The organism is Runella sp. MFBS21, from assembly GCF_029433105.1.
Taxonomy (GTDB): domain Bacteria; phylum Bacteroidota; class Bacteroidia; order Cytophagales; family Spirosomataceae; genus Runella.
Genome location: NZ_JARNTW010000027.1, coordinates 1 through 57,671, shown reverse-complemented (window position 1 = coordinate 57,671; position 57,671 = coordinate 1). Strand labels below are relative to the sequence as shown.

At 43.1% G+C, this 57,671-nt stretch carries 49 protein-coding genes and 1 pseudogene (1 of these 50 running past the window's edge); 28 read left to right on the top strand and 22 right to left on the bottom strand.

Annotated features, from left to right (window positions below; all coding sequences use genetic code 11):
- The 17 genes from P1X15_RS29460 to P1X15_RS29375 all read left to right on the top strand — a co-directional run.
- Positions 1 to 1,389 carry the 3' portion of a glycoside hydrolase family 43 protein gene (locus P1X15_RS29460; protein ID WP_409049715.1) on the top strand. Its footprint begins 285 nt before the window's first position, so 1,389 of the gene's 1,674 nt are visible here — the last part of the coding sequence; its start codon lies beyond the left edge, outside the window; it ends in the stop codon at positions 1,387 to 1,389.
- Positions 1,390 to 1,487: 98 nt separating this feature from the next.
- Entirely contained in the window at positions 1,488 to 3,797 is a 2,310-nt protein-coding gene (locus P1X15_RS29455; RefSeq protein WP_277341710.1) for a glycoside hydrolase family 127 protein, read from the top strand.
- Between the two features lie 139 nt (positions 3,798 to 3,936).
- On the top strand, positions 3,937 to 5,961 hold the full coding sequence (locus P1X15_RS29450; protein ID WP_277341709.1) for an alpha-L-arabinofuranosidase C-terminal domain-containing protein: 2,025 nt from the start codon (positions 3,937 to 3,939) through the stop codon (positions 5,959 to 5,961).
- A gap of 4 nt (positions 5,962 to 5,965) precedes the next feature.
- The gene (locus P1X15_RS29445) at positions 5,966 to 7,531 is read left to right on the top strand and encodes a glycoside hydrolase 43 family protein (RefSeq protein ID WP_277341708.1); all 1,566 of its coding nucleotides are present in this window, start codon (positions 5,966 to 5,968) and stop codon (positions 7,529 to 7,531) included.
- A gap of 167 nt (positions 7,532 to 7,698) precedes the next feature.
- A complete protein-coding gene (locus P1X15_RS29440) occupies positions 7,699 to 9,651 on the top strand; it encodes a glycoside hydrolase family 97 protein (RefSeq protein ID WP_277341707.1) in 1,953 nt (650 codons plus the stop codon).
- A gap of 25 nt (positions 9,652 to 9,676) precedes the next feature.
- On the top strand, positions 9,677 to 12,046 hold the full coding sequence (locus P1X15_RS29430; protein WP_310586051.1) for a carboxylesterase family protein: 2,370 nt from the start codon (positions 9,677 to 9,679) through the stop codon (positions 12,044 to 12,046).
- Between the two features lie 23 nt (positions 12,047 to 12,069).
- Positions 12,070 to 14,154, top strand: a complete 2,085-nt coding sequence (locus P1X15_RS29425; protein ID WP_409049714.1) for a discoidin domain-containing protein — start codon at positions 12,070 to 12,072, stop codon at positions 14,152 to 14,154.
- A gap of 40 nt (positions 14,155 to 14,194) precedes the next feature.
- Positions 14,195 to 15,358 (top strand): esterase, encoded by a 1,164-nt coding sequence (locus P1X15_RS29420; protein WP_277341706.1) that lies wholly within the window; start codon positions 14,195 to 14,197, stop codon positions 15,356 to 15,358.
- Positions 15,359 to 15,373: 15 nt separating this feature from the next.
- Positions 15,374 to 16,303 (top strand): ThuA domain-containing protein, encoded by a 930-nt coding sequence (locus tag P1X15_RS29415; RefSeq protein WP_277341705.1) that lies wholly within the window; start codon positions 15,374 to 15,376, stop codon positions 16,301 to 16,303.
- Between the two features lie 20 nt (positions 16,304 to 16,323).
- A complete protein-coding gene (locus P1X15_RS29410; RefSeq protein ID WP_277341730.1) occupies positions 16,324 to 17,403 on the top strand; it encodes an esterase in 1,080 nt (359 codons plus the stop codon).
- Between the two features lie 18 nt (positions 17,404 to 17,421).
- On the top strand, positions 17,422 to 18,525 hold the full coding sequence (locus tag P1X15_RS29405) for an alpha/beta hydrolase-fold protein (protein ID WP_277341704.1): 1,104 nt from the start codon (positions 17,422 to 17,424) through the stop codon (positions 18,523 to 18,525).
- A 9-nt stretch (positions 18,526 to 18,534) separates the two neighbouring features.
- The gene (locus P1X15_RS29400; RefSeq protein WP_277341703.1) at positions 18,535 to 20,457 is read left to right on the top strand and encodes an alpha/beta hydrolase-fold protein; all 1,923 of its coding nucleotides are present in this window, start codon (positions 18,535 to 18,537) and stop codon (positions 20,455 to 20,457) included.
- A 206-nt stretch (positions 20,458 to 20,663) separates the two neighbouring features.
- Positions 20,664 to 21,419: an acetylxylan esterase gene (locus tag P1X15_RS29395; protein WP_277341702.1), complete on the top strand. Its 756-nt coding sequence runs from the start codon at positions 20,664 to 20,666 to the stop codon at positions 21,417 to 21,419.
- 26 nt (positions 21,420 to 21,445) lie between these two features.
- On the top strand, positions 21,446 to 22,876 hold the full coding sequence (locus tag P1X15_RS29390) for a family 43 glycosylhydrolase (RefSeq protein ID WP_277341701.1): 1,431 nt from the start codon (positions 21,446 to 21,448) through the stop codon (positions 22,874 to 22,876).
- An 81-nt stretch (positions 22,877 to 22,957) separates the two neighbouring features.
- Positions 22,958 to 23,293 carry a hypothetical protein gene (locus tag P1X15_RS29385; RefSeq protein WP_277341700.1) on the top strand — a complete coding sequence of 112 codons (336 nt, stop codon included), beginning with the start codon at positions 22,958 to 22,960 and terminating at the stop codon, positions 23,291 to 23,293.
- Between the two features lie 77 nt (positions 23,294 to 23,370).
- The gene (locus P1X15_RS29380) at positions 23,371 to 24,471 is read left to right on the top strand and encodes an endo-1,4-beta-xylanase (protein ID WP_277341699.1); all 1,101 of its coding nucleotides are present in this window, start codon (positions 23,371 to 23,373) and stop codon (positions 24,469 to 24,471) included.
- 180 nt (positions 24,472 to 24,651) lie between these two features.
- Positions 24,652 to 26,166 (top strand): alpha-N-arabinofuranosidase, encoded by a 1,515-nt coding sequence (locus tag P1X15_RS29375; RefSeq protein WP_277341729.1) that lies wholly within the window; start codon positions 24,652 to 24,654, stop codon positions 26,164 to 26,166.
- A 119-nt stretch (positions 26,167 to 26,285) separates the two neighbouring features.
- On the opposite strand, the gene P1X15_RS29370 is transcribed toward P1X15_RS29375, so the two are convergent.
- The 3 genes from P1X15_RS29370 to P1X15_RS29360 are packed head-to-tail and all read right to left on the bottom strand — an operon-like array spanning position 26,286 to position 28,465.
- Positions 26,286 to 27,881: a PepSY-associated TM helix domain-containing protein gene (locus P1X15_RS29370; protein ID WP_277341698.1), complete on the bottom strand. Its 1,596-nt coding sequence runs from the start codon at positions 27,879 to 27,881 to the stop codon at positions 26,286 to 26,288.
- Position 27,882: 1 nt separating this feature from the next.
- Positions 27,883 to 28,164, bottom strand: a complete 282-nt coding sequence (locus P1X15_RS29365) for a hypothetical protein (RefSeq protein WP_277341697.1) — start codon at positions 28,162 to 28,164, stop codon at positions 27,883 to 27,885.
- A 1-nt stretch (position 28,165) separates the two neighbouring features.
- A complete protein-coding gene (locus P1X15_RS29360; protein WP_277341696.1) occupies positions 28,166 to 28,465 on the bottom strand; it encodes a hypothetical protein in 300 nt (99 codons plus the stop codon).
- A 108-nt stretch (positions 28,466 to 28,573) separates the two neighbouring features.
- Between P1X15_RS29360 and P1X15_RS29355 the strand changes: the two genes are divergently transcribed.
- Genes P1X15_RS29355 through P1X15_RS29345 form a run of 3 tightly spaced genes read left to right on the top strand, consistent with a single transcriptional unit; the run spans position 28,574 to position 32,944 of the window.
- Positions 28,574 to 30,892: a TonB-dependent receptor gene (locus tag P1X15_RS29355; protein WP_277341695.1), complete on the top strand. Its 2,319-nt coding sequence runs from the start codon at positions 28,574 to 28,576 to the stop codon at positions 30,890 to 30,892.
- Between the two features lie 2 nt (positions 30,893 to 30,894).
- A complete protein-coding gene (locus tag P1X15_RS29350; protein ID WP_277341694.1) occupies positions 30,895 to 32,205 on the top strand; it encodes a hypothetical protein in 1,311 nt (436 codons plus the stop codon).
- Between the two features lie 10 nt (positions 32,206 to 32,215).
- On the top strand, positions 32,216 to 32,944 hold the full coding sequence (locus tag P1X15_RS29345; RefSeq protein ID WP_277341693.1) for a nickel transport complex, NikM subunit,transmembrane: 729 nt from the start codon (positions 32,216 to 32,218) through the stop codon (positions 32,942 to 32,944).
- 66 nt (positions 32,945 to 33,010) lie between these two features.
- Here the strand turns inward: P1X15_RS29345 and P1X15_RS29340 are convergent, their stop codons facing one another.
- A complete protein-coding gene (locus P1X15_RS29340) occupies positions 33,011 to 34,588 on the bottom strand; it encodes an OmpP1/FadL family transporter (RefSeq protein WP_277341692.1) in 1,578 nt (525 codons plus the stop codon).
- Positions 34,589 to 34,744: 156 nt separating this feature from the next.
- Positions 34,745 to 36,082, bottom strand: coding sequence for a hypothetical protein (locus tag P1X15_RS29335; RefSeq protein WP_277341691.1), 1,338 nt, complete (start codon positions 36,080 to 36,082; stop codon positions 34,745 to 34,747).
- Between the two features lie 414 nt (positions 36,083 to 36,496).
- On the opposite strand from P1X15_RS29335, the gene proS reads away from it, so the two are divergent.
- Both proS and P1X15_RS29325 read left to right on the top strand, forming a co-directional pair.
- Entirely contained in the window at positions 36,497 to 37,975 is a 1,479-nt protein-coding gene (gene proS / locus P1X15_RS29330; RefSeq protein ID WP_277341690.1) for a proline--tRNA ligase, read from the top strand.
- Between the two features lie 161 nt (positions 37,976 to 38,136).
- Positions 38,137 to 38,568, top strand: a complete 432-nt coding sequence (locus tag P1X15_RS29325; RefSeq protein WP_277341689.1) for a peptidylprolyl isomerase — start codon at positions 38,137 to 38,139, stop codon at positions 38,566 to 38,568.
- 91 nt (positions 38,569 to 38,659) lie between these two features.
- Here P1X15_RS29325 and P1X15_RS29320 read toward each other — a convergent pair whose 3' ends face one another.
- Both P1X15_RS29320 and P1X15_RS29315 read right to left on the bottom strand, forming a co-directional pair.
- The gene (locus P1X15_RS29320) at positions 38,660 to 39,133 is read right to left on the bottom strand and encodes an NADH-quinone oxidoreductase subunit A (protein WP_277341688.1); all 474 of its coding nucleotides are present in this window, start codon (positions 39,131 to 39,133) and stop codon (positions 38,660 to 38,662) included.
- Between the two features lie 127 nt (positions 39,134 to 39,260).
- Positions 39,261 to 41,450 carry a glutamine synthetase III gene (locus P1X15_RS29315; protein WP_277341687.1) on the bottom strand — a complete coding sequence of 730 codons (2,190 nt, stop codon included), beginning with the start codon at positions 41,448 to 41,450 and terminating at the stop codon, positions 39,261 to 39,263.
- 253 nt (positions 41,451 to 41,703) lie between these two features.
- Between P1X15_RS29315 and mtaB the strand changes: the two genes are divergently transcribed.
- On the top strand, positions 41,704 to 43,032 hold the full coding sequence (gene mtaB, locus P1X15_RS29310) for a tRNA (N(6)-L-threonylcarbamoyladenosine(37)-C(2))-methylthiotransferase MtaB (protein ID WP_277341686.1): 1,329 nt from the start codon (positions 41,704 to 41,706) through the stop codon (positions 43,030 to 43,032).
- Positions 43,033 to 43,035: 3 nt separating this feature from the next.
- Here mtaB and P1X15_RS29305 read toward each other — a convergent pair whose 3' ends face one another.
- On the bottom strand, positions 43,036 to 43,395 hold the full coding sequence (locus P1X15_RS29305) for a CoA-binding protein (protein ID WP_277341685.1): 360 nt from the start codon (positions 43,393 to 43,395) through the stop codon (positions 43,036 to 43,038).
- Positions 43,396 to 43,511: 116 nt separating this feature from the next.
- Between P1X15_RS29305 and P1X15_RS29300 the strand changes: the two genes are divergently transcribed.
- Positions 43,512 to 44,081 carry an HNH endonuclease gene (locus tag P1X15_RS29300; protein ID WP_028668806.1) on the top strand — a complete coding sequence of 190 codons (570 nt, stop codon included), beginning with the start codon at positions 43,512 to 43,514 and terminating at the stop codon, positions 44,079 to 44,081.
- A gap of 39 nt (positions 44,082 to 44,120) precedes the next feature.
- Here the strand turns inward: P1X15_RS29300 and moaA are convergent, their stop codons facing one another.
- Entirely contained in the window at positions 44,121 to 45,113 is a 993-nt protein-coding gene (moaA, locus tag P1X15_RS29295) for a GTP 3',8-cyclase MoaA (protein ID WP_277341684.1), read from the bottom strand.
- A gap of 300 nt (positions 45,114 to 45,413) precedes the next feature.
- On the opposite strand from moaA, the gene trxA reads away from it, so the two are divergent.
- Positions 45,414 to 45,749 (top strand): thioredoxin, encoded by a 336-nt coding sequence (gene trxA / locus P1X15_RS29290; RefSeq protein WP_277341683.1) that lies wholly within the window; start codon positions 45,414 to 45,416, stop codon positions 45,747 to 45,749.
- Positions 45,750 to 45,840: 91 nt separating this feature from the next.
- Here the strand turns inward: trxA and P1X15_RS29285 are convergent, their stop codons facing one another.
- The 4 genes from P1X15_RS29285 to trpS form a co-directional block, all read right to left on the bottom strand.
- A complete protein-coding gene (locus P1X15_RS29285) occupies positions 45,841 to 46,407 on the bottom strand; it encodes a 50S ribosomal protein L25/general stress protein Ctc (protein WP_277341682.1) in 567 nt (188 codons plus the stop codon).
- Between the two features lie 94 nt (positions 46,408 to 46,501).
- Positions 46,502 to 47,446: a ribose-phosphate pyrophosphokinase gene (locus P1X15_RS29280; protein WP_277341681.1), complete on the bottom strand. Its 945-nt coding sequence runs from the start codon at positions 47,444 to 47,446 to the stop codon at positions 46,502 to 46,504.
- Between the two features lie 64 nt (positions 47,447 to 47,510).
- Positions 47,511 to 48,095, bottom strand: a complete 585-nt coding sequence (locus P1X15_RS29275; protein ID WP_277341680.1) for a phosphatase PAP2 family protein — start codon at positions 48,093 to 48,095, stop codon at positions 47,511 to 47,513.
- A 14-nt stretch (positions 48,096 to 48,109) separates the two neighbouring features.
- A complete protein-coding gene (gene trpS / locus P1X15_RS29270) occupies positions 48,110 to 49,087 on the bottom strand; it encodes a tryptophan--tRNA ligase (RefSeq protein ID WP_277341679.1) in 978 nt (325 codons plus the stop codon).
- Positions 49,088 to 49,182: 95 nt separating this feature from the next.
- Between trpS and P1X15_RS29265 the strand changes: the two genes are divergently transcribed.
- The 3 genes from P1X15_RS29265 (at position 49,183) to P1X15_RS29255 (ending at position 50,848) form a co-directional block, all read left to right on the top strand.
- Entirely contained in the window at positions 49,183 to 49,863 is a 681-nt protein-coding gene (locus tag P1X15_RS29265) for a DUF2461 domain-containing protein (RefSeq protein ID WP_277341678.1), read from the top strand.
- 57 nt (positions 49,864 to 49,920) lie between these two features.
- Positions 49,921 to 50,349 carry an aspartyl protease family protein gene (locus P1X15_RS29260; protein ID WP_277341677.1) on the top strand — a complete coding sequence of 143 codons (429 nt, stop codon included), beginning with the start codon at positions 49,921 to 49,923 and terminating at the stop codon, positions 50,347 to 50,349.
- A gap of 226 nt (positions 50,350 to 50,575) precedes the next feature.
- The gene (locus P1X15_RS29255; protein ID WP_277341676.1) at positions 50,576 to 50,848 is read left to right on the top strand and encodes a hypothetical protein; all 273 of its coding nucleotides are present in this window, start codon (positions 50,576 to 50,578) and stop codon (positions 50,846 to 50,848) included.
- A 13-nt stretch (positions 50,849 to 50,861) separates the two neighbouring features.
- On the opposite strand, the gene P1X15_RS29250 is transcribed toward P1X15_RS29255, so the two are convergent.
- The 9 genes and pseudogenes from P1X15_RS29250 to P1X15_RS29210 all read right to left on the bottom strand — a co-directional run.
- On the bottom strand, positions 50,862 to 51,506 hold the full coding sequence (locus P1X15_RS29250; protein WP_277341675.1) for a hypothetical protein: 645 nt from the start codon (positions 51,504 to 51,506) through the stop codon (positions 50,862 to 50,864).
- A 4-nt stretch (positions 51,507 to 51,510) separates the two neighbouring features.
- On the bottom strand, positions 51,511 to 52,017 hold the full coding sequence (locus tag P1X15_RS29245) for an RNA polymerase sigma factor (RefSeq protein ID WP_277341674.1): 507 nt from the start codon (positions 52,015 to 52,017) through the stop codon (positions 51,511 to 51,513).
- A 195-nt stretch (positions 52,018 to 52,212) separates the two neighbouring features.
- Entirely contained in the window at positions 52,213 to 52,776 is a 564-nt protein-coding gene (locus P1X15_RS29240) for a hypothetical protein (RefSeq protein WP_277341673.1), read from the bottom strand.
- Positions 52,777 to 52,808: 32 nt separating this feature from the next.
- Entirely contained in the window at positions 52,809 to 53,186 is a 378-nt protein-coding gene (locus P1X15_RS29235; RefSeq protein ID WP_277341672.1) for a nuclear transport factor 2 family protein, read from the bottom strand.
- 36 nt (positions 53,187 to 53,222) lie between these two features.
- On the bottom strand, positions 53,223 to 53,513 hold the full coding sequence (locus P1X15_RS29230; RefSeq protein ID WP_277341671.1) for a toxin-antitoxin system YwqK family antitoxin: 291 nt from the start codon (positions 53,511 to 53,513) through the stop codon (positions 53,223 to 53,225).
- A gap of 26 nt (positions 53,514 to 53,539) precedes the next feature.
- Positions 53,540 to 56,092 (bottom strand): T9SS type A sorting domain-containing protein, encoded by a 2,553-nt coding sequence (locus tag P1X15_RS29225; protein ID WP_277341670.1) that lies wholly within the window; start codon positions 56,090 to 56,092, stop codon positions 53,540 to 53,542.
- A gap of 162 nt (positions 56,093 to 56,254) precedes the next feature.
- Positions 56,255 to 56,692 carry a carboxymuconolactone decarboxylase family protein gene (locus P1X15_RS29220; protein WP_277341669.1) on the bottom strand — a complete coding sequence of 146 codons (438 nt, stop codon included), beginning with the start codon at positions 56,690 to 56,692 and terminating at the stop codon, positions 56,255 to 56,257.
- A gap of 71 nt (positions 56,693 to 56,763) precedes the next feature.
- Positions 56,764 to 57,339 carry a Crp/Fnr family transcriptional regulator gene (locus P1X15_RS29215; RefSeq protein ID WP_277341668.1) on the bottom strand — a complete coding sequence of 192 codons (576 nt, stop codon included), beginning with the start codon at positions 57,337 to 57,339 and terminating at the stop codon, positions 56,764 to 56,766.
- A 104-nt stretch (positions 57,340 to 57,443) separates the two neighbouring features.
- Positions 57,444 to 57,671 (bottom strand): annotated as a pseudogene (locus P1X15_RS29210) (IS110 family transposase); the annotation flags it as partial.

Genomic DNA, 57,671 nt, shown 5'->3' with positions numbered 1-57,671 from the left:
GGGCTTTTTGCTCCTGCCATTACTTATTACAAAGGCATATACTACGTAACCTGCACTGATATTGACCATGATGGGAACTTTGTGGTTACTGCCACCAACCCTGCTGGCCCTTACAGCAACCCTGTAAAACTTCCACAAGTCAGGGGCATCGACCCATCCATTTATTTTGACGAAGCTACCGATAAAGCATACATCGTTTATAATAGCGATGCTCCTGATAATAAACCACTTTACCCGGGTCATCGCACCGTTCAGATGTATGAGTTTGATTACAAAAACTTAAAAACTATCGGAGAAAAAAAGCAATTGATAAACGGTGGGGTGGATATTACTAAAAAACCAGTTTGGATTGAAGGTCCACACATTTTGAAACGCAACGATTGGTATATTCTTTATTGTGCCGAAGGCGGAACGTCCGTGAATCACTCGCAGGTGGCCTTGCGCAGCAAAGATATTTGGGGGCCGTATGTGCCGTTTGAAGGTAATCCAGTCTTGACCCAAAGAGGCTTACCCGCCGACCGCCCCAACCCGATTACGTCGGCAGGACACGCCCAGTTTATTGAAGGCCCTGACGGCAATTGGTATTCAATTTTCTTGGCTGTTCGCCCTTACGAAGGTGATTATTATAATACTGGTCGTGAAATGTTCATTGCTCCGCTCACATGGGTAAACGATTGGCCAATGATTGAGCACGGCGAAAAAGCCATCGAGTACAAATACCAAACCAACATCAAGGAGGTAAAACAGAAAGGGGCTTTGCCGCAAAACGGCAATTTTGCTTATACCATGACCTTCGACAAAGGACTCGACCTTTCGCTAATGCACTTGCGAACGGTTGATAGCAGTTCATTTAAAACTTCTAAAAATGGTCTAACGCTTAAACTCAAGCCTGAAACTATCTCAGAGTTGGGCAATCCATCTTTTGTGGCCAAACGCCAGCAACACATGTATTCAGTAGCTGAAACAGAGTTGAATTTTACGCCAAAAACTGAAAAAGAAAAGGCGGGTTTAGTGATTTATCAAGACGAAAGCCATTTTTACTTTTTGGCAAAATCTATCAAAGATGGTAAAACACAAGTGGAATTATACAAAAGTGTGCATCGCAAAAAAGACGTAGAATTGATAAATACGCTACCCGTAGGAAATGGCAAATTGAATTTAAAAATAACTTCAAAAGCCGATAAAGTTGATTTTGAGATTTCTGAAAACGGTAAAACTTACAAAATCGTTGCCGAAAACTTAGATGGGAAGCACTTATCTACCAAAGTATCAGGTGGATTTATTGGCAATGTGTATGCTATGTATGCTACTTCAAATGGTGAAAAATCAGACAACTCCGCTACGTTTAAATTCCTGAAATACAGCGGTAATGATGCTGTCTTGAAATAAAAAAAATTTAACCTCACCCCACCCTCTCCTTTCTGGAGAGGGCTTTAAATCCCCTTCTCCAGAAAGGAGAAGGGTTAGGGATGAGGTTGAATTACTTCATGAAGCACCTAAAAAAATATATTTTGAAACTCCTTTTTTTACATACCATAACCGCCTTCTTGCTCAGCTCTTCGGCATTCGGGCAGATGCAACCGTTTACCCTTCAGGAGGTGAAGGTGACGAATGGTGCTTTCAAGAACGCGCAGGACGTTGACATGCGGTACATCCTGTCGCTGAACCCTGATAAGCTGCTGGCGCCGTACCTCATCGACGCGGGGTTACCCCTGAAAGCCGAACGCTATGGCAACTGGGAAAGCTCGGGGCTGGACGGCCACATCGGCGGGCATTACCTGTCGGCACTGGCCATGATGTACGCCTCGACGGTCAATACCGAACTGAAAAAGCGGCTCGACTACATGGTGGATCAACTGGCTCAGTGTCAGGCTAAAAACGGTAACGGCTACGTGGGCGGTATTCCGCAGGGAAAGGTCTTTTGGGAACGGATTCACAAAGGCGACATCGACGGCAGCAGCTTTGGGTTGAACAACACGTGGGTGCCGCTCTATAACATTCATAAGTTGTTTGCAGGCTTGCGGGATGCCTACGAATTTGCGGGTAATCAGCAAGCCAAACAGGTCTTGATTGGACTGGGCGATTGGTTTATCGAACTCATCCAACCGCTCTCCGATGCCCAGACGCAACAGATTCTACGTACTGAACACGGCGGCATCAACGAAACGTTTGCCGATTTATACATCCTAACCAAGAATAAAAAGTACCTGGATGCTGCCCTGAAACTGTCGCATCAGGCTCTATTGACGCCTTTGCTCGCCAAACAGGATAAACTGACGGGGCTTCACGCTAATACGCAGATTCCGAAAGTGATTGGGTATGAGAAAATTGCCATGCTTACGGGCAAAACCGATTGGTCGGAAGCGGCTCGCTTTTTCTGGCAGAACGTTTCCCAGGCTCGCACGGTGGCGTTTGGAGGAAATAGCGTGCGGGAGCATTTCAACCCAACGACCGATTTCAGTGGCATGTTGAAGTCAAATCAAGGCCCTGAAACCTGCAATTCGTTCAATATGCTTCGGTTGAGTAAAGCATTGTTTCTGGATAAGAACGATCCGAGCTATCTGGATTTTTACGAACGGACGCTATATAATCACATTTTGTCGAGTCAACATCCGCAAAAAGGGGGCTTTGTGTACTTTACACCCATTCGCCCCAACCATTATCGGGTCTATTCGCAACCCGAAACCAGCATGTGGTGTTGTGTGGGTTCGGGCATTGAAAACCATACGAAGTACGGCGAACTGATTTATAGCCATTCCGCCAACGATCTGTTTGTCAATTTGTTTATTCCGTCTTTGTTGAACTGGAAAGAAAACAATATTCAGCTAACCCAAAGCACAACGTTTCCGTACAAAAACCAGACGGAACTGGTACTAAAACTGGCCAAATCGCAGGCGTTTACGCTGAATATTCGTTACCCGAAATGGGCAGAAAACGTCGAGGTGTTGGTCAATGGGAAAACGTACCCCACCAACGCCCAACCCTCGCATTACATCGGTATTCAGAAAAAATGGAAATCGGGCGATAAAGTAACGGTGCAGTTTACGACTTCTACCAAACTGGAATACCTGCCCGACAACTCCAATTGGACAGCGTTTGTGTACGGGCCTATTGTGTTGGCAGCCAAGACTTCTACCTCTGATTTAGTCGGCCTTTTCGCCGATGATAGCCGCATGGGGCACGAAACGAAAGGGAAACTGTACCCTATTGACAAAGCCTATGCGCTGATTGGCAACACGGACTCGTACCTTTCTAAACTAAAATTAGGTGGTAATCTGACCTTTAGCCTCGATTCGCTGACGCTGCAACCTTTCTATGAAATCCACGACGCCCGTTATCAGATGTATTTCCAGACGTTTACGCAGGCGGACTTTGAAGCCCAAAAAGCAACCCAACGGCAGCAGGAGGTCGAGGCATTGGCACTGGAAGCCCGAACAGTTGATAAGGTGAATTGTGGTGAACAGCAACCCGAAGTAAATCATTCGTACAAAGGCGAAAAAAGCGATTCGGGCTACGATGATGACGGTCGGTTCTGGCGAAATACACGCTCTTATATTTCGTATCAGTTGCAAAATAAAGACTCGGCGGGGAAGACGTTGGAAATCCATTTTTCAGGAAATCTGAAAACAGAAGAGGTCGGTATTTTTATCAATGACCGAGCAGCAGAAGTTATCGCGGTAAAAGATAAAGTGATTGTCCTCAAAGCCGATGATAAAGAGGTCGTTCACCTCAAAATCGTATCCGAAAACGGAAGACCGACGCCACGATTTCATCAAATCAGAATAGTAACCTTGTAAAGGTTTTAAACCTTTACAAGGATTCAAACGGTCTGACGACAGTCTGACCTGCATCTACAATAAAAAGTTAGAAGAAATTAAAGAGATGTTCAAACGGTCTGACGACAGTCTGACCTGCATCTACAATAAAAAGAAAAAGATGAATACTAAAAATAATTGGGTCAGATTAATACTGATAGGCTTACTGATTGGGTTAGGACTGCATGACAATGGTTTTGCCCAGACCTCGAAAAATAATTACCCCAAAAGCAAAAAAATCAGCCCGTACCTGTTCGGGTTATTTTTTGAAGACATCAACTATGCTGCCGACGGTGGGCTGTATGCCGAACAAATTCAAAATCGCTCGTTTGAGTACAATCCTGCTGAGCAACGCAACTGGCATCACCTTTCGTTTTGGGAATACATTACGCCCGTTTTTTCCTACGGCAATCTAAGTATCGAAACCAAAGAACCCGTTCACCCCAACAACCCCCACTATGCCGTATTGACGATAAACCGTGTGGGCGTTCACGCCTTTGGCCCCCGCACTGATATACCGGAAAACAAGGGTACGCCAGGGGTAGGAATTAAAAACACAGGCTTTGATTACATCGTGGTAAAGCAAGGCGAAAAATATAATTTTTCGATGTTTTCGCGACTACTTTCAACCACACCAATTTCCGTAAAAGTGAGCCTTCAGGCGCCCAAAGGAAGAGTACTGGCCGAAACCGAACTGACCGTCGATGCCAAAAATTGGCGTAACTATACCGCAACCTTAGCCCCGTCAGAAAGCAACGATTCGACCTCGCTGGTCGTTCTGGCCACCACCGAAGGCCAACTGGCGTTGGATGTAGTATCGCTTTTTCCCGAAAAAACCTTCAAAACCCGTCCAAATGGCTTACGGGCTGATCTGGCACAATTGCTCGCCGACATGAAGCCCGCCTTCATTCGCTTTCCTGGCGGCTGTTTGGCTCACGGCGACGGTGTGGGCAATATGTATCGCTGGCAAAATACCATTGGGCCTGTGGAGCAGCGTGTAGAGCAACGAAACTTGTGGGGCTATCACCAAACCGCAGGTTTAGGCTATTTTGAATATTTCCAATTTTGCGAAGACATCGGAGCTAAGCCATTGCCCGTATTGCCTGCTGCCGTCAGTTGCCAAAATTCGGGCGGAACGTGGCGAGTGGGCGGAACAGGTCAGCAAGCTCTGCCCATGGAAGAAATGGACGAATATGTTCAGGAAGTTCTGGATTTAATTGAGTGGGCCAATGGCCCTGCCACGTCTGTCTGGGGAGCCAAACGGGCGGCTGCGGGGCATCCTGAGCCGTTCAATCTGGAATATATCGGCATCGGAAACGAGGATAAAATCTCGCCCGAATTTGAAGCACGATTTAAGATGATCACACAGGCGGTTAAAGCAAAATACCCTCAAATCACGCTGATTGGTACTTCGGGGCCATTTTCTGAGGGCGAAGACTTTGAAAAAGGCTGGAAAATTTCAAATGATCTCGCGGTTTCGATTGTTGACGAACACTACTATAAAGAGCCAAAATGGTTTCTCTCCAACCTGAATCGCTACGATAGATACGACCGCACCAAAGCAGGGGTGTATTTAGGCGAATATGCTTCATGGGGCAATAAATTGGGTAATGCCATTGCCGAAGCCGCCTACATGATAGGCCTGGAACGCAATGGCGATGTGGTTAAAATGGCGTCCTACGCTCCCCTTTTGGCAAAAAAAGACCATACGCAATGGAAAACTGACATGATTTTTTTCGACAACAAGCGGGTCAGTCTGACACCCAATTATCATGTTCAAAAAATGTTTACCACCAATCAGGGCGACGAATATTTTGAGCAGATTATTTCTAAAGACTCGAAAGATACAACCCTTGCCGCTTCGTGCGTGAAAGACACCCAAACGGGCGATGTTATCTTGAAAATGGTCAATACAGGCAAAATTGCCAAGACCATGAAAGTCAATCTGGCAGCTTTTAAAAACTTCTTGCCTGACGCAGCACAAACGATTCTTTTGGGTGAAGAAAACACTGAAAACACTTTAGAAAAGCCAACCAACATTACACCCGCCAGCTCAGCCATTAAGGTGACCAAGGGATTTGAGTATGTTGCCCCGCCTATGTCGCTGACCGTAATCCGTATTAAAACCCAAGCCAAGAAAATCTAAAACGATGCTAAAGCATTTCTTTTTCAGTCTGTTGCTGGCCATTCCTATTGGCTTATTTGCGCAGGGAAACAAAGCGCACAACCCCATTATCTTTGCCGACGTGCCCGATTTGGCCATGATTCGGGTGGGAAATACGTACTACATGAGCAGCACCACCATGCACATGAGTCCGGGCTTGCCCATCATGAAATCAAGCGATTTGGTCAATTGGCAAATGGTGGGTTATGTCTATGACACGCTGGCCAATGTGCCTTCGCTGAACCTTACCGACGGAAAAGGGACGTACGGTCGAGGTTCGTGGGCGAGCAGTTTGCGCTTTCATAAGGGCACGTACTACGTAACGACTTTTGCCCAAACTACGGGGAAAACGTACATCTGGTCTACCAAAAACATCGAAAAAGGGCCGTGGAAAGTAGCCACGTTCAAACCTGCCTACCACGACCACACGCTGTTTTTTGATGAAAACGACAAGGCTTATCTAATCTACGGTGCAGGAAAACTCAAATTGGTTGAACTAAACGATGACCTCACGGGTGTCCGCAAAGGGACAACCGAAACGGTAGTCATCGAAAACGCAAGTTTGCCAGCTGGAAGCAACATCATGCTGGGTGCCGAAGGCTCTCAACTTTTCAAACACAATGGTAAGTATTACCTCTTCAATATCTGTTGGCCGCGTGGCGGCATGCGGACGGTGGTTATCCACCGCGCCGACAAAATCACGGGGCCGTGGGAAGGTCGCGTAGGGTTGCAGGACTTAGGTGTGGCGCAGGGCGGCTTGATTGACACGCCAGACGGACGCTGGTTTGCCTATCTGTTCCGCGATTTTGGCGGGGTTGGACGCATTCCGTATTTGGTGCCTGTGACGTGGGAAAACGGCTGGCCTGTGTTGGGCGTTAACGGCAAAGTCCCCGAAACGTTGGATTTGCCAGCCAATAAATCGCTCATTCCCAACATTGTAGCCTCGGACGAATTTGCCCGCAAAAAGAGTGACGCGGCCTTGCCGTTGGTGTGGCAATGGAACCACAACCCCGATAATTCGCTCTGGTCAGTATCCGAACGAAAAGGATTTTTACGCTTAAAAACGGGACGAATCGATAGCTCGTTTGTACTCGCCCGCAACACCCTCACCCAGCGCACCATCGGCCCCGAATCGACGGGTTCGACCTTGTTGGATGCCTCAAACATGAAAGAAGGCGACTTCGCGGGGCTGGGTTTGTTACAAAAGAATTTTGGTTTGGTAGGGGTAAAGGTCGGTAAAGGGCAGAAATCAATCGTCATGGTTAGTGCCAATACGGGCAAACCCGTTGAGATTGAGAACATCCCGCTTACCCAAAATACGCTGTACGTCAAGGCAGAATGTAATTTCAACAAACGCGCCGACATCGCCCAATTCTTTTACAGCCTCGACGGCAAGGTCTGGGCAAAAATCGGTGAGCCGCTGAAAATGCCTTACACCATTCCGCATTTTATGGGCTACCGTTTTGGGTTGTTCAACTACGCCACCCAAACCACGGGCGGCTTTGCCGACTTTGATTATTTCCGAATTGATGACAAGATTTCAGAGAAGTAATAGTTGTTCTTTTTTACGATAAAACCTGTTTAAACAACCCTTTGTCATCCCGACCGGTACGCTGAGGCGGAAGGAGGGATCTTTGCCAGATCGCCAATGCGATAAAATGGCCAACCACTGAAGATTCCTCGTGCCTCGGAATGACAAACATTCAACATAAACCGTCTATGAAATACATCTTTTGTCTTTTTCTGCTAAGTACTTTTTGGGCAACAGCCCAAAACAACCCAACTACCATCAGCAGTCCTAATGGCAAACTGGTGGTTAATCTTACCCTAGACAACGGAAAGCCCTCGTATAGTATTTCTTTAAATGGCAAGACGTTCCTGACTAAATCTCCGCTCGGACTGAAAACCAACGTGGGTGATTTTTCGGAGAATTTAGTACTGGTAGATGCTAAAACCAGTGTTCAGAAAATTGACAATACCTATGAATTGCCCAACATAAAGCAACGAAAGGTACATTATGTGGCCAATGAAGGGGGATTTGTGTTCTCAAAAAACAACGTAGATGCTTTTCAGGTGACATTCAGGGTGAGTAACAACGATGTGGCGTTTCGCTACAAGGTGTATCCCCAAAAACAATCCCGTAGCTGTGTTGTCAACGAAGAAGCATCGGGTTTTGCCTTTCCGAAAGGAACCACCACGTTTTTGTCGGCCCAAAGTAAAGCCATGGTCGGTTTTGCCCGAACCATGCCAAGCTACGAAATTACCTATACAGTCGATGATACGTTGGGGAAAAACGGCAGAGGCAACGGATACACCTTCCCGTGTTTATTCAAGGTCAATACCAACGGCTGGGTGTTAATTTCTGAAACGGGCGTGGACAGCCGATACTGTGGCAGCCGACTGATTGGTCATTCAGAAGGGTTATATACCATCGGGTTTCCAATGCCCGACGAAAACAACGGCAACGGCACTTCCGCGCCGGGGCTCCCGCTACCCGGCGAAACGCCGTGGCGCACCATTACCGTAGGCGAAACATTGGCACCGATTATCGAAACAACCGTACCATTCGACGTAGTAGAACCCCGTTATGCGGCTTCGCAGTCCTATAAATATACCAAAGGCTCATGGAGCTGGATTATCGGCATGGACGGAAAAACAGTCTATGACGAACAGAAACGATACATTGATTTCAGCGCGGCGATGGGCTACGAAACCGTTTTGGTGGATGCTCTCTGGGACACGCAGATTGGACGGGAGAAAATAGCTGAATTAGCAAAATACGGCGCGGGTAAAGGGGTTAGTTTGTATTTATGGTACAACTCCAACGGCTACTGGAATGACGCCCCGCAAGGCCCGAGAGGGATTATGGACAACACCATTGCCCGTCGGAAAGAGATGGCGTGGATGAAAAGTATTGGCGTGAAAGGCATTAAAGTGGACTTCTTCGGCGGCGATAAACAGGAAACGATGAAGGTCTATGAAGACATCCTCTACGACGCCAACGACTACGGCATCCTGTGCATTTTTCACGGCTGTACCCTGCCGCGTGGCTGGGAAAGGATGTATCCAAACTATGCGGCAAGTGAGGCCGTTCTGGCCAGCGAAAACCTCGCCTTTTCGCAGCGGAGCTGTGATTATGAGGCTTTTAACGCCACGTTGCATCCCTTCATCCGCAACACCGTCGGCAGCATGGATTTTGGCGGGAGTGCCCTGAACAAATTTTACAATGCCAATAATACACCTAACCGTGGCTCAAAGCGGGTAACGTCGGATGTATATGCGCTGGCAACGGCGGTATTGTTTCAGAGTGCCGTGCAGCATTTTGCACTGGCTCCCAACAATTTAACAGACGCACCAGATTGGGCCATCAGTTTTATGAAAACGGTCCCAACCACTTGGGAGGAGGTTCGCTATATTGACGGTTACCCTGGGAAGTATGTGGTACTGGCCCGTTGTCATGGCAACAACTGGTATGTAACAGGTATAAACGCGCAAAAAGAAACCCTGAAACTAACCGTCAAACTGCCCATGATTGCGGCGGGGGCAGACTTGCGGCAATATACTGACGACGAACAACTGAACGGCAGAGTCAGTACCTCAAAACTGCCGAAGAATCAGGAAGTTGACCTGACGATTCCGACGAATGGCGGCGTACTGATTGTGCAGCAATAACAAGGAAAAACCCTTAACCAAAATCATGAAAAAATTTCAATCAACCCTGTTTTTAGCGCTGACGCTTTTGCTTTTAGGATATAGCGCCCACGCTCAGGACCCCAACTTCCACATTTACCTCTGCATCGGGCAGTCGAACATGGAAGGGCCTGCTCGCATTGAGCCGCAGGATACGACCGTTGACAACCGACTTCGGTTGCTGGCATCCGTGGACTGTCCTGAATTGGGGCGGACAAAAGGCAACTGGTACACGGCCAAACCACCGCTTTGTCGTTGCAATACCCGCCTTTCGCCCGCTGATTATTTTGGCAGAACGTTGGTGGAGAACTTGCCTCAAAACGTCAAAGTAGGCTTTGTTCATGTGGCTGTGGCGGGGAGTAAAATTGAGATTTTTGACAAAAAAGACTATAAAATGTACCTCGACACCTCGGCCAAAGAAAGGCCGTGGATGATTAATATGGCCAATCAATACGGCGGAAATCCGTACGAACGATTGATCGAAATGGCGCGTTTGGCGCAAAAATCGGGGGTTATCAAAGGCATTTTGCTGCATCAGGGTGAATCCAACACGGGCGATAAAGGTTGGCCGATGAAGGTCAAAAAAATCTACGATGATTTGTTGACCGACCTGAACTTACCCGCCAACTCATTGCCGTTGCTGGCGGGAGAGTTGGTCAATGCCGATCAGGGTGGCAAATGTGCGAGCATGAACCCCATCATCGCGACCTTGCCACAAGTGATTCCCCAAGCCATCGTCGTTTCATCTAAAGGCTTGCCCGCTGTTCCCGATAAACTCCATTTCAGCAGCGAAGGCATCCGCATTTTTGGCAAGCGCTACGCGGCGGCTTTGTTAACCTCACAAGGCAAAAAAATTGACATCGACGAAAGCAGCATTGCACCGCCCGCTCCCGTAAAAGTACAAGAGGGTTTGCTCCAAGGAAGTAATGAAAATGGTTTGTCGGTTTATAAAGGTGTTCCGTTTGCCGCCCCGCCTGTGGGAGCTCTTCGCTGGAAAGCACCGCAACCCGCCGCCAAGTGGGAAGGCGTTAAACAAGCGACCCAATTTGCTCCCGCTCCCTATCAGGGAGGAAATCCGCCATCAGGCAAGAGTGAAGATTGTTTGTACCTGAACATCTGGTCGCCTGCCAAAACGGCCAATGAAAACCTGCCCGTGATGGTCTGGATTTACGGCGGCGGATTTAGCTTTGGGGCTACTTCTGAACCCGTAACGAACGGCGAAAAACTGGCAAAAAAAGGCGTAATCCTCGTCAGTATCGCCTATCGGGTCAATCAAATGGGCTTTTTGGCGCATCCTGAACTGAGTGCCGAAACACCCCAAAAAACGTCGGGGAACTATGGCTTGCTCGACATGATTGCGGGCTTGCAATGGGTGCAGAAAAACATCAAAGCCTTTGGTGGCAACCCCGATAAAGTAACCATTTTCGGGGAATCGGCGGGAGGAATTGCCGTCAGTATGTTGTGCGCATCGCCATTGGCTAAAGGGCTTTTTCACGGCGCGATTTCGCAAAGCGGTGGCTCGTTTGGCCCTCACCGACTCACCACCTTTCCGGGCGAAAACATGAAGCTGTTGGCGTTGGCCGAAAAACAGGGCCTTGAATTTATGCAGAAAGCAGGGGCTACGTCATTGGCCGAACTTCGCGCCTTGCCCGCCGACAAGCTCCCATCAGGTTTTGGCAACCCCGGAGGCTGGCCTATCGTGGATGGCTACGTCATTCCCGACGACCAACATGTTTTATACCAAAAGGGCAAGTTTAACCATACGCCTGTGCTGATTGGCTACAACTCCGACGAAGGCGCGAGTTTTATGCCGCCAAAAACGCCGAAAGATTACATCGAAAGCACCACCAAACGCTACGGGCCTTTTGCCGAAAAACTAATCAAAGCCTATCCCGTGGACGAAAACAGCGTTCCCAAAACGGCCCGGGATTTGGCGCGTGATGCGGCCTTTGGCTGGCAGACGTGGGCGTGGGCCAACCTCCAGTCCCAAAAATCCAAGGACAAGGTTTATTACTACTATTTTGACCAGCATCCTGAACACCCTGCGGGTTCGGCCAAGTTTGGCTACGGCTCACCCCACGGGCAGGACGTTGCTTTTGTGTTTGGAAATCTCAATCCCGCCGACCAAAACCGTACGCCAACGGACGAAGCATTGTCTGAAACCCTTATGACCTACTGGACAAATTTCGCCAAAAACGGCAATCCAAATGGTGGAAATGTGCCCCAATGGGAGGCATTTTCTGCCAAAAAACCTGCGGTCATGTATTTTCAGCAAAAGGCGTTTATGGGGTCTGTTCCGAGTGAAGAAGCCATGAAAGTACTCGATAAATATTTTGAATGGAGAAGAACGCCCGAAGGAAAAGAATGGGCTAAATAGCGAATCAGATTACGGAGTAAACGATGAAAAAAAGACTTTTTATACTATTCTTTTTGGGGCTTTCATTCTACACGGGTTATACGCAGAATGAACCCAAACCAGTTGGTCCGCTTCCTTCGCAGAATCAGTTGCGGTGGCAAAAAATGGAATACTATGCCTTTGTGCATTTTTCCGTGAATACCTACACGGATATGGCGTGGGGATTTGGGAACGAAGACCCGAAGATTTTTAACCCCGAAAAACTGGATTGCCGACAATGGGCCAGAATCTGCAAGGAAGCAGGCATGAAGGGAATTATTATTACGGCCAAACACCATAGCGGTTTTTGCCTGTGGCCGTCGAAATACACTGAATACTCCGTCAAAAATTCGCCATGGAAAAACGGTAAAGGGGATATGGTTCGTGAAATGGCCGATGCCTGTAAAGAATTCGGGTTAAAATTCGGGGTGTATTTGTCGCCCTGGGACCGAAATCACCCCGATTATGGCAAACCCGAATACATCACTTATTTCAGAAATCAGCTTACGGAATTACTCACCAACTACGGCGAAGTTTTCGAGGTATGGTTCGACGGCGCCAACGGGGGTTCGGGCTACTATGGTGGGGCGAATGAAACCCGTAAAATTGACGCAAAAACCTACTACGACTGGTCAACTACCTACCAGCTTGTCCGCAAGTTGCAGCCTAAGATGGTGATTTGGAACGACGGCGGCGACCGCGCCGACTTGCGCTGGGTGGGTACCGAATCGGGCTACGTGGGCGAAACCAACTGGAGTTTATTGAATGCCACGGGCGATGTACCCGAGCAAATGCTGCGTCACGGCGTTGAAAATGGCAATGCGTGGGTACCCGGAGAAGTGAATACCTCCATTCGGCCAGAGTGGTTTTACCATGAACGCGAAGACAGAAAAGTAAAAACGTTGCCTCAGTTGCTGGATATTTATTATCACTCGATTGGGCGGAACAGTACGCTTTTGCTCAATTTTCCGATTATGCCCAACGGCCTGATTCACGAAAAAGACGAAAAAGCAATTCAGGAATTGACCAAAACAATCAAAGAAACCTTTGCCCAAAATCTGGCCAAAAACGCGGTCGCTTCTTCGGAGCAGGTACGCGGCAAAAACGCTCGCTATGGAGCCAATAAGGCGATTGACGGCGATGTTGATTCTTATTGGGCTACCGACGATAACTCAACCTCAGGCTCGATTACGCTGGATTTTAGAAAACCCACCACTTTCAACCGCTTTCTGGTGCAGGAACCCATCCGATTGGGGCAACGGGTGAAATCGTTTAGTGTGGAAGCATTTGTGGACGGAAAATGGGTGCCAATCGCCAAAGAAACCACCATTGGCTATAAGCGTATTCTGAGATTCCCGACCGTCGAGGCTACCAAATTGCGGCTCAATGTGTTAGACGCCAAAGGCTGTCCGCTCATTTCAAACATTGAAGTGTATAAAGCCCCCATCGTTCTGACTCCCCCTACCATTCTTAGGGATAAAGAAGGGCTGGTTCAGTTTGTGTCGGGAGATAAAGAGTCGGTGATTTATTATACAACCGATGGCAGCACGCCTACCTCTTCGTCGGCCAAATACACGTCCCTTGTCAAAACGGATGAGGGCAAAGCAGACATCAAGGCCATTACGTTTAATCCGTTTACCAATCAGGCCAGCATTGCGAGTGAAGAGAAGTTTGATATTTCCCGCAAAAACTGGAAAATCCTGAGTACCGAAGATGCAAATGCCAACAAGCTGCTTGATGGCAATCCGGGTACGTCGTGGCATCAAAAAAGAAACCAACCGATGCCGGCAGAATTGGTCATCGACTTGGGAAAGGTAGAACGTCTTGAAGGTTTCCGCTACTTACCTGCCCAAAACTGGTGGGAAGAAGGAAGCATCATTACCCATTATCAATTTGAAGTGTCGCAGGATAATACGGACTGGAAAACCGTCAGTGAGGGCGAATTTTCCAACATTAAAAACAGCCCATTTTGGCAAATCAAAACCTTTTCTCCCGTTTCGGCGCGTTACATTAGGTTTCGAGCGTTGAAAAACACACAGGGAAAAACAGCCTCAGGGTATGCCGAACTGGATGTAATTACGGCTAATTAACTTCTTGAAACCAAAACACCCTTAACCAATCAGTAAACCAATGAAAACCCTTACATTCTTCAAACAAATCGGCTTTCTTTTGCTGATTCTTGTTCCATTTGCAGGGTTGGCCCAGCCACCGCGCGGGCCGTTTGTGATTTCGCCCAAAGTCAATTCCGACAAAACCGTGACGTTTTCGTACTTAGCGCCAAACGCCAAAACGGTGCTGTTGGGCGGGAGTCAATTCGGGCAGGTCGATGTGCCGTTGACCAAAAACGCGGAGGGCGTCTGGTCGGTCACCGTTGGCCCAGTTAAGCCCGATATTTACCCATACAGTTTTAAAGTGGATGGCGTTACGGTGATGGATCCTGCCAACGTCGCCTTCTTTCCCAACGAGCGATTCAAGGCCAGTCTGGTCGAAATTCCGTCGGATGAACCTGCCATTTACGCGTTGAAAAACGTACCACACGGCTCCATTACCTACGAATATTATCCGTCGGTCGAAGGTTCAACGGGGACGGTTGTTGTCTATACACCAGCGGGTTATACCAAAGAAACCGCCAAAAAATACCCTGTCTATTACCTCATCAGCGGCACGACCGATACCGAAGAAACCTTCTGGAAAGTGGGTAAGGTAAACCTGATGCTCGACAACATGATTGCGGCGGGCACGGCCAAGCCCATGATTGTGGTGATGCCTTACGGGAATCCGCTGGCGAAAATTGCCGAACAAACGGGCAAAGACAAACCTGCCGATGTGATGAGCCGCGACGGCGACGATGCCCTGCGCCGAATGAAACTGTTTGAAACTGACCTTGTGTCTCACGTCATTCCGTACATCGAAAAAAATTACCGAACAATCAACAACCGCGACAACCGCGCCATTGGCGGCTTCTCGCGCGGGGGCGGACAGACGCTGCGCACGGCCTTCAATAACGTCGATAAGTTTGCGTACGTGTGCAGCTATGCGTCCTACATTGCACCTGCCGAGATGGACAAAAGCTTTACCAACATTACCTCAAATCCTGCCAAAACCAACAAGGATTTTAAGCTGCTCTGGTCTGGCATTGGTACCGATGATTTTCTGTACAAAGGCACCGTCGAGTTTGAAGAATACCTGAAAACCAAGAAGATAAATTACAAAAGTTACGTCACAGACGGCGGCCACACGTGGATGAACGTGAAGAAATATCTTAATGAGACCTTACCTGTTTTGTTCAAGTAAAGCATTTCTATCGAGATGAAAGCAATCCAATGGATTCGAATATTGGCTGGGCTTGCTTTTTTGGGAAGTATTCCTGAAAGCATATTGGCTCAAAAACGCTCAAAAATCAAGGTCTTAATTGTAGATGGCTTTAGTAACCATGATTGGAAACAAACTACTGCTGTGACCAAATGGATACTTGAGCAAAGCGGCAAATTTGTAATTGATGTGTCCACCGTTCCTGCTGACAGTCTCAGCTTAGAAAGTTGGAACCCAAATTTTGAAAAATATGCGGTCGTGATTCAGAATACCAACAACATTTGGAATCAGAAATTGAGATGGTCAAAAAGTGCCGAATTAGGTTTAGAAAAATACGTAAAAAATGGAGGTGGACTATATATTCTGCATTCGGGAAACAATGCTTTTTCTCATTGGGAAGAATACGACAAAATGATTGGAATGGGGTGGCGTCCCAAAAGTTTTGGGTATGCTTTAATGGTAGAGATTAATGAAAATATTAACAGAATTCCCCCTAATGAAGGCGCAGGTACGGGGCATGGGGATAGATTTAATGCCTTGATTACGGTTCTAAACAGACATCCTATCAATAAAAATTTTCCGAAACAATGGCAAACAGCCAATACGGAAGTATATCACTATCCGAGAGGATCTGCCGAAAATCTGACTGTACTTTCCTATGCCTATGACAGCACAGGTACTCAAAAAATGTGGCCGGTAGAATGGGTCGTTAACTATGGAAAAGGACGAGTTTATAACTCAAGCATGGGACATCTTTGGCGTGGAGAAAAATATCCTCCTGCCTATCGGTGTGTAGGTTTTCAAACAACCATGATAAGGGCTGCGGAGTGGTTAGCGACAAAAAAAGTCAGTTATCGAGTACCAAATGATTTTCCCACTAAAGACACTATTAGCCTAAAACCAGAAAGCGAATATCCAAGTAATTGAATTAACCTAATCCCAAAATGATGAAACACATAATTGCTTGTATTCCAATTGTATTCGTTGTTTGTTTCTCGCTTTTTGCACAGCAACGTCCGCCCGCCATAAGTTCGCCCAATGTTCATGCGGACAACAGCATCACGTTTACCTATTTTTCCAGAACGGCGCGTGAGGTAAAACTGTCGGGTGAATTTTTGAAAGAACCCATTTCACTCACCAAAGACACGTCGGGCATCTGGCGGGTGACGGTGCCTCCCGTTACGCCTGATATTTACCCGTATAACTTTACCGTGGATGGAGTAGGCGTCGCTGACCCCAACAACACGCTTATTTTTGCCAATGAACGGTTCAAACGGAGCATTGTGGAGGTAAAAGGTGATAAACCGTTGGTTCACAGCCTTCAAAACGTTCCTCACGGCAAGGTGACCTACCATACGTATTCCTCAAAAACGCTGAATACAACCCGCCAATTATTGGTGTATACTCCACCCAATTTTGACGTTAGTGGTAAAACCAAATACCCTGTTTTGTACCTGATTCACGGTGGGTCGGATACAGAAGAAACGTGGACAAAAGTGGGCCGCGCCAACTTCATTGCTGATAACCTCATCGCGCAGGGCAAAGCCAAACCCATGATTATTGTGATGCCCTACGGCAACGTTCGCCCCGCTCCGATGGCCGATTTTACCAAAGACGTGGTGAACGACATCATTCCGTTTGTGCAAGCCAATTACCCCGCTCAAACCGATAGCAAAGGCCGCGCCGTGGCTGGATTTTCGGTAGGGGGCGGACAAACGCTGAACATTGGCTTTACCAACACCGACACGTTTGCCTATATCTGTTCGTACGCCCCTTATACCGCTACCGACGAATTCAAAAAGAACTTCACCGACTGGACACCCGATGCGGATAAAGTGAATAAACAGCTCAAGCTGTTCACCATTAGCGTGGGAACGGAAGATTTTCTTTACGAAAGTGTGAAACAAAACATCGCCATGTTTCAGGAAAAGAAAATCAAACTCGAACCGCTCATTGTGTCGGGCGGGCATACATGGATGAATTGTAAGTTGTTTTTGGCCAATTCGTTACAGCAAATTTTTAAATAAAAACAAACCTTTATGATGATGAAAAAAGACATTTTAACAACCTTCGTAGCCTCGGCTCTGTCCATCGGACTCTGCCATGCCCAAGTCGCTGAAGACTTCAAACCGTCCAGTCTAAACCAACCAGGGCAGGAATACCCGATGGTTAATTCTCAGGGCTATGCCCGTTTCAAAATTGTAGCTCCTGCTGCCGACAGCGTGCGGGTGAGCTTGGGACTAGGAGGTAAAGGAGGTACAAAACTCGCCAAAGCCGAAGATGGTACGTGGATGGGAACCACCGAAGGCCCGATGGACGAAGGCTTTCACTACTACAACGTCAAAATTGACGGTGGAAAATTCAACGATCCGGGCGCACTCAATTTTTACGGCTCGGTGCGTTGGGAAAGCGGCATTGAGATTCCTGCCAAAGATCAGGAATTTTATGCCCTTAAAAATGTACCGCATGGGAATGTACAGCAAGTACTTTTTCCGTCGCCAAGCACGGGCACTTCGCGTCGGGCGTTTGTCTATACACCCGCAGGTTACGAAAAAGGGAAAGACAAATACCCTGTATTGTATTTGCAGCACGGCTGGGGCGAAGACGAAACGGCCTGGATGAATCAGGGACGCGCCAATTTAATCATGGATAACCTGATTGCCGAAGGAAAAATCAAGCCGTTCATCATCGTCAACACTTACGGCATGACCAATGAGGTGAAGTTTGGTAAAATCCGTGAATTCAAGATTGAGCCGTTCCAGACGGTGCTAATCAACGAGTTGATTCCGTACATCGATGCCAATTTCCGTACGCTGGCCAACAAAGACAACCGCGCCATGGCGGGGCTGTCGATGGGTGGCATGGAAACCAAAATGATTACGCTCAATAATCCTGATGTGTTTGCGTACTACGGGCTACTTAGTGGCGGTGTCTATGCCCCGACCGACATCACCGACAAATCGAAAGTAAAGCTGGTGTTCCTGAGTTGCGGCAGCAAGGAACGCCCCGATGGCGTCAAAAAAGCTACTGACGAACTCAAATCCGCAGGGTTTAATGCTGTGTCGTACGTTTCGGAAGGCACTGCCCATGAGTTCCAGACCTGGCGTCGGAGTTTGTACCAATTAGCGCCATTGTTGTTCAAAAAATAGACTCTTATTATGAAAAAAATATCAATACTCTTGGGCTTAGTAGCCATCAGTTTCTGCACCTTAGCTCAACCCATCGACAAAGAAATGCCCAAAGGTTTTGACCAGGTCAGAACGGGCATTGCTATGGGCAAACTGGACACGGTGAAGTACGAATCCAAAACCGTAGGTGCCACTCGTAAAGCCCTGATTTACACACCGCCTGGTTTCAATAAAAAGACTAAATACCCTGTACTGTATTTGCTTCACGGTATTGGTGGAGACGAAAAAGAATGGCTCAAAGGAGGCAATCCGCAGGTGATTCTGGACAATTTGTACGCCGACGGCAAACTCGCGCCGATGATTGTGGTGATGCCCAACGGCCGCGCCATGAAAGACGACCGCGCCGTGGGAAATATCTTTGACAAAGACAAGGTGGAAGCCTTCGCGACCTTTGAAAAAGACCTGCTCAACGACCTGATTCCGTTTGTGGAGAAGAAATACCCCACGCTCACCGACCGCGAAAATCGCGCTATTGCGGGCTTGTCGATGGGTGGCGGACAATCGCTGAACTTTGGGTTGGGCAATCTGGACAAATTCGCTTGGGTGGGCGGATTTTCTTCGGCGCCCAACACCAAAGTTCCGCAGGAATTAGTGCCCAATCCCGAAGACGCTAAGCAAAAACTGAAGCTGCTCTGGATTTCGTGCGGTGATGCCGATGGCCTTATTACGTTCAGCAAACGTACCCACGATTATTTGTACCAAAACAGCGTGCCGCACATTTACTATCTCGAGCCTGGTGTGCATGATTTTAAGGTATGGAAAAATGGATTGTTTATGTTTTCGCAGTTTTTATTTAAACCCGTCGATACTGCCTCTTTTTCCAAATATACTCTTCTCGGAACTCCTGCGACAACTAATATACGCAATGGAAAATATCCCCAGATTTTGCCTGACAACCGAGTGGTATTCAGAGTAAAAGCTCCAGATGCGCAGAAAGTACAAATTGACTTGGGTAAAAAATACGACATGGTGAAAGATACCGCAGGTTTTTGGAATGTTACGACCGATGTTATCAGCCGAGGCTTTCATTATTATTCTTTAATCATCGACGGTGTGGCGCTTGTCGACCCCGCCAGCGAAACTTTCTACGGCATGGGACGCATGGCGAGTGGCATCGAAATTCCGTACGAAGGCAGTGGATATTATACCCTAAAAGATGTTCCGCACGGCGATATCAGAATCAAAAAATACCTTTCAAAAGCGACTAATTCGTGGCGAGAAATGTATGTCTATACTCCGCCAGGCTATGATAAATCGACCGAAAAATATCCCGTTTTGTACCTTTTACACGGCGGTGGCGAAGACCAAAGAGGCTGGGCGACGCAGGGCCGTACCGACATTATTCTGGACAACCTGATTGCCGAAAATAAAGCCAAACCCATGCTTGTAGTGATGCTAGATGGTAACGTGGCCAACTCAGGCGGTATCGCCGGTTTCAATGAAAATGTGTTGAAAGCATTTGAAAATGAATTAAAAAATGCTGCTATTCCGTTTGTCGAAAGCAACTTTCGAGTAGAAACCGAGGCCAAAAATCGGGCTTTGGCAGGTTTGTCGATGGGTGGTTTGCAGACGTTATATGCAGGTATCAAAAACACAAATCTCTTCTCATCGTTGGGCGTGTTTAGTTCGGGATGGTTTGCTAATAATCCTAAACTTTCTGACCCTCAGTATGAATTTATGAAAAACAACACCGCAATGATTAACAGCAACCTGAAGAATCTTTGGGTTTCGATGGGGGGCAAAGAAGATATTGCTCACCAAAACTGCCAAATCATGCTAAAGAAATTCGACGAAATGGGTGTTAAATACCACTATAGCGAATACGCTGGTGGACATAGCTGGCCCGTTTGGCGGCATGATTTGTTTGAGTTTTCTCAGCTGCTTTTTAAGTAAAATAGGGTTTAAAGAATTTAGAGCAGAAGTTCCCTTCGGCTTCGCGCAGGAAACAACTTTCGGTTGTTGGTATCTGTGCGAAGTCGAAGCCAGATAGGCTAACTATTTCAAGAGTTAAAGTATTTAGTCCAAAATCATGAATAGTGAAAGAATTTTCAAAACATAATTACAAGTGAAGATCGGATTGTTTTTAAAGAACTCAAACGATGAAAAGAATACAAAAATTATTATTTCCACTTTTGTCATTGGGCATTTTGCTTACTGGACAAACTCTTATATACCAAGCCACAGCGCAGCCCCCTGGTCAGCAAAGAGCACCGCTGCCACCAATACCTATAAAAGGTGACACTACACATACATTAACAAGGCACTTTAAATTGGCTACCAATACTAAAATAGCTCCCTATGCTAATGGTTTTATTCATAGGTGGTTGGTGTTAGAACCAATCAAAAAAGACATAGCAAGAAATAATATCTTCACAGACAATTACTTACGCAGTGAGTTCAAAAACAATAATTTTTCGGAAGATTATTTAATGATACCCAAGGCTGGTGAAATGGTAAAGGTTGGTAATCAGGCTCTCAACTGGTATGCTCTGGATAGTAAAACCTTTAATTTTAATTTGTTCAATTTTTCCTATGACATCAACAAACCGAAGTATGGCTTACTTTTTTGGTTGGTTACCGTCATTGACTGTTCAGAGGAAATACCGAATGTAAGGATGACTGCTGGATGTAATTCGGGAGGGATGTTTTGGCTCAATGGTCAAGAAATACTGATGCTTTCAGGTGACAGAGATATGATAGTTGACAATGTGGCTTCACCATTATTAACCTTAAAAAAGGGGAGAAATATTATTCGGGGAGCAGTAATTAATGGCCCAGGGATGGCTAATTTTTGCCTTCGTTTTATTGACCAAAGGGACCACCCTGTCAAAAATATCAGTATTAGCAAAGATTAAAATCTAATCAAAATATTAACACAGAAATGAAATGTAAACTAATTATTTTTTTATCAGTACTACTTTCAACTACTGTATTAGCTCAGGTAGGCAAACCTTTTATCCATGACCCTTCAACGATTGTAGAATGTGACGGAAAATTCTACACCTTTGGAACAGGTGGCGGAGGGTTAATATCAGAAGATGGTTGGACGTGGTTTGGAGGCGGTGTCAGGCCAGGTGGGGGCGCTGCTCCCGATGCTATCAAAATTGGTAATCGCTATCTGGTGGTTTATGGGGCAACTGGTGGTAGCCCTTCGCACAAAGGTATTATCTATACAATGTGGAATAAGACACTTGATCCAAAATCGCCCGACTTTAAGTATTCTGAACCCGTAATAGTAGCTACCTCAGATGGTTACGAAGAAAACGATGCCATAGACCCTGGTATCATGTTAGACCCTACCACAGGCCGACTCTGGTTAGCCTACGGTACCTATTATGGATTCACTCGCATTATTGAGCTAGATCCAAAAACAGGGAAACTCAAAGATGGAAATAAACCTGTAGATGTAGCCATAGTTTGTGAGGCTGCTGATTTGATATATCGAGATGGCTGGTATTATTTGCTTGCTACCCACGGGAGCTGTTGCGATGGTGCCAACTCAACGTATAATGTAGTAGTGGGCCGTTCTAAAAAAGTAACCGGGCCTTACTTTGATAATGTAGGTAGAAGCATGATGGAAGGTGGTGGCAAAATGGTGGTGGCTACGCGTGGGCGACTCATAGGCCCTGGGCATTTTGGACGAATAATTCTTGAAAAAGGTGTTGAAAAAATGTCAATTCATTACGAGGCAGATTTGGATCAGGGTGGTCGCAGTGTATTGGGTATCCTTCCCATTGTCTGGAAAGATGGCTGGCCAGTAGCTGGTGAAAAATTTAAAGAGGGAACGTTTGAAATAGAATCGGTTAGAAGAGGATATGGTTTAGAACTCGCCGTAGATTTTAGCAGAATGGCTGTTGCCCAGCGAGGCTTTAGCCAAGCCAATACTGAGCCTATTAAACCAGTGCCTGCTCAGGAATTAGCTGATGTGATTAAAAATTGGCCAACAGGTAACATTAATGTGCGCATAGGTGATTACATGTATCGCCCTCACCAAAAATGGACCATTACCGATGCACCTGACTCTACTGGTTATTTAGGCGGTCCATATTACAAAATTGTATTAGCAGGTACCGAACGAGCATTATCCGCAACCGCAGATGCTCAGGTAATAACTGTCCCCGTCTTTACAGGTAGTCCAGAACAATTATGGCGAATAGACCAGCTAACGGATGGTACCTACAGAATAATGCCCAAGGTCGTGCCAAATTCGGGCAAAAAACTGGCGTTGGTATCATCAGGAGATAGCACACCGATGCTTGCCGAATTTGACTTTGATAGTGATAATTCTAAATGGAATTTCAGGGCGCATTAATTGTGCTTTATAGAGCTGATAAGCAAATTTATAACTGTTTTTTTAATAAATGTTTCACTCAAAAACCCCCAATTTTTTACAATGAAAACCTTATTCTTTTCTCTGATTTTATCGATTGCCAGCTTCGTCGCTATGGCTCAAAACCCTATTGACGGCAACTGGAAAGGCAGTCGCGAAACGCCTAACGGTACGTTTGAGGTCAATTATACCTTCAAAGTAGAAGGCGACAAATTGACTGGCACGTGGAAAACGCAATTTGGCGAAGCCCAAATTGAAGAAGGCAAAGTAGAGGGTAAAAAGATTTCGTACTCTATCTCATTCAACGACCGTAAAATGAGCTACACTGGCGAACTGGTTTCTGAAAAAGAACTGGTAGTAAAAAGCGAACGCGGCGAGATGAAGCTTGCCAAGCAGTAAAGAAAGGGTACCATTTAATTTCCTGTTTTTCCGTGATTAAATGGTACTTCTTTATTCATAACTAACCTAATAATCCAATGATTTCAAAGAGAAATATTAGGGCTGTAAGTACGGCCATCCTGATAATGGGAGCAATCTCTGGGTTTTCCCAATCTATTCCGTCCTTGAAAGATGCTTTTAAAAATGATTTTGGCATCGGGACGGCACTGAACAATAGCCAAATTGAGGAGCGCGATCCTGCCATGACTGCGTTTATTGTGAGTCAGTTTAACATGGCAACGCCCGAAAACGTCATGAAATCGGCGCTGATTCATCCCAAATGGGATACCTATGATTTTGTTGTACCCGATAAACTTGTTGAGTTTGGTAAAAAACACAACATCAAAATCAACGGTCACACGCTCATTTGGCATAGTCAATTGCCGTCGTTCATTCGGGGCATTCGCAGCAAAGATTCGATTCAAACATTTTTCAATGACCACATCAAAACCGTAGCAAGCCGCTACAAGGACAATATCTTTTCGTGGGATGTGGTCAATGAAGCCTTGAATGAAGATGGTACGTTGCGCAAAACCGTTTTTCTGGATTATCTCGGTGAAGGGTACATCGCCGAAGCCTTCCGACTCACGCAACAAGCTGCCCCCAACGTGGAACTGTACTACAACGATTATAACAACGAGCAACCTGCCAAGCGCGCCGGCTGTATTGAACTTATCAAAAAAGTACAGGCTTCTGGTGCCCGCATCGACGGCGTGGGGATTCAGGGACATTGGCACGTGGGCAAAGTGCCTTTTAAAGACATTGAAGAAAGTATTATGCAATATGCTGCGCTGGGATTAAAGGTAATGTTTACTGAGCTTGACATTGAAGTGTTGCCGCGCAATTTTCAAGGTGCCGACGTCAATCAACGGATGGGTAGTGATCCCACTTTAAATCCTTACACAGCAGGATTGCCTGATGAAGTACAGCAGCAATTAGCTGCCGATTATGAAGCTCTTTTTAAATTGTTTTTGAAACATAAAGACAAAGTTACACGCGTTACATTTTGGGGTGTCAATGACGGGAATAGCTGGCTCAATGGCTGGCCCGTTCGCGGACGGACGAATTACCCCTTGCTTTTTGACCGCAACAACCAGCCCAAACCCGCTTTTTATAAGGTAATAGGATTGAAAAAGTGAGGAAGGATTTGTAATTTTACTGATATTTTATTGGATTAATAGATAGATAAGTTATTTTTGGAGTGAGCGTATGGCGCTCCTCTTTTTTTAGTACGAAATGTGTCGTTTTGACACGAAGTTTTTGAAATGATTTTGTTAAACTAACTCATTGATTCAGTGAAAAAAGGATTTTTATCAATTATGCTCGTTTGTGGAGCCTTGGCAGTTTTGGCTCAGACAAAAGTTACGCTAAATACTGATTTGGCTAAAACTCAAATCAATAAGCATATTTATGGACACTTTGCGGAGCATTTGGGAAAATGTATTTATGGTGGGATGTACGTAGGCGAAGGAAATACCAAGATTCCCAATACTGCGGGTGTTCGTAACGATGTAATTCAGGCGCTTAGAGACCTGAAAGTCCCTAATTTACGTTGGCCTGGAGGTTGTTTTGCTGATGCCTATCAATGGAAAGATGGTATCGGCCCCAAAGCTAATCGCCCCAAGATGGTCAATATCTGGTGGGGAGGCGTGACAGAAGATAATAGTTTTGGAACCCATGATTTTTTGGATATGTGCGAGCGGATAGGAGCAGAGCCTTATTTGGCAGGTAATGTAGGAAGCGGTACTGTGAAAGATTTGGCCGATTGGGTGACCTATGTCAATCACCCTGCGGGTAGTCCTATGTCAGAATTGAGGAAAAAAAATGGACGCGAAACGCCTTGGAATGTGAAATTGTGGGGTGTGGGCAATGAAGCTTGGGGCTGTGGAGGCAATATGACCGCTGAATACTATTCAAATATCTACCGTCAATATGCTACGTTTATGTCAGATCATAAAGATGCCAAACTTTACAAAATAGCTTCGGGTGCGAGCGACGGCCAATATGACTGGACCGAAACGTTGATGAAAAACATTCCTCATAACATGATGCAGGGAGTGGCGCTGCACCATTATTCGGTGTTGAGTTGGGGCGATAAAGGACCCTCAGTAGGTTTTAGTGAAGCTCAATATTTCAAGACCATGGACGAAGCTTGGAAAATGGACGAGTTTATCAAAGGTCACAGTACAATCATGGATAAGTATGACCCTGCCAAAAAAGTAGCCTTGATTGTAGATGAGTGGGGGGGGTGGTACAATGTGGAAGAAGGAACCAATCCAGGGTTTTTGTACCAGCAAAATACCATGCGCGATGCTATGATAGCAGGTCTTACCCTCAATATTTTCAACAATCATGCGGATAGAGTAAAAGGTGCCAATCTTGCACAGATTGTGAATGTACTGCAAGCGGTGATTCTGACCAATGAAGAAAAAATGCTTTTGACTCCCACCTACCATGTCATGAAAATGTACAATGTACATCAAGACGCAAAGTTGATTCCGATTGACATCGAAGCCCCTTCCTATGAATTTAATGGTAAAAAACTAACTGCGGTTTCGGTATCGGCTTCCAAAGACGCCCAAAATGCGGTAAATATTTCGTTGACCAATATCGACTATACCAAAGTGCACGAGGTGACTATCAATTTACGGGGCGAAGACTTTTCAAAAGTATCGGGGCAAATTTTGGCTTCTTCCAAAATCAGTGATCACAATACTTTTGAACAACCCAATAAAGTAAGTATCAAAGACTTTTCGGGCGCAAAACTCGAAAAAGGTGTGCTAAAGTTGACAATTCCTGCCTATTCGGTGGTGGTATTGAAAGTGATAAAATGAGAATAGGGCGCTCTATGGTTAGAAGCATTTGATAAATATATCGTACACAAATACGCTACAAAGGCCGGGCAATCTATGCCTGGCCTTTGTAGTGTTATAAAATACAACAAACAAACCCATCAGGTAGTTTGCAAGGATTTTGTTTTTGAGGGATGGTGTTGCTTTTTAGAGGAAATAGAAACCCCAATAAAACAAGCAAATACACCTATCATGAGCCATACTATGTCGGTCGCAAATACATAGTATTGTTTTTGAGAAAAGGAAACCCATACCCAATCTCCCGTTATTAGGCCGTTGGTCAGGGGGATGCCCAACGAAAGTATGCCTCCTATTAATAAATAAAAGCGGGTCATTTTACTTTCTAATTGGCTTACTAGACCCATTCCGAAGAGCGCAAGCCAAACGCCGAAAAAAGTAGTATTGACCCAAAAAACGTGGGTGGAGCTTTGAGGAATGAGGAGTTCGGCCATAAAAAGCACCGGAGTAGCCGGAAATAAGCTTAGACAAATAGCTAGATAAATCAAAGTTACTCTGTGATGAAAACGCTGCTGTTGGAGGGTATAATTTTTATTCTTTCGTGCTTCTTTCCAAAGTAATACGCCACTAATAATGACAAAGCACGTCAAAAGTGCCATAAAAAAATAAATAACTTTGACCAATATACCTCCAAAAGTGGCAAAGTGCAGTTGACCTATGCCACCGATTACTTGTTGCACATAATTTTTGTTTTTACCCGGAATCATCTCGTACAATTGTTCTCCGCTTGCGAGTCGGTACCCAACTGCGCCATAAAGATCAAACTGATTGGGGGATTTGTGTTTGAAGTAAATAGTAAGGGTACCGTCGGCTTTTTGGAGGTTTTTAAAACTAATATACCATACTGATAAGTCTGGGTAGGTTTCTTTGGCTTTTTTATATAGCTTCAGCACAGCTTGAGTATTATCACTGATAGGAGATTTTTCATCATATTTAACATCAAGACCTGGCTGTACCAAGGCATATACTTTTTGGGTATCGCCCTTATAAAATACCATTACGGCTGGTAAAAGAATCAGGATCAAAAGCATATAAAACGCTCCCGTGACGGCATACATCATTTGAAAAGGTAAACCTAGCAATCCTAAAACCGTATGCGAATTAGTCCATATTTGTTTTAGGCTGTTTTTGAAGGATATTCCCCAAAATTTAGTCAAGATATTGCGCCAATGAATGAGTATTCCAGTAAGACTAGCAAACAAAAAAAATAAAGACACAAATCCGGCAATGTATCTTCCAAGTAAAGGGATTTGATCCAAAAAATGAAGCCGATAAAGGGTCTCGCCTATGGTACTTATTTCTCCTTCTTGAACCTCAAAATTGAAGGGATGAATACGTGCTTCAAAATGCTGTTCGGCTTCTCCTTTTTTGTGTTGTAGGTGTCCAAATACGTTGATATGAGGAGCCTCTGACGAAGGCATTGTCAATCTCAAATCGTCGTTCCAGTCTATATTAGGAATCTTTTTGCCGAGTATTTCTAATGTTTTCTCAAGATTGATGTTTTCGGGGGCTTTTATCCGTGCTTGCGGATTTTCCCACTGATAAAACTCATCTCTAAAAAGGGTAAAGGCTCCCGCAAAAAAAATAATGTATAGCGCTACGCTAATTACTATTCCAGAAACTGTATGAGTATGAAATAGGATGTTGTAGGCACGCGTGCCTAGACCTTTAAGTTTCATATTATTTGGTAAGATAAGTGAGGAGAAGGAACAAAAACGTTAGCCCTAGATATAGCCCCCATATTTTCCATCCATTGTGAGCTAAAAAGGTAGCAATCATCACAATTCCCCACATCAAGAACAAACTAAAGGTGGAAGTAAGCATAATGATTTCTTTATGCCCTGTGATAGAAGCAAGCATCAAATGAAAACTCGCTGAAACGAAATAGCCGCCCAAAATAGCAGCTGATACTTTTAATGCTTTTTGGGGTGAGGATGATAAGTACTCTTTTTTTGCAGGCATATCAAAATAGAGATATGATGAAACAAACGTGAAATAATATAATAAGGGCAATGGAGATGCGCCTCGGTAAATGAGCTACTAAGGGTACAATACTACAAACAAAGGGAAGCATGACTGATGAGATAAGGAGCCCGTTGGGAGCGCCCCATTGTCGGTAATTTAGTCCTACTGCTATTAATAAAATGGCACCACCCACCCAAGTAGGAAAAGCCGGGAAATACGAACGTATGCTAGCTGTCGAATATTTTGACTTGGTATAGTACAATAAAGTGCCAATAAAAGATAGATATAGAGCAATCATGAGAAAAATTTTTACAAATATTAATTTTATTTAGACAAAGTCCAAATAAATAAATAATTTTGACGCAAAATCAAAAAAGATGCCATTGCAGCACAAAATGCCTTCTATATGAAATACTGTTTATTGTTTTGGATATGTCCTTTATTAGTGATAGCACAACGTGCTACCCTAAAAGGCGTAATACAAAGTAGCCATGCTGAGGCATTGCCTTTTGTGACGGTAACTTTGAAAAATACAAAATTTGCAACTGCTTCGGATCAACAGGGAAATTATCAAATGAAAGATATTCCGTATGGGGAATATGAAGTTGAGTTTAGTTTTGTTGGATTCCAAAGCCAAACTAAAACGATTTCCATTAAGCAGCCGAGCATTACCGAAAACGTCAAATTGGTAGAGGCTATCCATGAATTAAGTGAAGTGGTGGTAGCTGCTGAAAAACAATCCAACCTCCAACAGCAAAAAGCCATTTCTGTTAAAAGTATTGATATAAAGGAGGTAATTACTCAAAATAGTCTCTTGACAGACGTTGCAGATCGAATCTCAGGAGTGAGAATAAGGCGCTCTAGCAGCTTGGGCGAAAAGTCTGACATCTCGATCAATGGCATGAGAGGCAATGCCGTAAGAGTATACATCGATGGCTTGCCTATGGAATTTTTGTATCCCAATTTTGATATATCCACCCTGCCCCTTAGCAATATCAAACGGGTGGATGTTTTTAAAGGCGTGTTACCGGTGGATGTGGGTACCGATGCGATGGGAGGTGCTATCAACATCATTACCGAACAGAAGGCACATTCTCACCTAAGAGCGTCGTATAGTGTAGGATCGTTTAATACTCATTTGGCTGATGTAGAAGTCGGGTTAGCCAATAAAAACAACTTTTTTGTCAATGCCAATGCAAGCTATAACTATTCAGACAATAGCTATACGATGAAGGCATTGGTATTTGAAAAAAATCGTGTCGAAACAGTACGGCGGTTTCATGATGCGTACGGCATGTGGTTTGGAGGATTGAGTTTTGGGGTGCATAGTAAAAAATGGGCTGATGAGGTTCGCTTCACAGCCAACTATTCTACGGGTTTTAAAGAACTACAAAATGGAGCTCGAATTACGACGACCGCTATCGGAGAAGCCAAATATACCGCAGAAAATTATTCTGCTTCTCTTAAATACAATAAGTCTTTTTTGAAGGAGCGATTACAGCTTAGCAATATCGCAAGTTATAGTTATCAGACCCTTGATTATGTAGATACTACTGCCAATGAGTATAGTTGGAGTGGAAAAATAGTTGGGAGATCTATCCCAGGAGAGTACGTTAGTAAGTCATATAATACTACTAATTATGACAACTGGATAAATCGTACCACGCTTACGTATGCATTGACGTCCAAACACAAAATCCTTTTTTCTAATCTATATGCCAGCCAGCGTCTCACGGGCAAAAATTATCTACTTGAAGAAAACGAGCGAGATTATTTGGAGATTCCACAATACATGACCAAAAATATCGCAGGCTTACAATATGAGGCTATCCTAGGGCGGAATATAACGTTTTCGGGTGCGCTCAAAAGATTTGATTATGTGGTAAATGGTGCAGAAAACAATACTTTTTTATTGGTAAAAAAACAGGATAATTTTTCGAGTTGGAACGTGGGCGTAAAGTATAATTTCTCCGACAATCTTTTTGTAAGAACATCCTATGAGCGGGGTTTTTTGATACCATTATTCCAGCAATTTGTGGGAAATGGTGCCGATATTGTTCGAAATACCGAGTTGCGGCCTGAAAGTAGCGATAATCTAAATTTGGGAATGAGCTATAACAATGCCCATCTATCTGACGACCTCAGATTACATACCAATATCAATGGTTTTTGGCGCGAGCAGTATGATATTATTTTCTTAGGCAGTAGTATCACGAAACGTTATGATAATGCTGATCAAGTAAATACGCTTGGGGTAGAAGGCGATTTGATTTTGAATTATAAAAAAGCATGGACTTGGAAAAGCAATCTTACGGCACTTCGCAAACGGTTTTCAAGCCTGAAGGATCCCCGCAATGCGTTTTTAGAGGGGACTACCTTTCCTAACAACCCTACTTTTTTTGGAAATACAGAGCTTGAGTGGCAAAAATCAAGCCTTTTTCGGAATGCTGACCGCTTTAGGGCTTATGTTTTTTATCAATATGTAGCCCCCTTCAATCATATTTTAATTGGACAGGACGATACTTATCAAAATTCTCCTGATTCGTTTGTTCCTACTCAGCATAGGGTAGATGTGGGTGCTTCTTACAAATTGGCCAAGCAATCTCTTACCGCTGCTTTTAATGTAAACAATGTCTTGAATGCCCAATTGTTTGACAATTTTCTGGTGCCAAGAGCAGGTATCAATTACAATCTGAAACTAATTTTTGAAATCAATAAATTCTAGCAATGAAAAAAAACATACTTTTTAGTTTGACGGCAGTATCAATGTTATTGGCTTCTTGTGATAAAAAAGACATTGACAAAGACGAAGAATCACTTTATAAAGAAAGTGGCTACGTAGTAGCTTCAGTCAATGAATCAACGGGCGGCTATACTTACTATGCTGGTTTTTTTGAGACATTACCAGCAAATACTGTGGTCGATATGACGACAAAATCTACCTATAATTATTTCTATACTCGAACGACGTGGAAAAACTTCATGTTTGGTAGTAATCTTAAAGGCGAAAAAACGCTCACCAAAATAGCCGTAGGTAAGGATGGCAAGTTGACTGAAGTTGCCAGTATCCCATTGTTAGATTGGCTCAACAATGTCCAAATTATTAATGATAATTTAGGTATCTACACCATATGGGGAAGCGATGGAAAGGTGGTCCTCTTCAATCCGACGACGATGGAAAATTTAGGGGATATTGATATGTCAAAAGGCAAAAAATTCGCGGCCAATGAACGTAATTATTACAGCACGATCATTTATCGTCCTCAGGATAATCGATTGTTTTTGACTTTGTTGACCGACAATACCAAGACTTCTCAGTATTATGACGCTACCGACGTGTATGTAGAAGTGGTCAATGTGACTACCAAACAGTGGGAAAAAACAATCTCTTTCCCAAATGCTACATATCCCATAACACGCGGAAATGAGCATCCAATGATAGATGAAAATGGAAATATCTATATTTTCACCCAAGGCTCGTATGGATTGGATGGGCAGATGGGGCCTCGTGCTGCAAAATACTCACGTCCTCAGATTCTTAAAATTCCAGCCAATAGTACCGATTTCGATCCCTCGTATAGTTTTAATCCCGTAGATGTGATTGGACAACAAAACTTGTTGGTGCAGCTTATGCTTGGTGCTATCTATGATGCTAATGGCATTGCTTATTCTTGTATTTCTGCGCAGTCTGAATCTGCTCGTATTTTAGAATTGGTAACTAAATATGCGCAGGGAAAGATTACCGAAGCAGAATTTTTGGAGTTGAGAAATTCTATTTTTTATTCTCCTAATCAGCGTTGGGTAAAACTTGATTTGAACGCTAAAACCGTAACTCCCATTACTGATATTCCGCTTACAGCAGGGTTTGGCTATCCTAATGCTTACAAATACGATGGTAAGTTTTATTTCCAATACAATACTCCGGATGACAAGACAACGGGCTATTATGAATATACACCCTCTACAGGCAAAGCCACTAAAGCCGTGAGCATTACGAATGGGGGTATTGTGTCAGATTTTATTAAACTTAGTAAATAAATATACGGTTATGAAAAAATGGATTAACCCTCTGTCTATAATATATATAATAGGATTAGTGGTCTCACTTCCTACACTGACTTGGGCGCATGGATATTGGCTAGAGGTGAAGGGTTCTGGAAAAGTAGGTGAACTCGCCCAAATTCAACTGTTTTATGGTGAATACAGCGAACATGTAAGAGAAAAAGGTGCTCGCTTGGATAAAATGTCTGAAATCAAGATTTCGGTAATTGATGCTCAGGGTACCAAAACGGAAGTGCAGATGCAACAGACTGATACGCATTGGCAAGGAAGCTTTGTTCCTAAAATAGAAGGTATTTATCAGATTTTGGGTATCAACGAAACGCGCGAAGTACAAGATTGGACGAAACACAATTTGGGTATAACGCGTCCTGTACAGTATTTACGGACTACTTATGTGGTAGGAAATCCTTCTAAAACGCCGCTGGTTCCGCAAAATTATTTGGATATAACTGCCCAAAAACTAGGCAATCAGATTTTGTTGGAAGTGTACAAGGATAAGCAAGCGTTTTCAAAAATGCAGCTTAAGGTCATTAATCCTGATGGCTGGGAAAAAAATAGAATTACCAATGAGAAAGGAAAGGTAGCCTTTATTCCTGCTGCAAAAGGACTCTATTTAGTAGAACTCGAATGGATTGACAAAACCCCCGGGACTTTCAAAGGAAAAGATTATGAGTCAGTAAGGCATCGGTGTGATATGACGCTGGTCGTTGAATAGTGACTTTCTAAACAAGAAAACCACGGTACAATCGCCGTGGTTTTCTTGTTTAGAAATAAAATTATATTAGAAAAATAATCCTACTGTTCCAGTTACATTTACTTGGCTCACATTCAACTTGGCCGAAAAGTAATTACTAGGGTCATTGAGTTGGTAAGGTACAAATGCATCTTTGGTTTGGAGATAAGTACCCGCTAAGTCTATATAAAAACGGTCGTTACGATAGCCTGCCCCTCCCGAAAATTGGAATTTTGAGCGATCCAATTTCCCTTCTACGTTATAATTCTGACTATAGGGATTAGGTAAAAAAGCTACCCCAGCTCGTACTCTAAAAAAATCGATACGGGCTTCTCCACCTACGCGTAAATTGACTACATTGTTGAAAGAAGATTGGATTAAGCGGCGATTATTGGTTTTAAACTGATTATCGTCGCCAGTCCTAACGCTCATTCCTTTATAGCCTACATATTCGGCACTTGCGGTTAAGAAGCCTTTTTTACCAAAGAAAAAAGTAGCTCCTCCATCGGCTCTGAGTGGGGTGCGCATGCTGTATTCAAAATCAAATGGGAGAATATTGACTCGCGAAGTAGGAAGCTGATCATAGGCTTGCTGACCTTGTGAATTAGTAACAGGGTTTCCGTTGGAATCATACACTGGTACGCTGTTGTTGGTCACATTTACCCCTAATTCTTCCTCATAAGTCATACGCATACTGCTCCAAGTGGGGCTATGAATCGATGCCCCAAGTTGGAGGAAAGGGTTGGCGCGATAAATAACTCCCGCCGACAGGAAAATCCCACTACCATTGATATTGATATCCTCTCGATAATCAAGACTACGGAATGGGCCACTGTTGACGAATTGCTCTTGGTAATTGTGCCGACGTATGTAGCTATGGCGTGAAAAACCACCAGAAATTCCTAGATAAAGTTTGTCGGCGTAATTGCCAGCGTACGCAAATGTCCACTGAGAAGAGGCTCCCGAAGTTTCAAGGTTGCCTGTCTGTTGAAACGAAGATCTTGAAAGCGGAATAGGCCTACGATAGGGGCCATTGGAGGAAAGAGCATCTATCAGATATAAATTATAAAACGCAGACTCAATCGAATACGGGCTTCCATTGTTGTAGTCATTTTCTAAGGTATTGACGGGAGTGGTGCCAGCCACCTCTACAATGTCATCAATCATACTACTACGGTTGTTGGTGCCGCCGTAAGTAACCATATTGTTGAGGTTTACTTGCCGTGAGTAGTTAATACCAAAAGACGTACGCCGCCATTCACGATTGTAACTTTGCGGGTTTCCGGCCAAAATCAGCGAAAACTGTGAAAGATTGGGATTGAGCTTTTGGTCTGTATTGCTACTACCAATGTAAGACGACTTATTAGAAATACTATATAAGGTGGGACTAAGGCTAATTTCGGACTTATTAAAAAAACCTAATCCTGCGGGGTTGCCGGCTATATTGCTAGCATCTCCTCCAAGAGAAGCGTGGTTGCCGCCTACTCCTTGAAAGCGTGCACTTCCACTCTGAGTAATGTCCGAAAACTGAAGGGCGGTATTGGAATATAATCGACTTTGGGCGTATGCTTGCCCCGTAAATATTCCTAAGGCAGCGACTAATAAAAGGTGATTTTGTGTTCTCATGGCAGATTTGTGAATGATTATGAAGCGTCTAATTGATTGTCAAATTTACATTTATGGACGAATAAAAAACCTCGCTATTCCATAACAGCGAGGTTCTCTATTTAACATACTATTGGTCATTTTTCTGTTTGATTCACAGAGTAGTCGCTTATGATATTAGTTACGAGGACCACGCGACGAGCCACTGCTTCCTGAGCTTGAGCCACCGCTGCTGCTGCCGCCACCACTACTGCTGCTACCACTCCAGCTACTACGCCCGCTACTGCTGTTGTTGTTCCAGCTATTGTTGTTGCTGCTACCACTATCCCAGCTGCTTCTACGGCTGCTTCCTTGCGATGAGTTGGAGTTCCAGCTGTTGTTGCTACTTGAGCGTTGCGAATTGTAAGACCCGCTTGATTCCCCATAGCTACGAGTAGCACCTCCGCGAGTTCCTGACGAATAACCGCTGCTTTGTTGGCTATTGCTATAGCTACTTCTACCACCCGAATTGCCGGAATAGCTATCATAGCTACGATTGGCTCCACCTCTTGGGCGTGAGTAATAAGCATCACTACTTGAAGTACTAGTACTATTGCCACTACGGTCAGTGGGGTCATATCCTTGACGACGTGGTTCTGTATAGCGAGCACTGTTATTGGAATTACTGTTGTATGAATTGCTCGAACGACCCACCCGATTGTAGTAATCGGTACCAGTACGACGCCGACCATCTACGATTTGAATGTTATTAGAAGGGCCATTGTACCAAGGGTTGCCGAAGCCACCACCATAGAAGCCGTTGCCATAAAATCCATTACCATAGCCCCATCTGTCAAATCCGCCATAGCCCCAGCTCGAGTAAGGGTAGCCCCATCCGAAGCTTGAATATCCCCAAGGCGAAAAGAAGGGATCATTCCAAGCATACATAGAACCCATAGACCCCCATCCCCAGCTGTTCCAAGGATTGTTCCATCCCCAAGAATTCCAGCTGTTCCAAGGGTTATACATTCCAAATCCATAACGATTTCCAAAATAGGTACTCATGCCATAATTGAAGCCCATCATGAAAGAAGTGTTGGAGTTCCAACTATTCCAGCCTAATCCACCGTAGCGATAGGGGTTATTCCAGAAGCCGCCCCAGTTGAGATCCCAAGCAGCATCGCGCCCAGCACGATAACCCTCAGAAAAGCCTGCACTGTAACCAGCATCGGGGCCGATATTACGAGCAATACCACGTGAGCTTAGATAAGACTCGTCATAGTAGTCGTTCTCGTTTATATTGTTGTTATTGGTGTTGGGAAGTTGTCTGCCCGAACGATAGTCAGGATTAAGATTACGATAATCCAGTTTTTCTTCATCCGAACGGCCAGCCGCTGCTACAGCTACACTAGAAGAGTTGCCGTAGAGGTCGTCATACTCAGCATCGTCTCGTGTGGCGTACTGTTTTGAGCTACAGCCCCACAACCCCACCAAGCCTATTGCCGATAAAAGAGTAAGTGAACGGAAGGTTTTCATGGTTATTTAGATATTTTAAGTCTGTCAGTTATAAAAGGAAAAAGGTGTGTAACTATACTATAAACGCTATTTTAGCTGATATTGATTCAGTTTTGTCACAAATTTAGGATAAAAAAGTATCTTTGCAAGAGTTTTTTTGGAAAAATCAGGGTCATTTTTGTCTTTAAAATCCCTGAAAATCAAAGAATTAAGAATGTCATACCTACACTTAATCATACAATCAGCTGATTTTGAGTAAGATGTTTGAAAAAGTGTAAAATAGACGTTTAAGTTTTTGATTTTCAATGCAATGAAAGGCCGCCAAATTTCTAATGAAATTCTAATCTTTATAAAGTGCCTGAGAGACAAGAAAACGAGCAAAATTTCGAAAATCAAACACATAATTTTAAAGGATAAACCCTAAAAAGTAAAGTAATGGCAAACGCGATTCCGAGCCGTAGTGAGAATTATTCAGAATGGTACAATGAAATTGTAAAAAGAGCTGATTTAGCAGAAAACTCTGCCGTAAGAGGGTGTATGGTCATCAAGCCTTATGGGTATTCTATTTGGGAAAAAATGCAACGAGCCCTCGATGATATGTTCAAAGAAACAGGGCATACCAATGCTTACTTCCCGTTGTTTGTGCCGAAAAGCTTATTTGAAGCCGAAGAAAAAAATGCCGAAGGCTTTGCCAAAGAATGCGCCGTCGTAACTCATTATCGTCTCAAGGCTGATCCCAACAAACCGGGTAAGCTCATCGCCGACCCTGATTCAAAATTGGAAGAGGAACTCATCGTGCGTCCTACAAGCGAAGCCGTAATTTGGAATACTTACAAAAACTGGATTCAATCGTATCGGAATCTGCCTATTTTAATCAATCAATGGGCCAACGTGGTGCGTTGGGAAATGCGTACTCGCTTGTTTCTTCGTACGGCGGAGTTTTTGTGGCAGGAAGGTCATACGGCGCATGCTACGTCCGATGAAGCAATGGCCGAAACTCGCCAAATGTTGGAAGTATATGCTCGCTTTGCCGAAGAGTGGATGGGGGTACCCGTGATTAAGGGTTATAAAACTCCCAATGAGCGTTTTGCAGGAGCAGAAGAAACCCTCTGTATCGAGGCAATGATGCAAGACGGAAAAGCTTTACAAGCAGGTACGTCGCACTTTTTGGGGCAAAATTTTGCCAAAGCTTTTGATGTGAAATTCCAAAGTAAAGCGGGGGTGCTTGAGTATGTATGGGGAACTTCTTGGGGGGTAAGTACCCGTCTAATGGGTGCATTGGTGATGGCTCATTCTGATGATGCGGGCTTGATATTGCCGCCTAAGTTAGCGCCTATTCAGGTGGTGATTGTACCCATATATCGTAGCGACGAGCAATTAGCCCAAATCTCTGACAAAGTGAAAGAGATAATGAGCGAGCTTCGTAAAAAAGGGATAAGTGTCAAATTTGACGATTCGGATGCCAACAAACCTGGGTGGAAGTTTGCCGAATATGAACTACGAGGTGTGCCTGTGCGTTTAGCAATGGGAGCACGAGACCTCGAAAACGGCACTGTGGAAGTGGCTCGCCGTGATACCAAAGAAAAAAATACAGTAGCATTGGAAGGAATTGTAGCATATATAGAAGAATTACTTACTGAAATTCAACAAAATATCTACAAAAGAGCTCTTGCGTTTCGTGAGTCAAATACTTATAAAGTGGATGACTATGAGGAGTTTAAAAGAATGCTGGACGCAAAAGGTGGCTTTATCTTAGCGCATTGGGATGGCACCTCCGAAACAGAAGAAAAAATCAAAGAAGAAACAAAAGCCACCATTCGCTGTATTCCATTTGATGCACCACACGAAGAAGGAAAATGTATTTTGACCGGCAAGCCCTCAAGTCAGCGAGTCCTTTTTGCAAGAGCGTATTAATTAATGTCAAGTAGTCATAATTTGTAATACCAAACAAGGCTATTGAGCAAAAAAATAAGAATTAAAAGTTTTAGGTTGATTGGATGTTGATAGATTGATTCAGCAAAGACAACTTAAAAGCCCAAAAATCAATACAATCAATCATCCAATAACAATAAAAAATGAGCGTAGCAAAATCAGGTAATACCGTTCAGGTACACTACAAAGGAACATTGACCGACGGAACGGTCTTTGATTCATCAGAAGGACGTCAACCCCTAGAGTTTCAGTTGGGTTCAGGAATGGTGATTCCGGGATTTGACAACGGTATTCAAGGAATGGCGATAGGAGAGAAGAAGACGGTACATATTCCGGTTGATGAGGCATATGGTCCTTCTCAAGAAGAATTGGTTATTCCTTTTAACCGCAACGAAATGCCTGCTGATATTCCATTTGAAGTAGGCATGCAGCTCAATATGCACCAAGATGGCAACCCTCAGCCTATTCCTGTAACTGTAGTTCAAGTGACGGATGTGCAGGTCGTAGTGGATGCTAATCACCCTTTGGCGGGTCAAGATTTAATCTTTGAGATTGAATTAGTAGGAGTAAGCTAATCAGCTTATATTTTTGATTTTCTTTTGGAAAATCTCGATTCAATAAAGCCTTCTTTCCTAGCTTTTCAATCATAAAGCAATGGGAAGAAGGTTATTTTTTATGGCTATATTTTTCGTTGATTTGTTGGTACAAACTCATCGGAACTTTCGATTCTACTTCTGGTACCTTAGGCTGAGGGCGTATCCAATCCAAGTATCCTTTGGCCCAAGCATACGCTAATCCAAGCGCCAAAATCCCCACAAAAATCAGCATTTCGGTCAGTGAAAACCACCCCCATAAGCCGTCGGTTTGCTCGATGAGATTTGCTTGACCAAATACTACCGCCCAAGGAAATAAGAATATCAATTCTACTTCAAACAATAAAAACACCAACGCTACCACATAAAAACGAATATTGAAAGGAATGTTGGCATTGCCGAGTGGGTCTTCTCCTGATTCGTAAGTACTAAGTTTTTCCTCATTAGGGCGAGTTGGCCGCAGTAACTTAGCAATACCCAACATCGAGATAATGAGGACAATAGCGGTGAGGATAAACAAAAAAATAGTGCCAAATTCTGATAGCATATCAAGCAGTAGTATTGTAGCGGGGGGGTTGATGGGGTAAAGATACTAATCGAAGGATAGAATTCTTGGAGAAGCCCAAAAAAAGACTGGCGTGAGCCAGTCTTTTGGAGTAAGAAATGGAAATACACTATTTGACAAATAGCATTTCACGGTATTTTACCAAAGGCCAGTCTTCGTCATCAATCAGAAGTTCGAGCTTGTCTACCTCATAGCGTATTTTTTCAAAGAAATCTTTCACTTCAGAACCATACAAAATGGCTCGTTCGGAGATAGAGTCCGTGTTATTGGCTTTTTTACGAGCTTCAGTCATGTCTTCTACGGCATTTTTGATGATAGACACTCGCTTCGAAATCTCTTTAATAAGTTCTTTTAGAGGCTGAGCTTCTTCGATTAGATCAAGTTCTACCAATGACTTGGCTGTTTGAGCCAATTGATGCTGGTACTTGACCGCCGTTGATACCACGTGATTAAGAGCCAAGTCACCTATTACTCTTGACTCAATCTGTACTTTCTTGATGTAGTTTTCCAACTCAATTTCGTAGCGTGCATGAACCTCTCTTTCAGTCAAAACACCCATTTTCTCGAATACCTGAACAGCCGAAGGAGCTATGTATTTGCCAAGGGCTTTAGGAGCTGAGGCAATGTTGGAAAGGCCACGTTGGGCAGCTTCTTGTACCCAATCATCAGAATATCCATTTCCTTGGAATAAGATACGTTTGGTCTGGCGATAGTATTCTTTTAAAATATCCACAATCGCTAGTTCTTTTTTCTCCCCAGTTTCGAGGCGAGCTTCAAGTTCTTTACGGAAATCTTGTAACTGATTAGCCACAATAGTGTTTAGCACAATCATCGGAGACGCACTGTTGGCACTGCCACCCACAGCACGGTACTCAAACTTATTACCCGTAAAGGCAAAAGGCGAAGTACGATTACGGTCAGTATTGTCGCGCATAAGAGGAGGAGTGCGCGTAATCCCTAACTTATAAAATACATTATCTCCTTTTTCAAGTTGTATCTCGCCTCGATTTTCGAGGGTTTCGAGCAAACGGATAAGCTCATCCCCTAGAAAAATAGAAACAATAGCTGGTGGAGCTTCGTTGGCACCTAAGCGGTATTCGTTGCCAGCTGAGGCAATTGATGCCCGTAGCAAATCAGCATGGTCATGTACGGCTTTGACAGTATTCATCAAAAACGTAAGGAAGCGAAGGGTTTCTTTGGGTTTACTACTAGGGGCTAGTAGGTTGACACCTGTGTCGGTCATCATCGACCAGTTGTTGTGTTTGCCGCTTCCATTGATACCCGAAAAAGGTTTTTCGTGGAAAAGAACTTTGAAGTGGTGCTTTTCTGCAATTTTATGCATCAAGTCCATCAACAGTGCATTGTGATCAATGGCGAGATTGAGCTCTTCAAAAGTAGGAGCGCATTCAAATTGCCCAGGAGCTACTTCGTTGTGACGGGTACGTACTGGAATCCCCAATTTCCAAGCCTCGTATTCAAATTCGACCATAAAGGCATTGACTCTCGGCGGAATAGAACCAAAATAATGGTCTTCTAGCTGCTGCCCTTTGGCCGGCGAATGCCCAAATACTGTGCGGCCTGCCATCACCAAATCGGGACGGGCGTAGTAGAGGGCCTTATCTACCAAAAAGTATTCTTGCTCGGGACCTAGCGTAGCTGTTACTTTTTCTACATTACGGTCAAAATAATACATCACAGCCGTAGCCGCTTTATCAAGTACATGTAATGCTCGTAAAATCGGCGTTTTATAATCCAGAGCTTCACCCGTGTATGAAATAAAAACCGAAGGAATACAGAGGGTTTTTCCACCAGCGCCATTGTCCATTAGAAATGCTGGAGAGCTTGGATCCCAGCCTGTATAGCCTCTAGCTTCAAAAGTCGCTCGTAGACCTCCACTTGGAAATGAAGAGGCGTCAGGTTCTTGCTGAACTAAAGCGCTGCCTTTGAATTTTTCGATGGCTTTGCCTTGGGAAGTAACATCAAAAAAAGCATCGTGCTTTTCGGCGGTACCTCCCGTCAGAGGTTGAAACCAATGCGTATAATGGGTAGCACCTTTGGAGGTAGCCCATGATTTCATGGCAGCGGCTACTTCATCGGCGATTTCTCGGTCGATTCGAGAGCCTGATTTGATAGCATTCGAAACTTTATAATAAGCCTCTGGCGTGAGCAAGGCTTTCATGATATCATCATTGAAGGTATAAGAGCCGTAATAGTCCGCTACTTTGTCGCTAGGAGGAGAAACACTTATTGGGGTACGGTTGTAGGCCGTTTCGATGGCCTTAAATCGCATATTTGCCATATTGGTTTTTTAGGGTTTTAAATGAAAGGACTATTTCTGGAACACGCACCAAACATAAATTTTTTTTGTTTGACAGACAAAGTTATTTGTATAAATCCTGTCGAAATCAGAAAGACAAGAAAGATTTGAAAATTACTTTGAGAAAATGTATAAAATCCAATATTTTCAAAAGTATCTGTTTTTGTAGCGGGGGATTTTGCAGAAATTTTAAAAATATGGCACCAATCACCCTGATTATCATTACTTTTGCAGTATGAAAAAAGTAGCGTTTTATACATTGGGATGTAAGCTCAATTATTCCGAAACGTCGAGTATTTCTCGGATGTTTGAGCAGCGAGGTTATCAAAAAGTAGCCTTCAATGATACGCCCGATATTTTTATTGTGAATACTTGCTCTGTGACTGACAACGCCGATAAAAAATGCCGTAAGATTGTACGAGAAGCGCAGGCCATCAACCCTGACGGATACGTAGCGATTATTGGATGCTATGCTCAGCTCAAACCCCAAGAAATTTCGGAGATTCCGGGAGTAGATGCAGTACTAGGAGCTGCCGAAAAATTCCGCTTGATTGATTTGTTAGACGGATTTGTGAAAGAACCCACCCAAGACAAAGGCAAAGTATATGCTTCACCGATAGAAGAGGCCGTCGAATATCACGTGTCCTACTCGCTCAACGACCGCACTCGCACTTTCTTAAAAGTACAAGATGGATGTGATTATCCTTGTGCCTATTGTACTATTCCTTTGGCAAGGGGCAAGAGCCGCTCCGATACTATCCAAAATGTGCTCAAGGCCGCTTATGAGATTGCGGCTAGGGGGGTGAAAGAAATCGTTCTTACAGGCGTAAATATCGGTGATTTTGGCTTACAAGACGGGCACCGTAATGAAACTTTCTTGCAGCTTATCCAAGCTCTTGATGAAGTAGAAGGTATAGAGCGATTTAGGATTTCTTCCATAGAGCCTAATTTACTGACTGACGAAATTATCGCGTTTGTGGCGCAGTCTAAACGGTTTGTGCCTCATTTTCATATTCCTTTACAATCTGGATCCAATAAAATATTGGGGCTGATGCGTCGTCGTTATCGTCGTGAATTGTACGTCGAAAGAGTAGCTAAAATCAAAGAATTGATGCCCAATTGCTGTATTGGTGTCGATGTGATTGTAGGACACCCCGGCGAAACCCAAGAGGCATTTATGGAAACATATCAATTTCTGAATGAGTTGGATATTTCGTACCTCCATGTTTTTACTTATTCGGAAAGACCCAATACCGCCGCTCTCGACATCAAGCCTATAGTGCCACAGTCTCAGAGAGCTGAGCGTTCTAAAATGCTCCACATTCTATCGGATAAAAAACGACGAGCTTTCTATGAAAGCCAACTAGGAACTGTGCGGACTGTATTGTTTGAAGACGAAGTAGTCAATGGATACATGCAAGGTTTTACCGAAAACTATGTCCGTGTCACCGCTCAATATGACCCTCTTCTTATCAATGAACTCAAGACTCTACGCTTGACTCAAATCAACGCTGATGGGCTAGTAGAAGTAGAAGAAGTAGCCGTTGAGGGTTTGATTCATTAAACATTAGTAAGCTCCAATAGAAAGCAGTACTAGAGTACACGCTTCTTGGGCTTCAATGCCGTTTTTTTCTAATAATGTTTCAAATTCAACGTTTTCAGTACCAGGATTGAAGATGACGCGTTTAGGTTTTATAGCCACCACATAATCATACCATTCGTGTTGGTTTTGGGGTCCAATGTACAGGGTTATTGTATCTATATCACTGAAGGTAGGTTTACCAGTTAAAATAGGATTGTTGGCAACTGTACCTTCCTTCAAACCTAACATGATAATAGGGTGCCCATGGCTTGTTAAACGTTGGGCTGCTATGAAAGAATAACGTTCAGGATTAGTAGAAGCACCAATAATAAGTGTTTTTTTCATTTTTAGATTTATATCTATATATTTCAAACAAAAACCCTCGCAACTTGTTTTACCAATACACTAACAAAGAATACGGCAAAACAGTTGCTACTTTGAGAATTACAACTACTTGAACTATGAGCGAGACTAAAATTGTGAAATACTGGAATGAAAAATGGGTGCCCATTGAGTTTGAAGTTGAGAACCCACCCCGCTATGAAGTATCAAATTATGGCAGATTGTGTAGTTACCAAAATGGTGAAAAAGAAGGCACTATCATCAAAGGTTCGGTAATACAAGGGTATCGTTCGCTCAATATTCGTATTCCAGGAGGCAAAACCATCAACCGATATGTCCATAAACTTGTGGCTGATATTTTTGTGAAGCGGGAAAGTGAAAGCCATAAATTTGTGATTCATCTTGATTTTGATAAGCAAAACAATCGTGCCGATAATCTGAAATGGGTCACTAAAGAGCAGATGATTGAGCACAACCGTAAAAATCCAGCCGTCATTAATCGCAAAATTCCTACGCGTACACGCAACTACAAACTGACCGAAATGAAAGTCAGGATGATTAAGAAGATGCTTAAAAGTGAAAAAAGTCGCTTGAAGATGATTGCTAAGCAATTTGGAATCACGCACACGCAACTCAATCGGATTCGTTCAGGTGAAAACTGGAAACACGTCACCGTAGACGACGAATAGCCCACCCATACCGAGAGAAACCTGATGGGGAGGACAACTTTAGCCTCCAATAGTTGACATTGATTCCGAAACTAAACCTGCTTTTCGTTGCCCTTCGGCTTCAAAACCGTCTTTTGCCCTATGTTGCAAAGCTTCAAAAACTCGGCTTTGAACGACCTCATCGCTCAGACCTTGGCGTAGTAAATCTTTGATATTAAATACCCCGTCGTCATATAGACAGGTCTTGAACTGCCCTTGAGGGGTAATACGAAGACGGTTGCAAGTGCCACAAAAAGTACGGCTAAAAGCTGCAATGATACCAATCGTTCCTTTGTGACCAGGAATTTGATAATGATAAGCCGTAGAAGCGGCAGGGTCGGGGAGTTTGTAGATGCCAGGATAATGCTTTTTGAGTTCGTCCAATATCTTGCGATAGTTCCAAAACTCCTGATATTCGTGGGCACCATCACCATTGAAGGGCATTTCTTCAATAAACCTTACACTTACGTTGTGGATGCGGGTGAGTTCGGCCATAGGAATGATATCCTCAATATTCTTTCCCGACATCACTACAGCGTTGAGTTTGGTTTTGATATTGTGGGCCTGAAGCGCTTCAAAAGTTTCCCAAACACGCCCAAACTCATCGCGGCGGGTGATGTCAAAAAAACGCTGACGGTCGAGCGTATCCAGACTCAAGTTGACTGACTTAATCCCAAGGCGTCCAAAATCTGGCACTAAAGGTGCGGTAAGTACGCCATTGGTAGTGATGTTGATTTGGCGTAGCCCGTCGATCGTGTTTATTCTTTCCAAAAACTCCAAAATCCCTCTTCTTACAAAAGGCTCTCCGCCCGTGATACGCACTTTGTCGATGCCCATCTGCACCAACAGCCGTACCACACGTTCCATTTCTTCCCATGTCAGTAAATGGGGCTTGGGGACGTAGTTGATGCCCTCTTCTGGCATACAGTAAAAGCAGCGCAGATTGCAGCGGTCAGTGACAGCAAGCCGAAGATAGCTAATAGGACGTCCGTGATTGTCTAAGAGATAGTTCATAAGAAAAGGCACCTTGTCATTCAAAGTAAACAACCAAAAAAATGAGAAACAAGTTTTAGCGAGAATGATTTAGGGAGGTCTAGGCTTTTGAATCTGAACTACTCAAAATGTACAAGTATAATAGAAGCCACTATGAAGTAATGGCTCATAAAGAGAATCCTAGAGATTTAGTCTCTTTTAAAATAATTCTAAAAACGCTATATCCTTTCATGGAACTTTTGGGAGGGGCAAAATGGTTTCTTCACTAAACATACAATATCATATATCAATTCGGACCGGCGGACCGGTTAACATAAGAAAATGGGAAAGGCTCTTGAAATTACAGACGCAAACTTTGCAGAGGTAGTCGAAAATTCTGACAAGCCAGTATTAGTGGATTTTTGGGCAGAGTGGTGTGGCCCTTGCCGTATGGTAGGCCCGGTAGTAGAAAAAATCGCAGAAGCTTACGAAGGTCAAGCAGTAGTAGGTAAAGTAGATGTGGATATGAATCCTGAGACAGCCATGAAATTTGGCATTCGTAGTATTCCTACGTTGTTATTCTTCAAAAATGGACAACTTGTTGACCGTGTAGTAGGAGCTGTGCCACAAGTAACACTGGAAGATAAACTTAAAGCGCAGATTGCGGTAGAAGCATAAATGATTGAGAATCTATTGCTTTAAAGCTATAAAAAGAAAGCCCCGCCGATGCGGGGCTTTTTGTATCTATTAGCAATTTGGAAATGAAAGATTAGCCTTTCAACTGACCACGCAAAGCACGTGGGATTTCAACTCCGGCGATTGGCAACGAAGCGTTGTTAAGGATTTTGAAACCTTCCACTTTCAAATGCCCAACTTTTACGGATTTGCCTAAATCAAGTTCAGTTACAGGTACATCCACATAGTCAGGGATGTTATCAGCCAAGCCTTGAACTTTGATTTTAAGAAGTTTTTGTACGAGTTTACCACCTTTGGTTACTCCTACAGCAGTCCCTACAAAACGAACTGGTACTTCTACCTTGATTTCTTTTTCATCGCTTACTGCCAAGAAATCAGCATGCAAGATAATATCACTTACTGGGTGATACTGAACATCTTGCAAAATAGCATAATGAATATCGCCTTCAATATTCAAAGTTACTTTGTATACATCAGGAGTGAAAAGAAGTTCACGGAATAGATACATGGGAGCTGCAAAATGGATTTGCTCTGCTCCACCATATAATACGCATGGTACCAATGCCTCTAGACGCAACTCACGTGCTTCTTTTTTGCCGAGATTCGCTCTTTTAAACCCTACAATCTCTGTACTTTTCATAATTATTTTTGTCCCCTACCCCAAAGGGAAGTTTTGAGTGAATCATACCTTGGGGTATAAAAAGGTATGTAGTTGATAACGACGCAGATTATATCTACGTTGGATTTATAAACAATGAGCTAATAGATTCGTGATCACGGATACGACCGATTGCTTTGGCAAATAGCTCCGACACCGACAATACCTTGATTTTGGCATTTTCTTCGCGTAGAGGAATAGTATCGGTTACGATAAGCTCCTCCAATACTGAGCCACGGATGCGCTCATGAGCTGGCCCTGACATCACAGGGTGCGTACAAATAGCTCTAACCGATTTGGCTCCTTTGCTCATGACAAGCTCGGCTGCTTTACAAATAGTGCCTCCTGTGTCAATCAAATCGTCAATAAACACTACATTAGCATCTTTTACATCCCCAATTACCTGCATTGATGCTACTTCGTTGGCGCGTTTGCGGTACTTGTCACAAAGAATGATGTCGGCATTGAAGAATTTTGCAAAATTACGAGCTCTAGCGGCACCTCCCACGTCGGGCGAAGCGACTACTAGGTTTTCTAATTGTAGGCTTTTGATATAAGGGACAAATACGCTTGTACCTTCGAGATGCACTACCGGAATATCAAAAAAACCTTGAATAGCACCAGCATGAAGGTCGAGAGTCATGATTTGCTCGGCTCCAGCGGCGGTAAGAAGGTTGGCAACTAACTTGGCCGCAATCGGAACGCGGGGTTTGTCTTTGCGGTCTTGGCGGGCATACCCAAAGTAGGGAATAACGGCCGTAATTTCGTGGGCTGAGGCACGTTTGGCAGCATCAATCATGAGCAATAGCTCCATGAAATTGTCAGATGAGCCAAAGGTAGATTGGACCAAAAAAACATCACAACCGCGAAGAGATTCTTCAAAACTTGGCGACAGCTCTCCATCACTAAATTTGCGGAGGTTATATCCTCCTAAGTCTCTACCATAATGCCGGGCGATTTTTTCGGCCAGATAATTAGAGTGCGAACCAGAAAATATTTTAATCGGATTGAAAGAGGCCATGCTCTGAGAAAATTTCCGCAAAGGTACGGAAAACCTTTCTTAAATGCGAAGTTTGATGAAAATTTTAGGAAATCAGTTTTGAACGTTTGCTTTTGGAAAGACCATATCGCACTATCCCAACGGCGGCATAGGCCGCTCCGATGCCAATCCCACTCCCCACTAATACATCAAAAGGATAATGCACGCCTACATAAATGCGGCTGTAAGAAACAATAGCCGCCCAAGGAAAAAAAAACCAGCCCAACCACGCAAAACGACGCCCTACAAGCAGCCACAGCGCCATTGCTAACCCGAAACTATTGGCTGCGTGGGAAGATGCAAAACCGTAGGTGCCTCCGCAGCCTTCCACTACAAGATGAATTTTGGTGGACAAATAACTTACATAACAAGGGCGCAGACGCTCGACCCAAGGTTTGAGTAAGCCTGAGGCCGCTTGGTCGGCAAACAAAATAGTGAGAATCAATGCGCCAATCATGCCCGCCGCTGCTTGCTTGTATTGCCAAATCAGCCAAATGATAAGCAGGGCGTAAAGTGGAATCCAAGTGTTACGCTGCGTAACCCAATACATCAAGGTGTCGGCCCAAGGAGCGTGAGCACCATTGAGGGTAAGGAAAATGCGTGTGTCTAATTCTTGGATTTGGTGGAGCATTGGAGAAAAATATTTTAGTTTAATCCCATTTTCTCTCGTACATCGGCTATCTTTTTTGCGGCTATATCACGGGCTTTTTCTTCGCCTTCTTGTAGTTTTTGCTCAAGGGCAGCGGGATTTTCGGTATAATAATATTGGAATAATTCCCTCTCTTTGGCAAAACGTGTTTTCATAAGCTCAAACAAGGCTTGTTTGGCATGACCATAGCCGTAGCCACCTTTGAGGTAGTTTTGGCGCATGGTTTCGGTGTCGGTTTCGTTGGCTATGAGCGAAAACAGCTTAAATGTAATATCTGTATCGGGATTTTTAGGCTCTTCCAAAGGAGTAGAGTCTGATAGTATCTTTTTTGTTACTTTTTGGAGTTCTTTTTCAGGCAAGAAAATATCAATGTAGTTGCCGTAAGATTTGCTCATTTTTTGACCGTCTACCCCTGGAATCGTCATCAAACGTTCGTCAATTTTACCTTCAGGAATTACGAAGGTTTCGCCGTAAGTACGATTAAACGTCTCGGCCAAATCGCGCGTGATTTCTAAATGCTGTTTTTGGTCTTTTCCGACGGGTACGTAATTGACATCATACAAAATAATGTCGGCGGCCATCAATACAGGATATACAAAAAGACCCGCGTTAACATCTGCTAGGCGGTCGGACTTGTCTTTGAAAGAATGGGCATTGGCCAACATAGGGTAGGGTGCCAAGCAAGATAAATACCAAGTGAGTTCGGTATGGTAAGCTGCCACGCGTGATTGACGATAAAAAAACACTTTTTCGGTATCAAGGCCACAGGCAAGCCAAGCGGCGGCTACTGCACGGGTATTGTCTTTGAGGAGTTGGCCGTCTTTGATAGTAGTAAGCGAATGCAAATCGGCAATGAAAAGGAAAGATTCATTTCCTGCTTGTTGAGATAGTTGGATAGCGGGCAAAATCGCACCCAAAATATTGCCTAGGTGTGGCTTGCCGCTGCTTTGAATACCAGTTAAGATTCGTGACATTGTACGCAGATTAGAGTTGAGAAACTTACAAATGCCCCAATAGGCTCTGTAAAGCGAGACAAAATTGCTATTTTTAGGCCAAAATATGAAATCTGATGTTGACACAGCCTACTTTTCAATTCCTGAAGGATTTAGCCGAAAACAATAACCGAGAGTGGTTTGCCGAAAATCGTCCTCGCTACGAAATCGCCAAAAAAGAGTTTGAAAAATTTGTAGAAGCCTTATTGAAAGGTGTAAGCGAATTTGAAGCCTTACCCAATACTACTGCCAAAGATTGTATCTTCCGTATCAATCGTGATATTCGTTTTTCAAAAGATAAATCTCCTTATAAACAATGGTTTAGTGCGGCTATTGGACCAGGAGGAAGGCACTCGGGGCGTATTGATTTCTATGTACATATTCAAGCTGGAGAGTCATTTTTAGGGGCAGGGATGTGGAATCCTACGCCCAAGCAGTTGGCCAAGTTTCGGCAAGAAATTGATTTTAATCCACAAGCGCTCAAATCAATCATTGAAACGCCAGAATTCAGGGATTATTTTCCCGAAATATGGGGTGAAACCCTCCAACGTCCGCCTAAGGGTTATACCGAAGACCATCCCGACGTGGAGCTGCTGAAACGTAAACAATTGTTTTTTATGCACAAATACACCGATAAAGAAGTGACGTCGGCAGGGTTTGTGGCAGAAGTCATCAAAGGAAGTCGTTTGATTAAGCCTTATTGTGATTTATTAAACTATTTGTTTTTTGAGGAAACAGAAGAGACCTTTGAACTGTAAGGACTTTCATTAAAATTTTCTGTATCTTTAATTCTAACTTTTAATTTACGATTTGTAATGGGTTTAGTATATGCTGAAATAGAGCTAATCAATGCGGAAGATTTAGCGTTGTTTAGAAAATTTTATATTGGAGAAGACGAAATAAAACGGATGAGGGTAACGGGCCTGGTAGATACGGGCAGCTATATGTTGTGTATCAATGAGTCGATTCAGGCGCAGATGCAATTTCCGGTTATGGAAAAGCGTATTGGGCAAATGGCCAATGGGGAGCGTATTGAATGTGACGTAGTGAGTCAAGTAGAGCTACGTTTTAAGAACCGCCGCACCATTTGTAATGCCATGATTTTGCCCGGAGATAGTGAAGTGCTTATCGGAGCTATTCCGCTCGAAGACATGGATGTTTTGATTCATCCTTTACGCCAAGAATTGATTGTTAATCCAGAACATCCTTATTTTGCACAAATGAAATTAAAAAATGTAAAGTAAGTAACTGATTTTAAGGTTGTTTGATAAAAATAGGTTGCATTTTCTTTAAATGCAGCCTATTTTTATTTTTTTATATTTGCATCGAAAATAATCCTCACCATGAACGTACCTATTTTTTCTTCCAAACAGTTGTACGAAAAATATTTCTTCTGCAAAGAAATTTGTACTCCCAAATAAGGAGCACTGGCGTATTAAATCTAATTTTTCACTTAAATATCAATTCCACATGTTCAAAAAAAGTGTACTATTTTTGTTTCTATTTGTATCATTTATGGCTTGTAAATCTGATAAAGATGAAGCCTGTATTGCCCCTTCTATTGGAAAAAATATCGTCAACACTTGGAAAGCAAGTATAATAGAAGACAATAAAGTGAAAGATAGTGGAGAAATGATTTTTTTAGCCGATGGTACAGTAAAAGATACTAAAAATATTATTGTAGGAGAACCCATAGATTCGATTACTTGGAAGATGGTAGATGGAAAGGTAGAAGGTATTTAAAGAAAGACAGTTGTCATTTTTTAAAATCCTGAATGTCGTTATAAAGCGCGATTGACTTCAATACATTGTCCCATTCTTTGCCTCCAAATATCATCCTGAACCACTTTTTGTCTTTATTGCTATATTTGATATTGAAAAATAGCCAAAGCGAAACCAATGCAAATAAAAGTGTAATTGCCATGTTTACAATAATATAGGACTGGTTGGTGACACCAAACATTTCCTTCCGTAGATAAAAGGTGCTCCAAACGGGAAGCTGCAAAAAAAGGATCCGTGCCACCCAAAGAGAAGAAGAACTTAGAGATGAGAGCTTTTCTTGGGTAGCTACTACTGGTTCGCTGATGTCGATTTGATAAATGACAATCAACTGATATAGATAAATAAAAAGAGCTAATTTGGTCAAAATGACTTGAATGCCTGCCGAAATTAAAAAAAATAAACTTGCTACTTCGAATAACTGCCAAAGAAGAGTATCTATCAAAAATACCCACCCAATACCTACCAAAATTGCAAATATTTTAATAGGTTTTATAGTGTTTAGCAAACTGACGGCTTGCATTTTTGTGATGCTTTCAGTATTTTTTTTGTTAATTAAAAGGCTTTCCTCTAAACGATTGTTATAAGATTGCCATAGTTCTTTAAGTGCTAATTCTTCCATTGTTTTAAAAATTTTGTTCAGAAAATCGTTGTCTTAATTTTTCTTTGATTCGACCTACTTTCGTAGAAACATTGCTGACCGATAGTCCCAAAATATCTGCTATTTCATTTTGACTTTTGTCTTCCAAATAGAGCAATATCAGTGCTTTGTCGAGTTCTTTAAGCTCGTCGATAAATTTTTCGAGCAGGCTCAATTGCTGCTCTTTTTCGGATGATTCAAGCGAGGGAAGTTGGTAAAAATCTTCGTTGAGCGAAATGAGATTTCCTTCTCTAACCACCTTCTTGCGATGAAACGAAATCGCTACGTTTAGGGCAATGCGGTAGAGCCACGTAGACAGCGCAAACTGTGGATTGTATTTAGGAAAATGCTGCCAAACTTGAATCAAAATCTCTTGCAGGAGGTCTTGGCGGTCATCTTCGTTGCGGCAATACATTTTGGCTACTTTGAAAAAAAGCCCTTTGTTTTGCTGAACGAGTTGCTCAAAAAGTATTTTTTGGTTTTTAGTTTGCATAGGTAATTTTCCTAAGAAACAACAGATAAGATATCTCTCCAAACAATACTTGAAGATAGGCTAGAAGCGGGGATTTGGTGTTTTTTCATAGAATCGAATCATTGATGTTTAGTTCTGTTTTGCACAATGATTCGCAGAAGGTACCCAAATCTCACACCTATATTCTAAAATTTTTTGCCTAATACGAAACGCTTATTAGTTAGGATTCTTTTTTTTGATTTTAGCACGCTTGGGGGCTTTAGGGGAAGAAGTTTCTTCGTCTTCAAAAAAATCATTTGGCGAGCTATTTGAAGGGTTGTTTTCGGGATGTATGATGACCGAATGTGTACCGTCCGAATTTATTTTAGTTGTAGTAGGGCCGTTATTTATGATGACTGTATGAGTGCCATCAGGGTTTGTTTTGGTAAGGGTATTTCCAGTGCGTACCATGGTAGTATGTGTACCGTCGGGATTGACTTGTACGGAGTGATTGCCATTATGGTATATCACCGAGTGAGTACCATTAGGATTTACTTTCACCGAAGTATTGCCGTTTTGATGGATTGTAGAGTGAGTGCCGTCTGGATTGACTTGAGTAGATACATTGCCATTGTGGTGAGTCACGGAATGTGTACCGTTTGGATTGACCTGAACAGATACATTGCCGTGATGGTGAATGACAGAATGCGTTCCGTCGGGATTAACTTGAATCGAAGGGCTTTGCGCATATAAAAAACCGACCCCTAAAAGTAAGCAGAAAGAAAGAATGAGGGTTTTCATATTTGGCTGATTTAGTTAGAGAAAATAAGTGCTCAACTTATATCGGTAAGTTTGATGATTTTGTGATTGAGAAATTGGAAGATAGATTTGCCATGCAGGCGCAGCTCATCACCTTTCTTGAGGCCGTTAGGGAAATCCATTTCTAAAATCGCAAAATAATCAATCTCTATTTCGGTCGTATCGTCTTTATGCTGAAAAGATTTGATAAACTGACGCCGTTTAGAAAAGTAGCTTTTTGCAACTTCGGCTTGTTCTTTAAAAGCGGCTAGGCCTGTTAGCGTCATATTTACTTTGCCGTGAGAGATGTTTTCAAATACAATGTTGTTATCAAAATCACCCACCATTTTATCGATATCATATTCGTTGTAGCCTTCTACATAGTTACGAATCATTTGTTCTCTATTAATCATGATTTTTGGAAGTTAAGGGTTTGGTGTTCAGTGAGATTACGAAGGTGTGGGTTTTTTCTGAATTTTTCCATTTTCAAAAATCGCTTCGTATTCCATTTCGTCGAGTTTGTTGAATCGAATCCAATGACCGTGTTTTTTACCGTGGTAAAAATTGCCAATTTGCCACAGCTGCCCTGTAGCTCTATAAAATTTCCATTCTCCTTGCATCACGCCATGAAGAGCAGCGCCTTGGGCTTTGACAGTTCCGTCTTTGAAATAGTAGGTCAGCGTATCGCCTTGCTGCTCGTGCATTATCTGACCGTTGTTATAATGATTTTTGGTATTCATCTATGAAGAGGTTGAATAGGAGGAGATTATTTGATTATTTGCATTTTGCAGGTGTATGCTCCGTCATCTGTTTTTAAAACAACAATATAGTTTCCATTTACCAACATGTGAGTATCTAGCAGATAGCTATGCTCTCCTTCTGGATAATATTCTTCTAATAAGGATTTGATTTTAGCGCCACTTTCATTGTACATAGAAAGACTAATAGGAGAGGCTTTGGGAAGGTTGAACTTAATTTGGGCCTTATAGGTCGTTGGATTTGGAAAACTTTCTACTTGAATTTTAGAAGAAGGAGCGGTGAAGTTGGTTGCTAAAATTACAATCGTTACCTCCTCTGAAAGTGCACTTTCGCAGCCTTCAGGACTTGCCAAAACTGAATATTTTCCACTTTGTTGGGGCGTATATGCCTGAGAGGTCGCTCCTGTTATGGGGATATTACCGATATACCATTGATATCCTTTCTGACTAGTTGAAGCAGTTAGCTTTAGACCGTCTTGCGTAATAGAAGGCTTTGTTTGCTTGTTTCTTACCACCCATCCGTTTGAAGTGGTGGTACATGCTTCTTCAGTAGCCGTAAGGGTATAAGTTCCTGATTGGGATATGGTTAAGGAGGGTTTGTTTTCTCCAGTTAGTTCTCGGTCATTTAATTTCCATTGAAGCTTAGGGGAAGTACCAGACACCGATGCTTCTAGGGTGAGACGTTCGTTGGGACAAATACTATTTAGGGTTGTATTGATTTGGACCGATAAGCGACTAGCTTGTAGTACGATTGCGGAAGAAGCTGAGTTACAGCCATTGGTAGTGGCAATTACTCGATAATTACCAGCTTGAGAAGCTACATAGCTACTATTATTGGCGCCGTTAATATTTACTCCATCTTTTTGCCATTGGTAACTTACCTCATTTTGAGGTACCACTTCCAACGTAATAGAAGCATCCTTACAAATGAGGGTCGAGGCTACCGCTTTAAGAGAAGGAGTGGCAGGCGGTATGATATTCACATCAAATGGAAATTCATTAGAAAAACTTTTATCGCTCGAAACCACGCGTAGCCGATAGCGATTTCCAGAAGGTATGTTGGTAGGAATGGTGATAGTGCTCGAAACATTTCCTCCCACAATCTCCCCAACTTTTAGTGGAGAATTGAAATTACCATTTACATCAGACAGTTCAATGGTATATACACCCGAAATGCCACTACCCAAATTTAGGACTTCTACAGTTGCAGTGGTACTGGGACAAAGTTTAAGAGAAGAGATATTGTTGATTCCAACCCACCCCATTAAACTGGCCTTTTGTGTTAATTGCTGATAAATTTCATCATCGATAGGAAAGTTGAGGTTCTTAAAATCTTCCCTAAAATCTTTCCCATATGCGGCAGAAATAGCGGCTACCATTAGGGTAGCTCTAAATTTACTAGCAATGTCGGAGTTGGTATTTTGGGCAAATTTATTTCTAGTATCGGCGTCAAATACATTTTGAATAAATTTCATAAGCCTTTGAGTAGGAATACGATAACCTGTTTTGAGCGTGTTGCCATATTCCAAGAATTTATAACCAAGGGTCATAAAAGTTCCAAATGTTTCATCAGACGGAGTAGAAGGATCATTCCAAGAAGAATATTTTTTGCCCTCGTCTACATATTTTTGATATTGACTTTTGGCGAATGAAAAGGAACCATTAACGTCTTTTTTTATGGCTTCTGCTACCAAAGGAGTGATGCCAAAATAGGAAGCGTTGTTTAATATTTCGTAGCCAGTAGCATGCTGAAACATCTGTGCTAATGATTCTGAAAAGATAGCATTGGCCAGACCATCAATCTTCCCGCCTGAAATATAAGAGGATGGGGTATTTAAAGTGAAATTGTGCCCCATTTCATGAAAAAGAGATGAATAAGGTATTTCACTATTGAAGGTACCCATAATGAGGCCTACTGGTTCCGAAAACCAAAGCGAATACCCTCCGCCGTTTTTGGTAGGGTCAAGTAGGATAGCTTGCTTGTATTGATTATTAATCTTTAGTACATCTTGATTGACAAAATCGTATTGAATGGCGGCACTTACTTCCATGAGATACTGAATAACATTCCTAGGTGTACCACTAAAATCAGCGTCTTTGAAAGGGGATAAAATATTGGGTATCCCATAACTTGGAAGACGAGTACTCTGTAAATTAACAGAGGTCGGGATTTCTACGGCAAGGGATGAGGGCAGTTGGATATTACGAGTAACCGAGATAGACGATGTGAATATAACATTTAATAGGACAAAATCAGTACTGCCATCGCTGTAAGTGGCAGTGACTTTTAAACTATAGTCCTTTGTCTTGTCGGCATAGGTATGGCTTGTTGGAAAAAAACCGGTGGAAGAGGTACCATCTCCCCATTCAAATTTGAAAGGAATAGTAGGGGCTTTGGAGTCAACTCCATTTATCTCAACAAAGCCAGTGCTTTGGTTGAGAGATGACACAGATGGATTCAAAGTACTAGTGCTTTTAATGATTTTGTCATAACTGAAGTTTTGGGCACTAGAAAAATAGCTTATCAAAAAAGCTATTAAAACAAGTAAAGATTTTTTCATATCGTATTCTCTAATTTGAAGCACAGTAGCTATAAATAGCTCAATACAACAAATATAGTGATTGTTAGAATTTTACATAGGGGTTGAAAACAAAAAAGCAGGCTTGCTCAGAATGGCAAGCCTGCTTCAAAATAAATGCTCTTTGCGTTTTAAGGAGTCGTATTAAGCTATTTCCAAATGAGTACTTACCGCAATCCGGTTCCAAGCATTGATTGTCACAATAACCATCAGGATTTGGGCGATGATTTTTTCATCAAAAAACGCCTTGGCTTTAGCGTATGTTTCGTTTGAAAGACCTCCTTGATGAATCAGTGTCACTTCTTCGGTCATGGCCAAAATGATTTTTTCTTCTTCCGTAAATAGGCTGGTTTCGCGCCAAGCATTGAGCAAAAAAATGCGTTGGGGTGTTTCGCCATTCTTCAAGGCATCTTTGGTGTGCATATCAATACAGAAAGCACAAGCATTGATTTGAGAAGCTCGGATTTTGATAAGTTCTTTATGAGTTTTAGCGAGTTGGATAGTTGCTAAATAACCTTCTAATCCCAGCATTGCTTTGTAGGCTTGTGGCTCTGTGTGCTGGATATTTATTCTCTTTTCCATGGTCAATATTGTTTGGTGTTTAATGATGCAACAAAGGTAGAGACCAAGAAATGAAAAAAACTTAAACCAGTTTAAGAAAGCTTTTTGGCCCTGATTTCGCTGAGATATTCGGGCGTAAAACCTAGAAAAGAAGCAATCAGGTACTGAGGAATCCGCTGCACAAAGGCCGGATACTTTCGCACGAGTTGATGATAGAACTCTTCTTTGGAAAAAGAATATAAATACTTGATACGCATCTGCGAAGCGGCAAAGGCGCGTTGGTACACAAATCTAAAGTAGCGTTCGAGTTTAGGAAACTGTTCTAGGAGTTTTTCTTGATCAGGTTGATGAATTACCAATACTTCCGAATTTTCTACAGCTTGGATGTAAAATTCGGAAGGCAATTGCTTTTCAAACGCTAAATGGTCGGTAAGCCACCAAGTTTCGATGGCAAATTCGGTGGTTTGTTCTGTACCTTTTTCATTGATAAAAAATTTTCGAAGACATCCTTTTAGCACAAAAAAGTGAGATTTGCAGAGCTGCCCTTCTATCAGCAGGTTTTGTTTCTTTTTGACTTTAATTATCTCCACAAAGCCCATTATTTCTCTAAATTCATTTTCATCAATCTCGATAAATTTCTTTAAATGTGATTTAAAAATATCAGCCATTTTATGAATAAAGTTGCATGATTCTATTGCACTGTCTAGCGCTGTTTTTGTTTATTATTTCCAGTAATTATTTAGCAATATGCTCCGCACGGGATTTCTATGATTCAAACAAGAGAGTATGAATAATTTTCGTCATATTTTTTACCCTGCTTGGCTAAAGAAAAAATAAGCCTAACTAACTTGTTCTTCATGGCATTGAAAACAGTAAACTTGTTTTTGCCTTCTTTGAGTTTTCGTTCATAATAAGCCTTAAAATGAGCGTTATATCTCATGGCCGACATGACACAATTAGACAGAGTTGCTTTAATGCCCTTGTGGGCTTTTTTACTGAC

Coding starts and splice junctions, on each gene's coding strand:
- P1X15_RS29455 (WP_277341710.1), top strand. CDS start 1,488: ATGAAGCACCTAAAAAAATATATTTTGAAACTCCTTTTTTTACATACC.
- P1X15_RS29450 (WP_277341709.1), top strand. CDS start 3,937: ATGAATACTAAAAATAATTGGGTCAGATTAATACTGATAGGCTTACTG.
- P1X15_RS29445 (WP_277341708.1), top strand. CDS start 5,966: ATGCTAAAGCATTTCTTTTTCAGTCTGTTGCTGGCCATTCCTATTGGC.
- P1X15_RS29440 (WP_277341707.1), top strand. CDS start 7,699: ATGAAATACATCTTTTGTCTTTTTCTGCTAAGTACTTTTTGGGCAACA.
- P1X15_RS29430 (WP_310586051.1), top strand. CDS start 9,677: ATGAAAAAATTTCAATCAACCCTGTTTTTAGCGCTGACGCTTTTGCTT.
- P1X15_RS29425 (WP_409049714.1), top strand. CDS start 12,070: ATGAAAAAAAGACTTTTTATACTATTCTTTTTGGGGCTTTCATTCTAC.
- P1X15_RS29420 (WP_277341706.1), top strand. CDS start 14,195: ATGAAAACCCTTACATTCTTCAAACAAATCGGCTTTCTTTTGCTGATT.
- P1X15_RS29415 (WP_277341705.1), top strand. CDS start 15,374: ATGAAAGCAATCCAATGGATTCGAATATTGGCTGGGCTTGCTTTTTTG.
- P1X15_RS29410 (WP_277341730.1), top strand. CDS start 16,324: ATGAAACACATAATTGCTTGTATTCCAATTGTATTCGTTGTTTGTTTC.
- P1X15_RS29405 (WP_277341704.1), top strand. CDS start 17,422: ATGAAAAAAGACATTTTAACAACCTTCGTAGCCTCGGCTCTGTCCATC.
- P1X15_RS29400 (WP_277341703.1), top strand. CDS start 18,535: ATGAAAAAAATATCAATACTCTTGGGCTTAGTAGCCATCAGTTTCTGC.
- P1X15_RS29395 (WP_277341702.1), top strand. CDS start 20,664: ATGAAAAGAATACAAAAATTATTATTTCCACTTTTGTCATTGGGCATT.
- P1X15_RS29390 (WP_277341701.1), top strand. CDS start 21,446: ATGAAATGTAAACTAATTATTTTTTTATCAGTACTACTTTCAACTACT.
- P1X15_RS29385 (WP_277341700.1), top strand. CDS start 22,958: ATGAAAACCTTATTCTTTTCTCTGATTTTATCGATTGCCAGCTTCGTC.
- P1X15_RS29380 (WP_277341699.1), top strand. CDS start 23,371: ATGATTTCAAAGAGAAATATTAGGGCTGTAAGTACGGCCATCCTGATA.
- P1X15_RS29375 (WP_277341729.1), top strand. CDS start 24,652: ATGCTCGTTTGTGGAGCCTTGGCAGTTTTGGCTCAGACAAAAGTTACG.
- P1X15_RS29370 (WP_277341698.1), bottom strand. CDS start 27,881: ATGAAACTTAAAGGTCTAGGCACGCGTGCCTACAACATCCTATTTCAT.
- P1X15_RS29365 (WP_277341697.1), bottom strand. CDS start 28,164: ATGCCTGCAAAAAAAGAGTACTTATCATCCTCACCCCAAAAAGCATTA.
- P1X15_RS29360 (WP_277341696.1), bottom strand. CDS start 28,465: ATGATTGCTCTATATCTATCTTTTATTGGCACTTTATTGTACTATACC.
- P1X15_RS29355 (WP_277341695.1), top strand. CDS start 28,574: ATGAAATACTGTTTATTGTTTTGGATATGTCCTTTATTAGTGATAGCA.
- P1X15_RS29350 (WP_277341694.1), top strand. CDS start 30,895: ATGAAAAAAAACATACTTTTTAGTTTGACGGCAGTATCAATGTTATTG.
- P1X15_RS29345 (WP_277341693.1), top strand. CDS start 32,216: ATGAAAAAATGGATTAACCCTCTGTCTATAATATATATAATAGGATTA.
- P1X15_RS29340 (WP_277341692.1), bottom strand. CDS start 34,588: ATGAGAACACAAAATCACCTTTTATTAGTCGCTGCCTTAGGAATATTT.
- P1X15_RS29335 (WP_277341691.1), bottom strand. CDS start 36,082: ATGAAAACCTTCCGTTCACTTACTCTTTTATCGGCAATAGGCTTGGTG.
- proS (WP_277341690.1), top strand. CDS start 36,497: ATGGCAAACGCGATTCCGAGCCGTAGTGAGAATTATTCAGAATGGTAC.
- P1X15_RS29325 (WP_277341689.1), top strand. CDS start 38,137: ATGAGCGTAGCAAAATCAGGTAATACCGTTCAGGTACACTACAAAGGA.
- P1X15_RS29320 (WP_277341688.1), bottom strand. CDS start 39,133: ATGCTATCAGAATTTGGCACTATTTTTTTGTTTATCCTCACCGCTATT.
- P1X15_RS29315 (WP_277341687.1), bottom strand. CDS start 41,450: ATGGCAAATATGCGATTTAAGGCCATCGAAACGGCCTACAACCGTACC.
- mtaB (WP_277341686.1), top strand. CDS start 41,704: ATGAAAAAAGTAGCGTTTTATACATTGGGATGTAAGCTCAATTATTCC.
- P1X15_RS29305 (WP_277341685.1), bottom strand. CDS start 43,395: ATGAAAAAAACACTTATTATTGGTGCTTCTACTAATCCTGAACGTTAT.
- P1X15_RS29300 (WP_028668806.1), top strand. CDS start 43,512: ATGAGCGAGACTAAAATTGTGAAATACTGGAATGAAAAATGGGTGCCC.
- moaA (WP_277341684.1), bottom strand. CDS start 45,113: ATGAACTATCTCTTAGACAATCACGGACGTCCTATTAGCTATCTTCGG.
- trxA (WP_277341683.1), top strand. CDS start 45,414: ATGGGAAAGGCTCTTGAAATTACAGACGCAAACTTTGCAGAGGTAGTC.
- P1X15_RS29285 (WP_277341682.1), bottom strand. CDS start 46,407: ATGAAAAGTACAGAGATTGTAGGGTTTAAAAGAGCGAATCTCGGCAAA.
- P1X15_RS29280 (WP_277341681.1), bottom strand. CDS start 47,446: ATGGCCTCTTTCAATCCGATTAAAATATTTTCTGGTTCGCACTCTAAT.
- P1X15_RS29275 (WP_277341680.1), bottom strand. CDS start 48,095: ATGCTCCACCAAATCCAAGAATTAGACACACGCATTTTCCTTACCCTC.
- trpS (WP_277341679.1), bottom strand. CDS start 49,087: ATGTCACGAATCTTAACTGGTATTCAAAGCAGCGGCAAGCCACACCTA.
- P1X15_RS29265 (WP_277341678.1), top strand. CDS start 49,183: ATGTTGACACAGCCTACTTTTCAATTCCTGAAGGATTTAGCCGAAAAC.
- P1X15_RS29260 (WP_277341677.1), top strand. CDS start 49,921: ATGGGTTTAGTATATGCTGAAATAGAGCTAATCAATGCGGAAGATTTA.
- P1X15_RS29255 (WP_277341676.1), top strand. CDS start 50,576: ATGTTCAAAAAAAGTGTACTATTTTTGTTTCTATTTGTATCATTTATG.
- P1X15_RS29250 (WP_277341675.1), bottom strand. CDS start 51,506: ATGGAAGAATTAGCACTTAAAGAACTATGGCAATCTTATAACAATCGT.
- P1X15_RS29245 (WP_277341674.1), bottom strand. CDS start 52,017: ATGCAAACTAAAAACCAAAAAATACTTTTTGAGCAACTCGTTCAGCAA.
- P1X15_RS29240 (WP_277341673.1), bottom strand. CDS start 52,776: ATGAAAACCCTCATTCTTTCTTTCTGCTTACTTTTAGGGGTCGGTTTT.
- P1X15_RS29235 (WP_277341672.1), bottom strand. CDS start 53,186: ATGATTAATAGAGAACAAATGATTCGTAACTATGTAGAAGGCTACAAC.
- P1X15_RS29230 (WP_277341671.1), bottom strand. CDS start 53,513: ATGAATACCAAAAATCATTATAACAACGGTCAGATAATGCACGAGCAG.
- P1X15_RS29225 (WP_277341670.1), bottom strand. CDS start 56,092: ATGAAAAAATCTTTACTTGTTTTAATAGCTTTTTTGATAAGCTATTTT.
- P1X15_RS29220 (WP_277341669.1), bottom strand. CDS start 56,692: ATGGAAAAGAGAATAAATATCCAGCACACAGAGCCACAAGCCTACAAA.
- P1X15_RS29215 (WP_277341668.1), bottom strand. CDS start 57,339: ATGGCTGATATTTTTAAATCACATTTAAAGAAATTTATCGAGATTGAT.